Origin of the sequence: Paramagnetospirillum magnetotacticum MS-1, assembly GCF_000829825.1 — a bacterium.
GTDB lineage: Bacteria > Pseudomonadota > Alphaproteobacteria > Rhodospirillales > Magnetospirillaceae > Phaeospirillum > Phaeospirillum magnetotacticum.
The window spans coordinates 112688-168383 of record NZ_JXSL01000028.1 but is presented as its reverse complement, the minus strand read 5'-3'; the positions used below and the strand labels follow the sequence as shown (position 1 = coordinate 168383).

Annotated in this window: 55 protein-coding genes (2 of these 55 cut by a window edge); 24 read left to right on the top strand and 31 right to left on the bottom strand. The window is 63.9% G+C overall.

Annotated features, from left to right (window positions below; translation table 11 throughout):
• From CCC_RS12380 to CCC_RS12370, 3 genes are all read right to left on the bottom strand, one after another.
• Nucleotides 1–1439: the 5' portion of a 3-hydroxyacyl-CoA dehydrogenase NAD-binding domain-containing protein gene (locus tag CCC_RS12380; RefSeq protein ID WP_041041643.1), read on the bottom strand. Its footprint begins 667 nt before the window's first position; 1439 of the gene's 2106 nt are visible here — the first part of the coding sequence; it begins with the start codon at nucleotides 1437–1439; the stop codon falls past the left edge of the window.
• A 53-nt stretch (nucleotides 1440–1492) separates the two neighbouring features.
• Nucleotides 1493–2698, bottom strand: a complete 1206-nt coding sequence (locus CCC_RS12375; RefSeq protein WP_009869493.1) for a thiolase family protein — start codon at nucleotides 2696–2698, stop codon at nucleotides 1493–1495.
• A gap of 268 nt (nucleotides 2699–2966) precedes the next feature.
• Nucleotides 2967–3473, bottom strand: coding sequence for a MarR family winged helix-turn-helix transcriptional regulator (locus CCC_RS12370; RefSeq protein ID WP_052473174.1), 507 nt, complete (start codon nucleotides 3471–3473; stop codon nucleotides 2967–2969).
• Nucleotides 3474–3599: 126 nt separating this feature from the next.
• Here CCC_RS12370 and CCC_RS12365 point away from each other — a divergent pair, with 126 nt between their 5' ends.
• Nucleotides 3600–4421 carry a hypothetical protein gene (locus tag CCC_RS12365; protein ID WP_160295533.1) on the top strand — a complete coding sequence of 274 codons (822 nt, stop codon included), beginning with the start codon at nucleotides 3600–3602 and terminating at the stop codon, nucleotides 4419–4421.
• Nucleotides 4422–4538: 117 nt separating this feature from the next.
• Here CCC_RS12365 and CCC_RS12360 read toward each other — a convergent pair whose 3' ends face one another.
• Complete coding sequence (locus CCC_RS12360; RefSeq protein WP_009869496.1) at nucleotides 4539–4967, bottom strand: hypothetical protein; 429 nt, start codon at nucleotides 4965–4967, stop codon at nucleotides 4539–4541.
• 176 nt (nucleotides 4968–5143) lie between these two features.
• Between CCC_RS12360 and CCC_RS12355 the strand changes: the two genes are divergently transcribed.
• The 9 genes from CCC_RS12355 to arsA all read left to right on the top strand — a co-directional run bounded on the left by CCC_RS12355 (nucleotide 5144) and on the right by arsA (nucleotide 11366).
• Nucleotides 5144–5920 (top strand): DUF2189 domain-containing protein, encoded by a 777-nt coding sequence (locus tag CCC_RS12355; protein WP_041041639.1) that lies wholly within the window; start codon nucleotides 5144–5146, stop codon nucleotides 5918–5920.
• 113 nt (nucleotides 5921–6033) lie between these two features.
• Nucleotides 6034–6231, top strand: a complete 198-nt coding sequence (locus CCC_RS12350; protein ID WP_009869498.1) for a hypothetical protein — start codon at nucleotides 6034–6036, stop codon at nucleotides 6229–6231.
• 138 nt (nucleotides 6232–6369) lie between these two features.
• Nucleotides 6370–6786, top strand: coding sequence for an ArsR/SmtB family transcription factor (locus CCC_RS12345; protein ID WP_009869499.1), 417 nt, complete (start codon nucleotides 6370–6372; stop codon nucleotides 6784–6786).
• The gene (locus CCC_RS12340) at nucleotides 6783–7283 is read left to right on the top strand and encodes an arsenate reductase ArsC (RefSeq protein WP_009869500.1); all 501 of its coding nucleotides are present in this window, start codon (nucleotides 6783–6785) and stop codon (nucleotides 7281–7283) included. The genes CCC_RS12345 and CCC_RS12340 overlap by 4 nt, the downstream gene beginning before the upstream one ends.
• A 22-nt stretch (nucleotides 7284–7305) precedes the next feature.
• Entirely contained in the window at nucleotides 7306–7764 is a 459-nt protein-coding gene (locus CCC_RS12335; RefSeq protein WP_009869501.1) for an arsenate reductase ArsC, read from the top strand.
• A gap of 35 nt (nucleotides 7765–7799) precedes the next feature.
• Nucleotides 7800–8825, top strand: a complete 1026-nt coding sequence (arsB, locus tag CCC_RS12330; protein ID WP_041041710.1) for an ACR3 family arsenite efflux transporter — start codon at nucleotides 7800–7802, stop codon at nucleotides 8823–8825.
• A gap of 2 nt (nucleotides 8826–8827) precedes the next feature.
• Complete coding sequence (arsC, locus tag CCC_RS12325) at nucleotides 8828–9262, top strand: arsenate reductase (glutaredoxin) (protein WP_041041637.1); 435 nt, start codon at nucleotides 8828–8830, stop codon at nucleotides 9260–9262.
• Between the two features lie 11 nt (nucleotides 9263–9273).
• Complete coding sequence (gene arsD, locus CCC_RS12320; RefSeq protein WP_009869504.1) at nucleotides 9274–9642, top strand: arsenite efflux transporter metallochaperone ArsD; 369 nt, start codon at nucleotides 9274–9276, stop codon at nucleotides 9640–9642.
• Nucleotides 9612–11366, top strand: coding sequence for an arsenical pump-driving ATPase (gene arsA / locus CCC_RS12315; protein ID WP_456095277.1), 1755 nt, complete (start codon nucleotides 9612–9614; stop codon nucleotides 11364–11366). The genes arsD and arsA overlap by 31 nt, the downstream gene beginning before the upstream one ends.
• Here the strand turns inward: arsA and CCC_RS12310 are convergent.
• From CCC_RS12310 to CCC_RS12290, 5 genes are all read right to left on the bottom strand, one after another.
• Nucleotides 11356–12729 carry an FAD-binding oxidoreductase gene (locus CCC_RS12310; RefSeq protein ID WP_009869506.1) on the bottom strand — a complete coding sequence of 458 codons (1374 nt, stop codon included), beginning with the start codon at nucleotides 12727–12729 and terminating at the stop codon, nucleotides 11356–11358. The genes arsA and CCC_RS12310 overlap by 11 nt on opposite strands.
• Nucleotides 12730–12761: 32 nt before the next feature.
• Complete coding sequence (locus tag CCC_RS12305) at nucleotides 12762–13943, bottom strand: MFS transporter (RefSeq protein ID WP_009869507.1); 1182 nt, start codon at nucleotides 13941–13943, stop codon at nucleotides 12762–12764.
• Complete coding sequence (locus tag CCC_RS12300; RefSeq protein WP_009869508.1) at nucleotides 13944–14204, bottom strand: hypothetical protein; 261 nt, start codon at nucleotides 14202–14204, stop codon at nucleotides 13944–13946. It lies immediately after the preceding gene.
• An 11-nt stretch (nucleotides 14205–14215) separates the two neighbouring features.
• Nucleotides 14216–14545, bottom strand: a complete 330-nt coding sequence (locus CCC_RS12295) for a four-helix bundle copper-binding protein (RefSeq protein WP_009869509.1) — start codon at nucleotides 14543–14545, stop codon at nucleotides 14216–14218.
• Nucleotides 14546–14634: 89 nt separating this feature from the next.
• Nucleotides 14635–15735: a branched-chain amino acid ABC transporter substrate-binding protein gene (locus CCC_RS12290; protein WP_009869510.1), complete on the bottom strand. Its 1101-nt coding sequence runs from the start codon at nucleotides 15733–15735 to the stop codon at nucleotides 14635–14637.
• A 171-nt stretch (nucleotides 15736–15906) separates the two neighbouring features.
• Between CCC_RS12290 and CCC_RS22435 the strand changes: the two genes are divergently transcribed.
• Nucleotides 15907–16314, top strand: a complete 408-nt coding sequence (locus CCC_RS22435; protein ID WP_041041635.1) for a hypothetical protein — start codon at nucleotides 15907–15909, stop codon at nucleotides 16312–16314.
• Nucleotides 16315–16438: 124 nt separating this feature from the next.
• Here the strand turns inward: CCC_RS22435 and CCC_RS12280 are convergent, their stop codons facing one another.
• Both CCC_RS12280 and CCC_RS12275 read right to left on the bottom strand, forming a co-directional pair.
• The gene (locus CCC_RS12280) at nucleotides 16439–18931 is read right to left on the bottom strand and encodes an EAL domain-containing protein (protein WP_041041633.1); all 2493 of its coding nucleotides are present in this window, start codon (nucleotides 18929–18931) and stop codon (nucleotides 16439–16441) included.
• A gap of 10 nt (nucleotides 18932–18941) precedes the next feature.
• Nucleotides 18942–19388: a response regulator gene (locus CCC_RS12275; RefSeq protein WP_008617824.1), complete on the bottom strand. Its 447-nt coding sequence runs from the start codon at nucleotides 19386–19388 to the stop codon at nucleotides 18942–18944.
• A 219-nt stretch (nucleotides 19389–19607) separates the two neighbouring features.
• Between CCC_RS12275 and sodC the strand changes: the two genes are divergently transcribed.
• Complete coding sequence (gene sodC / locus CCC_RS12270; protein WP_041041631.1) at nucleotides 19608–20138, top strand: superoxide dismutase family protein; 531 nt, start codon at nucleotides 19608–19610, stop codon at nucleotides 20136–20138.
• Nucleotides 20139–20213: 75 nt separating this feature from the next.
• Here the strand turns inward: sodC and CCC_RS12265 are convergent, their stop codons facing one another.
• The 8 genes from CCC_RS12265 to CCC_RS12230 all read right to left on the bottom strand — a co-directional run bounded on the left by CCC_RS12265 (nucleotide 20214) and on the right by CCC_RS12230 (nucleotide 29280).
• On the bottom strand, nucleotides 20214–20948 hold the full coding sequence (locus CCC_RS12265; protein WP_009869515.1) for a cyclic nucleotide-binding domain-containing protein: 735 nt from the start codon (nucleotides 20946–20948) through the stop codon (nucleotides 20214–20216).
• A gap of 68 nt (nucleotides 20949–21016) precedes the next feature.
• Entirely contained in the window at nucleotides 21017–21916 is a 900-nt protein-coding gene (locus CCC_RS12260) for an ROK family protein (RefSeq protein WP_009869516.1), read from the bottom strand.
• Nucleotides 21913–23121, bottom strand: a complete 1209-nt coding sequence (locus tag CCC_RS12255) for a citrate transporter (RefSeq protein WP_041041629.1) — start codon at nucleotides 23119–23121, stop codon at nucleotides 21913–21915. The genes CCC_RS12260 and CCC_RS12255 overlap by 4 nt, the downstream gene beginning before the upstream one ends.
• Nucleotides 23122–23207: 86 nt before the next feature.
• The gene (locus CCC_RS12250) at nucleotides 23208–24461 is read right to left on the bottom strand and encodes a TylF/MycF/NovP-related O-methyltransferase (RefSeq protein ID WP_009869518.1); all 1254 of its coding nucleotides are present in this window, start codon (nucleotides 24459–24461) and stop codon (nucleotides 23208–23210) included.
• Nucleotides 24458–27853 carry an acyl-[ACP]--phospholipid O-acyltransferase gene (locus CCC_RS12245; RefSeq protein WP_009869519.1) on the bottom strand — a complete coding sequence of 1132 codons (3396 nt, stop codon included), beginning with the start codon at nucleotides 27851–27853 and terminating at the stop codon, nucleotides 24458–24460. The genes CCC_RS12250 and CCC_RS12245 overlap by 4 nt, the downstream gene beginning before the upstream one ends.
• On the bottom strand, nucleotides 27846–28424 hold the full coding sequence (locus CCC_RS12240; protein WP_041041626.1) for a TetR/AcrR family transcriptional regulator: 579 nt from the start codon (nucleotides 28422–28424) through the stop codon (nucleotides 27846–27848). Before CCC_RS12240 ends, CCC_RS12245 begins: the two co-directional genes overlap by 8 nt.
• Nucleotides 28425–28522: 98 nt before the next feature.
• Nucleotides 28523–29023, bottom strand: a complete 501-nt coding sequence (locus tag CCC_RS12235) for a hypothetical protein (protein ID WP_041041624.1) — start codon at nucleotides 29021–29023, stop codon at nucleotides 28523–28525.
• Nucleotides 29020–29280, bottom strand: a complete 261-nt coding sequence (locus CCC_RS12230) for a hypothetical protein (protein WP_009869522.1) — start codon at nucleotides 29278–29280, stop codon at nucleotides 29020–29022. Before CCC_RS12230 ends, CCC_RS12235 begins: the two co-directional genes overlap by 4 nt.
• Nucleotides 29281–29500: 220 nt before the next feature.
• On the opposite strand from CCC_RS12230, the gene CCC_RS12225 reads away from it, so the two are divergent.
• Entirely contained in the window at nucleotides 29501–30307 is an 807-nt protein-coding gene (locus tag CCC_RS12225) for a cell envelope integrity EipB family protein (protein WP_041041622.1), read from the top strand.
• An 88-nt stretch (nucleotides 30308–30395) separates the two neighbouring features.
• Nucleotides 30396–31454 carry a hypothetical protein gene (locus CCC_RS12220; protein WP_009867056.1) on the top strand — a complete coding sequence of 353 codons (1059 nt, stop codon included), beginning with the start codon at nucleotides 30396–30398 and terminating at the stop codon, nucleotides 31452–31454.
• Between the two features lie 17 nt (nucleotides 31455–31471).
• Here the strand turns inward: CCC_RS12220 and CCC_RS12215 are convergent, their stop codons facing one another.
• The 3 genes from CCC_RS12215 to CCC_RS12205 all read right to left on the bottom strand — a co-directional run bounded on the left by CCC_RS12215 (nucleotide 31472) and on the right by CCC_RS12205 (nucleotide 35420).
• A complete protein-coding gene (locus CCC_RS12215) occupies nucleotides 31472–32425 on the bottom strand; it encodes a two-component system response regulator (protein WP_041041620.1) in 954 nt (317 codons plus the stop codon).
• A 128-nt stretch (nucleotides 32426–32553) separates the two neighbouring features.
• A complete protein-coding gene (locus tag CCC_RS12210) occupies nucleotides 32554–33465 on the bottom strand; it encodes a response regulator transcription factor (RefSeq protein ID WP_041041618.1) in 912 nt (303 codons plus the stop codon).
• A 134-nt stretch (nucleotides 33466–33599) separates the two neighbouring features.
• A complete protein-coding gene (locus CCC_RS12205; RefSeq protein ID WP_052473172.1) occupies nucleotides 33600–35420 on the bottom strand; it encodes an AMP-dependent synthetase/ligase in 1821 nt (606 codons plus the stop codon).
• A gap of 66 nt (nucleotides 35421–35486) precedes the next feature.
• Here CCC_RS12205 and CCC_RS12200 point away from each other — a divergent pair, with 66 nt between their 5' ends.
• The gene (locus CCC_RS12200; protein WP_009868063.1) at nucleotides 35487–37274 is read left to right on the top strand and encodes a M3 family oligoendopeptidase; all 1788 of its coding nucleotides are present in this window, start codon (nucleotides 35487–35489) and stop codon (nucleotides 37272–37274) included.
• 62 nt (nucleotides 37275–37336) lie between these two features.
• Nucleotides 37337–38359 carry a fumarylacetoacetate hydrolase family protein gene (locus CCC_RS12195; RefSeq protein ID WP_009868061.1) on the top strand — a complete coding sequence of 341 codons (1023 nt, stop codon included), beginning with the start codon at nucleotides 37337–37339 and terminating at the stop codon, nucleotides 38357–38359.
• 9 nt (nucleotides 38360–38368) lie between these two features.
• On the opposite strand, the gene CCC_RS12190 is transcribed toward CCC_RS12195, so the two are convergent.
• Nucleotides 38369–40519, bottom strand: a complete 2151-nt coding sequence (locus tag CCC_RS12190; protein ID WP_041041616.1) for a methyl-accepting chemotaxis protein — start codon at nucleotides 40517–40519, stop codon at nucleotides 38369–38371.
• Between the two features lie 111 nt (nucleotides 40520–40630).
• Nucleotides 40631–41416, bottom strand: coding sequence for a DUF3108 domain-containing protein (locus CCC_RS12185; protein ID WP_269078882.1), 786 nt, complete (start codon nucleotides 41414–41416; stop codon nucleotides 40631–40633).
• A gap of 309 nt (nucleotides 41417–41725) precedes the next feature.
• Here CCC_RS12185 and CCC_RS12180 point away from each other — a divergent pair, with 309 nt between their 5' ends.
• Together CCC_RS12180 and pntB are read left to right on the top strand one after the other, a co-directional pair.
• Nucleotides 41726–43315 (top strand): Re/Si-specific NAD(P)(+) transhydrogenase subunit alpha, encoded by a 1590-nt coding sequence (locus CCC_RS12180; RefSeq protein WP_041041614.1) that lies wholly within the window; start codon nucleotides 41726–41728, stop codon nucleotides 43313–43315.
• Between the two features lie 10 nt (nucleotides 43316–43325).
• Nucleotides 43326–44735: a Re/Si-specific NAD(P)(+) transhydrogenase subunit beta gene (pntB, locus tag CCC_RS12175; RefSeq protein WP_041041612.1), complete on the top strand. Its 1410-nt coding sequence runs from the start codon at nucleotides 43326–43328 to the stop codon at nucleotides 44733–44735.
• Between the two features lie 240 nt (nucleotides 44736–44975).
• Here the strand turns inward: pntB and CCC_RS12170 are convergent, their stop codons facing one another.
• Nucleotides 44976–47018 carry a methyl-accepting chemotaxis protein gene (locus CCC_RS12170; protein ID WP_041041610.1) on the bottom strand — a complete coding sequence of 681 codons (2043 nt, stop codon included), beginning with the start codon at nucleotides 47016–47018 and terminating at the stop codon, nucleotides 44976–44978.
• A gap of 192 nt (nucleotides 47019–47210) precedes the next feature.
• Nucleotides 47211–47414: a 30S ribosomal protein S21 gene (gene rpsU, locus CCC_RS12165; protein WP_002726599.1), complete on the bottom strand. Its 204-nt coding sequence runs from the start codon at nucleotides 47412–47414 to the stop codon at nucleotides 47211–47213.
• Nucleotides 47415–47578: 164 nt separating this feature from the next.
• On the opposite strand from rpsU, the gene CCC_RS12160 reads away from it, so the two are divergent.
• The gene (locus CCC_RS12160; RefSeq protein WP_009869391.1) at nucleotides 47579–48220 is read left to right on the top strand and encodes a COQ9 family protein; all 642 of its coding nucleotides are present in this window, start codon (nucleotides 47579–47581) and stop codon (nucleotides 48218–48220) included.
• Nucleotides 48221–48223: 3 nt separating this feature from the next.
• Here CCC_RS12160 and CCC_RS12155 read toward each other — a convergent pair whose 3' ends face one another.
• A complete protein-coding gene (locus tag CCC_RS12155) occupies nucleotides 48224–49081 on the bottom strand; it encodes an EF-hand domain-containing protein (RefSeq protein WP_041041607.1) in 858 nt (285 codons plus the stop codon).
• Between the two features lie 120 nt (nucleotides 49082–49201).
• Entirely contained in the window at nucleotides 49202–50200 is a 999-nt protein-coding gene (locus tag CCC_RS12150) for an EF-hand domain-containing protein (RefSeq protein WP_152619765.1), read from the bottom strand.
• 317 nt (nucleotides 50201–50517) lie between these two features.
• Between CCC_RS12150 and CCC_RS12145 the strand changes: the two genes are divergently transcribed.
• The 5 genes from CCC_RS12145 to CCC_RS12125 all read left to right on the top strand — a co-directional run bounded on the left by CCC_RS12145 (nucleotide 50518) and on the right by CCC_RS12125 (nucleotide 54280).
• Entirely contained in the window at nucleotides 50518–51183 is a 666-nt protein-coding gene (locus CCC_RS12145; protein WP_009869394.1) for an RNA polymerase sigma factor, read from the top strand.
• On the top strand, nucleotides 51180–51488 hold the full coding sequence (locus tag CCC_RS12140; RefSeq protein ID WP_009869395.1) for a hypothetical protein: 309 nt from the start codon (nucleotides 51180–51182) through the stop codon (nucleotides 51486–51488). Before CCC_RS12145 ends, CCC_RS12140 begins: the two co-directional genes overlap by 4 nt.
• The gene (locus CCC_RS12135) at nucleotides 51488–51976 is read left to right on the top strand and encodes a periplasmic heavy metal sensor (RefSeq protein ID WP_009869396.1); all 489 of its coding nucleotides are present in this window, start codon (nucleotides 51488–51490) and stop codon (nucleotides 51974–51976) included. The genes CCC_RS12140 and CCC_RS12135 overlap by 1 nt, the downstream gene beginning before the upstream one ends.
• 76 nt (nucleotides 51977–52052) lie before the next feature.
• Nucleotides 52053–53168, top strand: a complete 1116-nt coding sequence (gene prfB, locus CCC_RS12130) for a peptide chain release factor 2 (RefSeq protein WP_009869397.1) — start codon at nucleotides 52053–52055, stop codon at nucleotides 53166–53168.
• Nucleotides 53169–53239: 71 nt separating this feature from the next.
• Entirely contained in the window at nucleotides 53240–54280 is a 1041-nt protein-coding gene (locus tag CCC_RS12125; protein ID WP_041041605.1) for a Tim44 domain-containing protein, read from the top strand.
• 53 nt (nucleotides 54281–54333) lie between these two features.
• On the opposite strand, the gene CCC_RS12120 is transcribed toward CCC_RS12125, so the two are convergent.
• The 3 genes from CCC_RS12120 to CCC_RS12110 form a co-directional block, all read right to left on the bottom strand.
• On the bottom strand, nucleotides 54334–54621 hold the full coding sequence (locus CCC_RS12120) for a hypothetical protein (RefSeq protein ID WP_009869399.1): 288 nt from the start codon (nucleotides 54619–54621) through the stop codon (nucleotides 54334–54336).
• A gap of 68 nt (nucleotides 54622–54689) precedes the next feature.
• A complete protein-coding gene (locus CCC_RS12115) occupies nucleotides 54690–55391 on the bottom strand; it encodes a TetR/AcrR family transcriptional regulator (protein ID WP_009869400.1) in 702 nt (233 codons plus the stop codon).
• Nucleotides 55392–55449: 58 nt separating this feature from the next.
• Nucleotides 55450–55696 carry the 3' portion of an SRPBCC family protein gene (locus CCC_RS12110; protein ID WP_009869401.1) on the bottom strand. It continues 215 nt past the right edge of the window, so 247 of the gene's 462 nt are visible here — the last part of the coding sequence; the start codon falls outside the window, past its right edge; its stop codon occupies nucleotides 55450–55452.

Below are 55696 nucleotides of genomic sequence, written 5' to 3'. Positions count from 1 at the left end.
CCGATGAAGCCGTAGCAGACCTTGGAGACCACACCGGTCTTCTTGATCAGCTTGGCCATGTCGAGAGCGGTGAGCAGAACGTCCATGGCGGTCTGCTTGCCCTGAACGATCTCCAGCAGCGGCATCACATTGGCGGGGCTGAAGAAGTGCAGGCCGATGACATCCGCCGGACGCTTGGTGGTATTGGCGATCTCGTCGATGTCGAGCGTCGAAGTATTGGTGCCAAGAATGGCGCCCGCGGGCAGGACGGCGTCGAGCTTGGCGAAGATGTCCTTCTTCAGTTCCATCTTCTCGAACACCGCCTCGATGGCCAGATCGGCATCCTTCAGGGCGGCGTAATCGGTGCTGGCCGAGAGCAGGCCCATGCGGCTTTCAAGCTGTTCCTGCGAGAGCGAGCCGCGCGACACCGAACGCTCGTAGTTCTTGCGGATGACGCCAAGGCCCCGCTGGAGATTCTCGTCCGAGACGTCGATGATGGTCACTGGCACGCCGATATTGGCGAAGCACATGGCGATGCCGCCGCCCATGGTTCCGGCGCCGATAATGCCCACCTTGCGGATGGGGCGCGCCTTGATGTCCTTGGTGATGCCGGGGATCTTGCGCACTTCGCGGTCGGCGAAGAACAGGTGGCGCATGGCGCGGGCCTCGACCGCATGCTCCAACTGCTTGGAGATGTCGGCTTCCAGCTTCAGGCCTTCCTTGAAGGACAGCGAGGTGGTGGCGGCCATGGCTTCCAGCGCTTTTACGGGCGAGGTGCGGTTCTTCATGGTCTTGGCCACCTGGGCCTGCCGGGCGGCGACGATCTCGGCGGCCTTGTCGGCATCCTTGGGGGTCATGTCGCAAGTGCGGCGCACGCCCTTGCCCTCGGCCACCAGCTTCTTGGCAAACGCCAGGGCGGCGGCGTTGAGGTCGCCCGCGGCGATCTCGTCCACCAGACCCAGTTCGAGGGCCTTCGGCGCGGGCAGGGGCTTGCCCGACAGCACCAGATCCATGGCCGCGTCCAGACCGATCAGACGGGGCGCGCGCTGGGTGCCGCCCGCGCCCGGAATGATGCCCAGCGAGAGTTCGGGCAGGCCGATACGCGCGCCCTTGTCGGCAATGCGGTAGTGGCAGGCCATGGCCAGTTCGGTTCCGGCGCCCAGCGCGGTGCCGTGCAACGCGGCGACCACGGGCTTGGCGCAGCTTTCCACCAGATTGAACAGATCCTGGTGGTGAGGGGCCTTGATGCCGGTATCGAATTCGCCGATATCGGCGCCCGCCATGAAGGTGCGCCCGGCGCAAATGACCAGCACAGCGTCAAAATCGGTACGAGCGGCCAGATCGGTGAAGGCCTTTTGCAGCCCGGCGCGCACCGGATAGTCGGCGGCGTTCACGGGGGCCGAGTCGATGGTGACGGTGGCGATACGGTCGGAGACGGAAAGAGTAACGACGTCGCTCATGATGTCGGTTCCTTGAAAGAATTCGTGTCGGTTCGAAATCAGGCGCCAGTGGGTCAGGCGTCAGTGACCTGAAGCACCACGGCCATGGCGGAATCACCTGCGGCGCAGCCGGAGAACAGGCCGTAGCCGCCGCCCTTGAGCGCCAGCTCCTCGATCACCTCGATGATGCCACGCGTGCCCATGGGCGACTGGGGATGGCCCCAGAGCAGGGACGAACCGAAATTGTTGAAGCTCTTCACATCGATTTCCAGCGCGCGGGCGAAGGCGAAATCATTGGCGGTGAAGGGATTGTGCAGTTTGATGACGCTGACCTGGCTCAGGCTGATTCCGGCCTGCTTCAGGGCCGCCTGGGCGGCAGGGGCGGGGGCCTTGGGCATATAGGCGGGCTCGACCCGCTTCTGGCCGAAGCCCAGGATGCGCACGCGGATGGCCTTGTTCTTGGACAACTCACGGGCCTTGTCGGGATTGGCGACGATCAGCGCCGCATTGCCGTCGGCCGGGTGGGTCTGACAGCCGAAGGTGATGGTGCCATCGGGCAGAACCGGCTTCAGCTTGGCCAAGCCCTCGGCGGTGGAGATGGTGACGCCCTCGTCACCGTCCAAGGTCCCGGCGACCTTCTTGAAATTGGGGGTCGGCACGTCGAAGGGCAGCGTCATGAAGCGCTTGAGGAAGGCGCTGTCATTGGCCGTGGCGGCGGCGTACTGCTCCTGGCGATAAAGCACCAGATCATGCTGCTCTTGCGTATTCAGGCCGAATTCGCGGGCGGTGTTCTCGGCGGTGACCAACATGGATTTGGTGGTCACCGGGTCAAAGCCGAAATTGTCCATCACCCAATTCTCGGAATCGCCGGTGCCGCCGGGGGCCGCAGGCTTGGGATAGAACACATGCGGGCCGTTGGAGGTGCGGTCCAGGGTCAGCACCAGGGACACGCCAGCGATGCCGTCATTGACTTCCTGAGTGGCGACCTGGAGACAGCGCACGCCGGTGGCGCAGGCCTGGGAGATGGTCGGGCCGCCCACCTGTCCGGCGCCCAGCATGGAGGCGAGCCAGGGCGTGCCGAAAAACGAGTGCTTCTGCGGCACCGAGATGCCCATCACCGCCGCGTCGAAGACGCTGGCCGGGATCTGCCGCTTGGCCAGTTCGGCCTTGGCCACATGGGCGGCGAATTCCATGGAATGGAGATTGGCATAGGCTCCCTGCCAGCGCGCGAACGGCGTGGACCAATAGCAGCCATAGGGGATCTCGACATTGTACGACATGACGCACTCCCTTGTTTTTATGCCGCGCCTGTGACGCGGTGACACGGGTAGTTCCCGGATTACCACCAGTCTAGCCATCTTCGAAAATGCGGTAAAGGTAAATATTTGCGAACAACAACAGTTGACCTAGTCAACAATCTAGGGCGTGGAAGGTGCCATCCCGAGCGCAGGCGCGGGATCTCCTCCTGGCGCGGCAGTTCCGGTTCGGTGACGTTGTTCCAGGAGGGAATCCCCCCCGCCTGTGGCGTCGGGATGACAATCCGAGAGCTTAGGGGGTGTAGAGGCGGTGCAGCAGGTCGCGCAGAACCGCCCGCTCGGCATCGGACAGCTTGGATGTGATGCGCAGATCATGCTCGGCCACCAGACGCTTCAACTCGGCCAGGGTCTTTTGCCCGGCCTCGGTCAGCATGATGGCATAGGTGCGGCGATCCACGGGCGAGGGGACGCGGCTGGCCAGTCCCTTGCCTTCCAGGGCGTCGATGAGAATCACCGCGCCCGAGCGGTCGATGCCCATGGTGGCGGCCAGCGTGGTCTGGGACAGGCCGGGATTGGCGCCGATGATGGTCATGGCGGCGAACTGGGAGGGCCGGATATCCAGCGAACCCACGGTCCGGACGTAATCCTGATAGACCACCACCTGGGCGCGGCGCAGGCGATAGCCGACGATGTCGTCTAGAATGTCCAGTTCCATGCCCGACAGGGGCGAAGGCGGCGCAGGCAGACCCTTGGCCGACGTCTTGCCGGATGCGGTCTTTCTGGTTCGCGTGGTCGCCAAGTCAGCCTCTTTCGACAATTGCTGGCTCAAATGTGTATTGGTTTTGCGTCCGCCACACAACCGCAATAGGCGACGAATGCAGATTCGTCTATGCTGGCTCACGACTTCGTTGGGAGCGTGCGCGCCGTGAACTGTCCATTTTGTGCCGAGGAAATCAAGGACGAGGCCGTCGTCTGCAAGCATTGCCGCCGAGACCTTTCCATTGTCCGACCAGTGCTTGATCAGTTGCGCGCCATGGCGGCGAAGGTCGAGGCGCTGGAAGAGGCCAAGTCCGAGATCGAGGTCCTGAAGGACCGTATCGCGGCTTTAGAAGCGCGGCCCGTTGACGTCGTTTCCGCCAGCCCCGAGCCCAAGGAGCCGCCAGAACGGCGCAGCCACTGGGGCGAATGGCTGCGCGGCGTGCTGATCGCGCTGTTCTTGCCGGTCATCGCCTTGATGGCCACCCATCTGCTGGTGGTCATGGTGCTGGACCTGAAAACCTGGGTGATCCGCCTTTTATCCCTGCTTCTTCCCTTGCCCTTTGCCGCCATGGCTTCGTTCAAGGGGCGCAACCGGCTGGCCGTTCAGATCATTCTGGGTGCCGTCATCGCCTGTGCCTCGGTCCTGGGCATGCTGGCAATTACCGGCCTGATGGATTCCCAGCCCATCCTGCCCCAGGACGGGCGGGAATGGCGCGAAGTGGTGGAATACGCCTTTTCCATCTTTCTCAGCTATGTCACCGGCGCGCTGATCGTCCATTGGCTGATGCCGCTGAAGTCCGAGCGGGCTGCCGATTCCATGGTGCGCCGCATGGCCGGTTCGCTGGCCAAGCTGACATCACCGGAAAACGAGAGCCGGAGCCAATTGGAAAAGCGCATCCAAACCCTGGCCGGAACCATCGGCACGGTGGTGCCGGTGGTGACGGGCGCGGCCTCCATCATCTCGGGCATGCGCAAATTGTGGGAATGACGCAAGCCGTCATCCCGAGCTGAGGCGAGGGATCTCGTCCTGATCCAGCCTTGCAGAGCCAGCATCGCCCTTCCAGGCGGAGATTCCTCCTCCCGGTGGTCGTCGGAATGACAAATCCTATTTGGTGACCGTCAGTTCCACCGTGGTGCTGCCCGCCCGTCCTTCGCTGTCCTTGACGTCGATGCGGATGGAATGGCGACCGGCGGGTATTTCCGCCTTGGCCATGTCGATGCCGGTGAGAGAGACGAACGGCTTCACCCGGTCGGTGATATCGACGATGGGTGATTTCAGATAGACCACCTTGATGGAGCCGGGCTCGATGGCGGCACCGCCATGGGGTTCGAACTTCACCTTGAGGTCGAAGGGCGACTTGGTTTCGGCCGGGTTGACCAGCTTGACCGTGGGGCCTCTCGTGATGCCGCGCAGGGTCACGCCACCCGCGGCGGCAGGCAGGGCAGCCTCGGCCTCGGTGATCAGGGTCGCGGCCCCGGCTTGCGGGGCCATCAGCAGCAAACCGGCGGCAATCGCCGTGGAGATAAGCCTCATTCCCGTCTCCTGTATTGGTCCTGATATCAAGATTGGGCAGACCGGAGGCGAATGTCGAGTGGCTAAACATATGGGGGGCTTGTTTAGAGTCCTGCCAATTTCCACATAGTAAGTCGGCAGTGCCCCCCTTGCCATGCAAGAGCGGTGGGACACTCCTTAATACAAGGGGGCTTACGATGATTTCCATGGCCGTCCATTCCCTTCATCCCGATGTCCGGCTGGTCACGCCAGCCCAGGCTTCCGAGTGGCTCAACGCGGGTTGGCGCGACGTCTGGCGCAATCCATTGCTCAGTCTAGGCTTTGGAGCGCTTTATGCCGGAATCGGCCTGACGCTCTTCGTGGTGCTCAACGCGCTCGGCATGGGGTCCTTGCTGTTCGCCATGGCGGCCGGTTTCATGCTGGTCGGCCCGCTGGCGGCGGTCTTCCTCTACGAGATCAGCCGCCGCACCGAAACGGGCGAGCCCATCAGCCTCGGTCTGGTGTTGGGTGGCGTCAAATCCCGCCTGGACCAGATCGGCAATATGGGTCTGGTCCTGTCCATCTTGTTGATGGCCTGGCTCTTGGCCGGGCTGGTGGTCTTCGCCCTGTTCTACCCGCCGGGCATGCCCTTGCCGCTGGGCAATTTCATCGAGGATGTGGTGCTGCGTCCCGAATCCTTCCGCTTCCTGATGGTGGGAACCCTGGTGGGCGGCGCGCTGGCGGTGATCGCGTTTTCCATCAGTGTCTTCGCCATGCCCATGTTGCTCGATCGCGATGTGGGCGTCATGGAAGCCATGGAGTTCAGCGTCTATGCCGTGCGGGTCAATTGGCGCACCATGATCGGCTGGGCCGCCACCATCGCCGTGGTGACCTTCTTTGGCATGGCCACCGCCTTCGTCGGCATGATCGTGGCATTGCCCGTGGTGGCCCATGCCAGCTGGCATGCCTATCGCGATGTCATGGGAAGGCATTGAATCTTCACGTCACAGCCCCTTACAACTCCTTCCCTTTCGCGGGTGGAGTGCTGGCGCCGGGTGAGGCAAGGTTGCAGTAGAGTTACTGCAACCTTCTTTGCCGCAGGCCGATCATGGACCCATCCCTTCGAGAGATCATCACCAGCGCGGTGACCGACGCCCGCAAGGGCGGCCTCGATCCCTTCGCGCAGCGCTCCGCCGCCACGGCCGTGCTGACCGCCATGATGCCCAACCTGGATATGGCGACGGTTCAACTGATCGTCGATCAGCTTTATCCCTTGATCTGCGATCTGGGCTCTGCCGCCGCCTGAGGCCGCCGCCCTCTGTCCACATGACCGTGGTCTATGGACACGATCATTCCTGATTTTTCTCCGCGCCGTCCGACTTGCTTCCGCTTTGTCATGAATGTATCATTTTGCCATTCAGCGAAATGACCGTAGCGTTCCCCCATGCTCGAGACATTCGAAACCGTCGCCAAAGCCGTCGCCGATCCCAGCCGGGTCCGTATCCTGAAGCTGCTGGAAAGGGGCGAGCTTTGCGTTTGCCAGATCACCACGGTGCTGGAGCTTGCGCCCGCCACCATTTCCAAGCATCTGGCGGCGCTAAAGACCGCCGGACTGCTTCAGCAGCGCCGGGACGGCAAGTGGGTCTACTATCGCTTGGCCGAACGCGACTTCAACCCTTATGCCCGTTCCTTCCTCGATCTGGTCCGGTCGTCCTTGGAGGATGACCCCACCACGGCCGAGGACCGGCGGGTTCTGGAGGAGGTCAACGCAGTTCCGGTCCAGGTCCTATGCGACCAGGGACGGGCGGCGCTGGTTTCGAATGCTCGGGCGCAATCCACCTGCTGTGGGGGATCACCATGAGCCAGAAGACCTTCAATGTGCTGTTCCTGTGCACCGGCAATTCGGCGCGCAGCATCATGGCCGAAGCCATCCTCAACCGGGAAGGCGGCACCAAGTTCAAGGCGTTCAGCGCCGGTAGCCAGCCCAAGGGACACATCGACCCGACGGTTCTCAATCTGCTGAAGAAGCTGAACTTTCCCACCGATGCCTTCCGGTCCAAGTCGTGGGAGGAGTTCGCCGGGCCGGGCGCGCCCGAGCTGGATTTCGTCTTTACCGTCTGCGACAACGCCGCTGGCGAAGTCTGCCCCGTCTGGCCGGGCCAGCCCATGACTGCCCATTGGGGAGTTCCCGACCCCGTGGCCTGCGAGGGTAGCGTTACCGAGAAGGCGGCGCTGACCGCCGACGTGATGCGCATGCTGAATAACCGTATCAGCATCTTTTCCGCCCTGCCGATCCAATCCCTCGACCGTCTCTCGTTGCAGAAGCACCTGGACGAGATCGGCAAGAGCCGCACCTGACCGCTTCCACAAGGCAAGACCCATGGCCGATTCCGTGACCAATGTCCTCGTGCTGTGTACCGGCAATTCCGCCCGCTCTGTTCTGGGCGAGGCCCTGATCAACCATTTGGGGGGTGGGAAGTGGCGGGCTTTTAGCGCTGGCTCCAATCCCACCGGCAAGGTCAATCCCCTGTCGCTGGAGGTGCTGGCCGAGAAGGGCCTGCCGACCGAGGGCTACCGTTCCAAGTCCTGGGACGAGTTCGCTGCGGCTGGCGCGCCGGTCATGGATCTGGTGATCACCGTTTGCGACAACGCCGCTGGTGAAGTCTGCCCCATCTGGCCGGGCCACCCGTCCAAGGTGCACATGGGGTTTCCCGATCCGGCGGCGGTCGAGGGCAGCCAAGAGGAGAGGCTGGCCGAGTTCCGCAAGGTCTATGCCATGATCGAGGCCAAGGTTCGGCGCCTGATTGAATTGGGCCCGGATCGGGCGGGAGAGGTGTGATGTCTGTCCAATGCGAAGTGGCGGCCAAGCCCGCCATGAACCTGTTCGAGCGCTTTCTGACCCTGTGGGTGGGGCTGTGCATCGTAGCTGGCGTGGCCCTGGGCCATTGGCTGCCCGGCCCCTTCCAGGCCATCGGGCGAATGGAAGTGGCCCAGGTCAATCTGCCAGTGGCGGTGCTGATCTGGCTGATGATCATTCCCATGCTGCTCAAGATCGACTTCGGGGCGCTGCATCAGGTGCGTGAGCATTGGAAGGGCATCGGCGTGACGCTCTTCATCAATTGGGGCGTCAAGCCGTTCTCCATGGCGCTGCTGGGCTGGATTTTCGTCAGCCATCTGTTCAAGCCCTATCTGCCCGCCGATCAGATTGATTCCTATATCGCCGGGCTGATCCTGCTGGCCGCCGCGCCTTGCACCGCCATGGTGTTCGTCTGGTCCAACCTGACCAATGGCGAGCCCCATTTCACCCTGTCACAGGTGGCGGTCAATGATCTGATCATGGTCTTCGCCTTCGCTCCCATGGTCGGGCTGTTGCTGGGCCTGTCCTCCATCACCGTGCCGTGGGACACATTGCTGCTGTCGGTGGTGCTCTACATCGTGGTGCCGGTGATCGTGGCACAACTCTGGCGCAAGGCCCTGCTGGCCCGAGGGCCGCAAGCCCTCGCCGGGACCCTGGCGATGCTGGGGCCGCTGTCCCTGGTGGCGCTGCTCTCCACCCTGGTGCTGCTGTTCGGCTTCCAGGGCGAGCAGATCATTAAGCAGCCCCTGGTCATCGCCATGCTGGCGGTGCCCATCACCATCCAGGTCTATTTCAATTCCGGGCTGGCCTATCTCTTGAACAAGAAGCTGGGTGTCGCCCATTGCGTTGCCGGGCCGTCGGCCCTGATCGGAGCCTCCAACTTCTTCGAACTGGCCGTGGCCGCCGCCATCAGTTTGTTCGGCTTTCAGTCGGGTGCGGCGCTCGCCACCGTGGTCGGCGTGCTGATCGAGGTGCCGGTGATGCTGTCGGTGGTCAAACTCGTCAATGCCAGCAAGGGCTGGTACGAATCCAAGGTGTCATGAGCATGAGCAACCAATCCACCATCACCATCTATCACAACCCGGCTTGCGGGACGTCACGCAACACGCTGGGGCTGATCCGCAATTCGGGAGAGGAGCCCCGGGTCATCGAATATCTGCAGACCCCGCCCAGCCGGGACGAACTGGTGGCTCTGATCGGCCGTATGGGCATTGCCCCCCGCGACCTGCTGCGCAAGAAGGGCACGCCCTATGCGGATCTGGGATTGGACGATGCGGCGCTCGGCGATGACCAATTGATCGACGCCATGATGGCCCATCCCATTCTGATCAACCGCCCCATCGTGGTCACGTCCCTGGGTGTCAAGCTCTGCCGCCCGTCCGAGGTGGTCTTGGACATCCTGCCCCAGCCGCAAAAGGGCGCCTTCACCAAGGAAGATGGGGAGCAGGTGGTGGATGCTCAGGGAAAGCGCCTTTTGTAGGAGAGACCATCATGACAAAGCTCGAAGTCTATGACCCCGCCATGTGCTGCTCCACCGGTGTGTGCGGTCCCGAGGTCGATCCGGCCCTGGTGACTTTCGCCGCCGATCTGAAATGGGTGGCCGAGCAGGGCGTCACCGTCCAGCGCTACAACCTGGGCACCGAGCCCCAGGCCTTTGCCGCCAATCCATTGGTGCTCAAGGAGATGGAGGCGGGCATGGATCGGCTGCCGATCATTGCGGTGGACGGTCACATCGTCTCGACCGGTGTTCACCTGTCGCGCGACCAGTTGGCGGCCAAGCTTGGCTTGACCCCTAAGCCCCGCCTCACGGTCAAGGCCGACGGCTCCTCGTGCTGCTCGCCCAAATCCGGGTGTTGCTGATGGCCCTGCCATCGGTGGACACCCGCATCCTGTTCTTCACCGGCAAGGGCGGCGTGGGCAAGACCTCGCTGTCTTGCGCCACCGGCCTCGCCCTGGCCGAGGCGGGCAAGACGGTCCTGATCGTCAGCACCGACCCGGCGTCGAACCTGGACGAGGTGCTGGGAGCGGCGCTGACCCAGGTTCCGACCGCCATTCCCGGTGCGCCCGGACTGTTCGCCCTCAACATCGACCCCGAAGCCGCCGCGCATGATTACAAGGAGCGGATGGTCGGCCCCTATCGCGGGATTCTGCCCGCCGCCGCCATCGTGGCCATGGAGGAGCAGTTCTCCGGCGCCTGCACGGTGGAGATCGCCGCCTTCGATGAATTCGCCAAACTGCTGGGCGATCCGGCGGCTACCGCCCAGTTCGATCATGTCATCTTCGACACCGCGCCCACCGGTCATACTCTGCGTCTGCTGACCCTGCCGTCCGCCTGGACCGAGTTCATCGCGTCGTCCACCGGCGGGGCCTCCTGCCTTGGGCCACTGGCCGGGCTGGAGAAGCAAAAGGCGCTGTATGCCGCCACCGTCGCTCAACTGGCCGATCCAAAGGCCACCACACTGGTCCTGGTCAGCCGCCCGGAGCATTCGGCCCTGCGCGAGGCCGAACGGACCCGTGGCGAACTGGCCGAACTGGGTGTCAGCAATCTGCGCCTTGCGCTCAACGGCGTCTTCACCGCGGCCAAGCCGGGGGACGCCATCGCCGATGCCATGACGGCGCGCGGTCGTCACGCCCTGGCGGGGATGCCCTCGGGATTGGCCGGGTTGCCCCGTACCGACACGCTATTTCTGCCCAGGGGAACGGTAGGGCTCGATTCGCTTCGGGCCATGGCCGCCGGCAGGCTGACCAGCCCCCCGGCCTACGAGCCCATGCCCAAGATCGCCCTGCCCGGTGGGCTGGAGGCCCTGGTGGCCGAGATCGCCGACGGCGGTCATGGCGTGGTCATGACCATGGGCAAGGGTGGTGTGGGCAAGACCAGTGTTGCCGCCGCCATTGCCATCATTCTGGCGCGCCAGGGCCATCAGGTGACCTTGTCGACCACCGATCCCGCCGCCCATGTTCAAGATGCGGTCGAGGGCAAGGTTCGCGGTCTGACGGTGACCCGCATCGATCCGGAATGGGAAGTGGCCCGTTACCGCGATGAGGTCCTGGCCAAGGCGGGTGGCGATCTCGATATGGCGGGCCGCGCCATGCTGGAAGAGGATCTGCGCTCGCCCTGCACCGAAGAAATCGCGGTGTTCCGCGCCTTTTCCCGCACCGTGGACGAGGGCAAGGACCGCTTCGTCATCCTGGATACGGCGCCCACCGGGCACACCATCTTGCTGCTGGACGCCGCCGAGGCTTATCACCGCGAAGTTCTGCGCACCCAGGCCGAGATGCCCGACGCGGTGCGCTCGCTGCTGCCCCGCCTGCGCGATCCGGTCTTTACCAAGACCATCATCGTCACTCTGGCCGAGGCCACGCCGGTGCACGAGGCAGAGCGGCTTCAGGCCGATCTGGCCCGCGCGGGCATCACGCCCTTTGCCTGGGTGATCAATCAGAGTCTGTTGGCCAGTGGCACCACCGATCCGCTTTTGGCTCAGCGCGGAAAATACGAGGTTCCGTTCATCGAGCGGGTGACCGGAACCTTGTCCACACGGACGGCCTTGATCCCCTGGATGGAAGATGGGGTGGCTAAGGGATGACGATCTTGCCGGGATTCATGATCCCGGCGGGATCGATGGCCCGCTTGACCGCGCGCATCACGTCCAGGGCCTCGCCGTATTCCTCTTCCAAAAAGGCCATCTTGCCATGGCCTACGCCGTGTTCGCCGGTGCAGGTGCCGTCCATGGCCAGGGCGCGCCGCACGATGCGGTGGTTGATGCGCTCGGCCTCGGCGGCTTCCTCGGGGCTGGCCGGGTCGACCAGCAGCATGACGTGGAAATTGCCGTCGCCCACATGGCCGACGATGGCCGAAATCAGCGAGGTGGTCTTTAAGTCCTCCTCGGTCTCCAGCAGACATTCGGCCAGACGCGAAATGGGGACGCAGGCATCGGTGGTCCAGGCGCGGCAGCCGGGACGAAGCGCCACACCGGCGTAATAGGCGTTGTGGCGCGCCGCCCACAGCTTGGTGCGCTCCTCGGTCCCGGTGGCCCATTGGAAGCCTTCGGCCCCGAACTCGGCGGCGATGGCCTCGACCTTTTCCGCCTGTTCGCGCACCGAAGCCGGGCTGCCGTGGAACTCGAAGAACAAGGTGGGAGCCTCTTGGTGACTGGTTTTGGAATAGCGGTTGACGGCGCCCACCATCACCTTGTCCAGGAACTCGATGCGCGCCACCGGCACACCCGACTGGATGGTCAGGATCACCGTGTTGACCGCCGCTTCGATGGAGGGGAAGGGGCAGACCGCCGCCGAGATGGCCTCGGGGATGCCGTGCAGGCGCAGCGTCAGCTCGGTGATGATGCCCAATGTGCCCTCCGAGCCCACGAACAGCCGGGTGAGGTCATAACCGGCCGAGGATTTGCGCGCCCGGCCCGCGGTGCGGATCACCCGGCCGTCGGGCAGAACCACCTGCAGCGACAGCACATTCTCGCGCATGGTGCCGTAGCGCACCGCATTGGTGCCCGACGCCCTCGTGGCCGCCATACCGCCTAAGGAGGCGTCGGCGCCGGGATCGATGGGGAAGAAAAGGCCGGTATCGCGCAGATATTCGTTCAACTGCTTGCGGGTGACGCCGGGCTGGACCGAGACGTCCAGATCCTCCGCCCTCACCTCCAGCACGCGGTTCATGCCGGTGACGTCGATGCAGACTCCACCTTGAAGCGCCGCCACATGGCCTTCCAGCGAGGTGCCGGTGCCGAAGGCGATGACCGGAACGCCACTGCCAGCGCAGGCCTTGACCGCATCCGCCACCTCCTCGGTGCTTTGGGCGAAGACCACCGCCTCGGGCGGGCAGGCGGGGAAGTGGGATTCGTCCTTGCCGTGCTGCTCGCGCACGGGCAGGGCGGTGGAAAAGCGCTCGCCAAAGCGGGCGGACAAATGGGCAAGGAGGTCGTCGGGAAGCGGCATGGAACCGGGCCTTTGTGGTCAGACCACTTAGATTAAGGTTCCTTGCCCGCCCGGCGCAAGGCCAGTGCCAGGATGACGCCGCCCAGGGTGGCGGTGCCCAGCACCAGGGAAGCGGCGGGCCAGCCATGGGCCGAGACGGCGGCGCCCACCACCACGGGGCCCAGCAACTGCCCCCAATTGCTGCCCTGCATGAACAGGCCCAGGGTCACGGGCACCAGGGTAAGGCGTGGCGCATAGATTGAGGCCGAGCCCAGGATGCAGCCGGGCAGCAGACCGGCGCAGGCGCTGACCAGCAGGCACAATCCATAGGCCAGACTGGGTGGCGTCTCGGACGGGAAAATGCCCAGACAGCCCACCATCATCACCGCGAAAGCGGCGGCCATGACCTTGCGCCGGGGAAGGCCTAAGCGAAGCGCCGGGCCGGTGGCCACATTGCCGATGATGTTGACGCCTGCGACACCGGCGGCCATCAGTCCGGCGGTGCCGGGGGTGACGCCCATGCGCTCGATCAGCAAGGTGGGCAGAAAACCGGTCAGCGCCGCATAGGTGGCGGAATAGGGAATGAAGGTGGCGGCCAGCAAAAGCGGCCCCGGCGCTTTCAGCGTATCGGCCACGTCGCGCAGCACGTGGCTTTCCAGGGGGCGCGGCGGCCTCGGCGGCCGGGGCATGCGGTAATGCACCAGCAGGCCGTAGGCAACCAGCAGCCCCGCCATGCCCAGCCACAATCCGCGCCAGCCCAGCAGCGGCAGGGCGGGGGCGGCGGTCATGGACACCGCCATGCCGAAGGGCATGAAGGCGCCCCACAGGCCAAAGGCCATCTGACGCTGGGCGGGGGTGGACAGCAAGGTGATCAGCGCCGGTGCGGCGATGACCACCAGCATATAGCCGATCCCTTCCACCACACGGGCCGCCAGCAGGCCGGGAAAACCGGGAAGAACGCCGCCCGCCAGACTGCCCAGCGCCAGGATGAACAGCCCCACCGGCAGCAAACGGCGCGAGCCCAGACGGGTGACCATGGTGCCCATGCCCGCACCCACGCCAGCGCCCATCACGGCGAAGATGGACAAGATCCAGGCGGCCTGGGACAGGTCGAGGCCCATCTCGGCCCGGATGAAGGGCAGGGCGATGGGGGCCTTGCCCACTTGGAACGCGGCGGCGACGCCCGCTCCCACCGCCATCAGGATGGCGGGCCAGGACGTCCTTTCGGGATTCATCTACTTGGAATTACCGGGAGGCAGGACCTTGAGCCATGGCGCGCCTGCCCAAGGGGCAAGCATGGCCTGGGTCATGCTGCTCCACAAGGTCCAGGGGTTGCTCCAGGCGCCCGACAACAGGGCTTCGGCCGCCTGGAATGATGGCGTGGCCGAGAGATGAATACTCATATGCTCGGCCCCGCCATCGGGATCCTGGCGATGGACGATCTCCATGCGAAGGTTGGGCAGGTTGCCAACGATGCGGGTTTCGTCCTTCACCATGAGCTCCAGTTCTAGTTCTTGACGGTCTTGCGGCAGGCCGTGGCGGCGCGGCGGCAGGCCTCGGCGCATTCCTTGAGGCGCACATCCTCCTTGGACAGCTTCTCACAGGCGCTGGCGCATTTGTCGTTGATCTCGGCCGTCACCTGACAGATGAGATGGTGCAGGCGCGACGAACGCAGCATGAAGTCGGCGGCGGTCTCGTTGATGTCGGCGCAGTCGAGCAGCAACTGGATCAGTTCCCACTCGGCGGAATGTCCGCCTTGCTGCATGCCGTGGATGACGGATTCGGTACAGGCCCGGTGGGCCAGATCACAGGCGTCGATGGTATCGGACAAAGGCATGGTCGTTTCTCCCCCCTGATTCCCGAACCTTAAGATGATGGGCCGGACGAACCGGCCCATTTCCTTGGTAATCCTGGACCGGCCATACGTCAATCTGCGTAATCGTATTTGCCGCCCTTCCAAACATACATGACGTATCCGGGAGCGGCGACGTCACCCTTGGCATCGAAGCCGATCTTGCCGATGGCGGTGTCGAACTTTTCGGCGCGAAGCACGGCGGCGACCTTCTTCCACTCGGTGGACTTGGCCTTCTCGGCTGCCTGGACCCAGGCCTGAATGGTGCCGTAGGTGTACAGCGTATAGGCCTCCGGCTCGTATTTCTGGGCGCGGTAGTATTTGACCAGATCGGCGTTGGCGGGGTTTTTGCGCGGGTCGGGGCTGAAAGTCATCATGGTGCCCTCGCCCGCGGTGCCGGTGATGGCCCAGTATTCCTCGGTCACCAGGGCGTCGCCGCCCATCAGCCGGGTGGCCATGCCCTGATCGCGCAATTGGCGGACGATCAGACCGGCTTCGGTCTTGTAGCCGCCGAAATAGAGCAGATCGACCTTGGCCGCCTTCAGCTTGGTCACCAGGGCGGAATAGTCCTTTTCACCCGCCGAGACCGCCTCGTACAGCGCGGTCTTGATTCCGGCCTTGGCCAGAGCATCGCGAGTCTGGTCGGCCAGGCCCTTGCCGTAGGCGGATTTGTCGTGGACCACGGCCACCACCTTGTCCTTCATATGGGCGGCGATGTATTCGGCGGCGATGACGCCTTGCTGGTCGTCGCGGCCGCAGGTGCGGAAGACGTTGGGCAGGCCGCGCTCAGTGAACTTGGGGTTTGTGGAGGCGGGCGAGATTTGCAAGATGCCAGTCTCGGCATAGACCTCGGATGCGGGGATGGACGAGCCCGAGCAGAAATGCCCGACCACGAAGGGAACCTTCTTGGCGGCCATTTCATTGGCCACCGCCACCGCCTGCTTGGGGTCGCAGGCATCATCGCCCAGGCTGAGCGCCAGTTTCTGGCCCAAGACGCCGCCCTTGGTGTTGATGTCCTCCATGGCCTTCATGGCGCCGCGCTTGAACTGCTCGCCGAAGGCCGCCTCGCTGCCCGACAGCGGTCCGGCCACGCCGATGGTGATGTCGGCCCGCGCCGTTCCGGCCGCCAGCAGCGCCGCCACCAAGGTGATGCCCTTAAACCCGATCCTGCTCATGTTCGGCTCCTCCCATGGATGCGAAATTGTGCGCAGGTAGTCTACCAGCGGATGGCTTCGGCGCCACATCGGAATGGCGGGTGAATTGTCACTTGAAAAGCGATATCGCTACGATATACAAAATAACGGCGCGCCCGATTTGCGGCGCTGACGGAATACGGAGTGAATTCCATGTCTGAAGAGACAAAGGTCAAGGCTGACAAGCCTAAGGCGGAGTCTGCCGCGGCCAAACCTGCCAAGGCTCCGGCAAAGCCCAAGGCCGTCAAGGCCCCGGCTAAGCCCGAGACACCCAAAGTCCCGGCCAAGCCCGTGGTCGCCGAGGCTGCGGCCAAGCCTGAAACCCCGAAGGCTGCAGCCAAGCCCGAGACCGTCAAGGCCGACAAGAAGGACGACAAGCCCAAGAAAGACAAGAAGGATAAGAAGAAGGACAAGAAGAAGGACAAGCGCAAGAAGGAAGCGGTGATTATCCGTTTCGAGGATTCCCAGCTGCCCCAGATTGACGCCAAGGCCGATGCCCTGGGCCTTTCACGGGCCGCTTGGGTGCGCATGGTGGTTGCTCAGGCTCTGGCCAAGGGCTGACCATGTGCTGAATGGTGCCGTCATCCTGACGCCCCTGGGCGGAGGGATCTCCGCTTGGAGCGATGTTTTCCACCAGGAAATGCCGTTCCAGGATGAGATCCCTCGCGGGCGGACGGCCCAAACCTCAGACCGGCATCTTCATCGGCAGGGATGACGGGCGCTTGCCGCTTCTCAGGAACTCGGTCAGTTCCTCGGCGGGCATGGGATGGGCGAACAAGAAGCCCTGGACCATGTCGAAATCGTATTTGCCCAGATGAGCCAATTGCTCCTCGGTCTCGATGCTGGGGGCCACCACGGACAGATGGAGGCCGCGCGCCACCGCAACGATGGCGGTAACGATCTCGGATTCCTCGGCGCCCGCCGCGGCGTCGCGTACGAAGCCCTGATCGATCTTCAAGGTATTGCTGGGCAGCTTGCGCAGGAAGGAGAAGGACGAATATCCCGAGCCGAAGGCGTCGATGGCCATGCGCACGCCCAAAGACTTGAACTGGGTGAAGATGGCGTCCACATCCTGGCCCTTGTCGATGATGGCGCTTTCCGGCACGTCCAGTTCCAAGGCGCCCGGCGGCAATCCGCTGGCTTCGAGGGCCGAGGCGATATCTTCGATCAGTTCGGGCGCCCTGAGCTGGCGGTTGCTGAGATTGACGCCGACCTTGAGGCCGGAATATCCGGCGTCCAGCCAGGACTTGGTCTGGCGGCAGGCCTCCTCCAGCACGAATTTGCCCACCGGTCCGATCAGGCCCGTTTCCTCGGCCAGCGGCAGGAACTGGTTGGGCATGATCAGGCCGAAATCCTGGTGACGCCAGCGCAGCAGGGCCTCGACCGCCACCACCTGGCCGGAACGGGCGTCGAATATGGGCTGGTAGTGCAGCAGGAATTCCTGGCGTTCCACCGCATGGCGCAACGCGCTTTCCAGGGCAAGGCGTTCGAAGGCCTGGGCATTGATGCTTTCCGAGTGGAAACGGCAGGCGTTGCGGCCCTGATGCTTGGCCCGGTACATGGCCGCGTCGGCCAGTTTGATCAGGGTTTGGGCGTCGCCACTATCGGATGGATAGAGCGCCACGCCGATGGACGACGAGATGCGGGCCTCATGACCTTGCAGGTCGAAGGGCTCGGCCATCAGGGACAGGATTTTATGGGCCACCACGGCGCAATCGCGGGGTTCCGTGATCTCTTCCAAGATGACGGTGAATTCGTCGCCCGCCAGCCGGGCCACGGTGTCGCCCTGGCGAACGCAGGATGACAGGCGCTCGGCCACCTGCTGCAGCAAGATGTCGCCAGCCAGATGGCCCAGCGTATCGTTGACCTGCTTGAAGAAGTCCAGGTCGATGAACAGCAGGGCGACGATGGTCTGATTGCGGTGGGCGCGGGTCAGGGCCCGCGACAGACGCTCTTGGAACAAGGTGCGATTGGGCAGCCGCGTCAGAGGGTCGTGATTGGCCTGATAGTTGAGCCGCTCCTCGTCCTGCTTGCGCGACGTGATGTCGGAGAACACCGCCACGTAATTGGTCAGATCGCCCCGCTCGTCGCGCACCACCGAGATGTTCAGCCACTCGGCGAACATTTCGCCCGTCTTGCGGCGATTCCAGATTTCGCCCTGCCATTTGCCGGTTTCAGCCAGGGTCTTGAAGACTTGATCATAGAATTCCGGCTTATGGCGGCCCGAGGCCAGAAATTTCGGAGTCCGTCCGATGACTTCATCGGCGGGATAGCCGGTCAGTTCGGTGAAGGCCGGGTTGACGTGGATGATGCGGCGCTTTTCGTCGGTGACGAACAGTCCCTCGCCCGTGCTTTCAAAGACCGTGGCGGCCAGACGCATATGGTCTTCGAGGCGCTTTTTCTCGGTGACGTCTTCCACCACCGCCACGGTGAAGCGAAGCTCGTTGTCGGAGCCCTCGCGCATGGCGGTGATGGTCAGGCGCACCCAGACCGCAGCACCGTCGCGGCGAATATAGCGCTTGGTCAGTTCATAGCTGTCGATCCGTCCGGCCATCATGTCTTCGCGCATCTGACTGTGCGTGTCGATGTCGTCGGGATGGGTGAGATCGCGATAGGTCATGGTCTGCAGTTCGGCATCGGAATAGCCGACCATGGCGCAGAAGGCGGGGTTGCAGTGGATATAGGCGCCGCGGGCATCCGACAGGACGACGCCAGTGCCCGCATTGTCGAACAGGGCGCGGAAGCGCGATTCGCTCTGGCGCAGCGCGGCGTCGGCGGTGGACCGGCCAATGGCATAGCGGATGGCGCGGCGCACCAGTTCGCCGTCACCTTGGCCCTTGACCAGATAGTCCTGGGCGCCCTGGCGCAGGGCCTCCAGGGCTAGGCCTTCGTCCGAGGTGCCGGTCAGGACCACCACCGGAACGCTGGGGCTGGCGGCGCGCAGCCGGGCCAGGCTTTCCATGCCGAAGGAATCGGGCAGCGAGAGATCGAGAAGGACCACGTCGATGGGCTGGGCCTGCAACGCCGCCAGTCCCTCGGACAGGCGGGCGGCCTTGACCACCTTGAACGGGCGGGCCGGGTCTTCGTGGAGATAGAGTTCCACCAGCCGCGCATCACCGGGATTATCCTCGACCACGAGGACGGTGAGTGCCAAAGGCGGGGGAGGGCGGTCACTCATGGCGTGCTGCTCAGCGCGGCGGCAGCGTGACCACCGAGCACCAGTATTCCTCAATGGATCTGACGACGGAGATGAAGCGGTCCAGGTCCACGGGCTTGGTGATGTAGCAATTGGCGTGCAGATCGTAGCTGCGCAAAATGTCCTGCTCCGCCTGGGAGGTGGTCAGAACCACCACGGGAATACGGCGCAGATCCTCGTCCGCCTTCAACTCGGCCAGGACCTGGCGCCCATCCTTGCGGGGAAGGTTGAGGTCGAGAAGGATCAGGTTGGGCCTGGGCGAACCCGCATATTGCCCCTCGCGGCGCAGGAAGGACATGGCCTCCACCCCATCGACCACCACTTTCAGGCGGCTGGTCATACGACCTTCCTTCAGGGCTTCCTGGGCCAGCCGGGCATCGCCGGGATTGTCCTCGACCAACAGGATTTCGAATGCTTCGGGTGCGCTACGCAGGGTCAAGACCAACTCCCCTTATCCCGTCCCACGGGCTGAGCCAAAACTATATTACGGGTTTTGCCCTATGGAAACCGGCTTGCGCGCAAAATGTATCATTTCCCGACGAATATTTTTGCCGAGAGTATGCCCGATGCCAGGTTGATAATCCTTGGGCGCCTCATCACCTACGGGGGAAGGGCCGCCGAACCTTGGCGGAACCGCTTGGCGACAGCGGGAGGAAACATGAGACGGACATTGCTTTTCACGGCCTTAGGGCTGGTGTTCGCGGGCACTTCCGCGCTGGCCGCGGAACTGGTCATTCCCATCAACGCCATCAATACCGAGGGCGTCGGCGCCATTATTGGCAGCGTCAAGGTCAAGGATGGCAAGGGTGGCATGACGGTGACGCCCAAGCTTTCCGGGCTGACGCCCGGCCCTCACGGCTTTCACGTTCACGAGAATCCAAGCTGTCAGCCCAAGGAGCAGGATGGCAAGATGGTTCCCGGCCTGTCGGCTGGCGGACACTTCGACCCGGCCAAGGCGGGCAAGCACGAAGGCCCCTGGGGGCACGGACACCAGGGAGACCTGCCAGCCCTGGCGGTCAATGGCGACGGGAACGCCACCGACGCGGTGGTGGCTTCCATGCTTAAAGTGGCCGATCTCAAGGGCCGCGCCATCGTCATCCACGCGGGAGCCGACAATTATTCCGACCAGCCCAAGCCGCTGGGCGGCGGCGGCGGCCGGGTGGCCTGTGGTGTCGTGCCTTCCAAGTAGCGGATCGCGGAAAAAGTCGCCGAGGGGGCGGTATCGCGCCAATCCCCCTCGGCCCAACGCCCCTTGAAAGGGCCGTCAGATGATTTCCTCGCCCTCGTGGCAATAGGCGCGAAGCGCGGGGATGTCGGCGATGGAGACGGCATTGCCGTCCACCACCACGCCCTGGCTCTTGAGATGGCCGAAGGCGCGCGACAGGGTTTCCGGCCGCACGCCGACCCTGGCCGCGATGACGCTCTTGCTGTGAGGCAGCCTGACGATGGTCGAGCCTTCGCGCCGGGCGGTCAGGCCGATCAGATACAGGGCCAGACGCTGGGCCGCCGATTTCAGCTTCAGATCCTTGACCTCGCGCACCAGGGTGCGGAAGTGCCGCGACAGCGAGGTCAGCATGATATAGGCCAGATCGGATTTTTCCCGCACATTGCGGCGAAAACGCTCACCCGGCAGTGTCAGGATGCGCGAGGGCTGCAACGCCACGGCGCTCATCAGGAAGGGCTTTTCGGTCAGCACCGCCGCCGCGATGAACATTTCGCCCGATTTGAGGATCTCCACCATGGTCTCGCCGCCATCGGCCACGGTTCCGGTCAGGCCAACCTGACCGTCCAGCACCACGCGCAACGCGTCGGCCGCATCGCCCTGGCGGAAGATGATGTCGTTGCGCGCATATCGGATCACTGCGGAATCCGTGGTGATCTCGGCCAGGATGGCCGGACTGAGATCGCTGAACAGGGGCAGGCGCGCCAGAGCGGCCAGATCCTCCGGCCGCAGATTATGTCCCTCGGTGCCGCCGTGTGCCCGCAAATGTGCGTTCATATCCGTCCTGGCGCGTTTTCACCTTGTGCCAGAATGGGAAAGAACCGGGGGCGGACACATGACCCCGGTCAATTCATCTCCGAAATAATGGCGGGCCACAACCAGGCGGCGCCGCGCACCCCCGATGAGTCACCGTGAACCGGCGGGCGCAGCAAGGTATCCACATGGTCGGAAAAGACGAAGCGGCCCCACAGGGCGGGGACATTGGCGTAAAGCCTTTCCAGCTTGGACAGGCCGCCACCCAGGACGATGACATGGGGATCGATCACATTGATGATAGCGGCCAGGGCGCGGGCCAGACGCTGTTCGTAGCGGGCCAGAGCCGCCTCGGCGCGGGGATCGCCCGAAACCGCAATCTGCTCGGCCGTCAGCCCGCCGCCATGGTCGCGGGCCAGACCTGGCCCCGACAGGAAGGTCTCGATACAGCCCGATCGGCCGCAATAGCAGGCCGGGCCGGGGCGCTCGGCATCTTCGGGCCAGGGCAGAGGATTGTGCCCCCATTCCCCGGCAATGGAATTGGGGCCGTTCAGCAGGCGGCCATGGGCGACGATGCCGCCGCCCACCCCGGTGCCGAGAATGACCCCGAACACCGTGGGGAACCCGGTGCCCGCGCCGTCGGTGGCCTCGGACAGGGCGAAGCAATCGGCGTCATTGGCCAGCCGTACCGGGCGGCCCAGGGCGTCTTCCAGATCGCGGTCGAGCGGTTTGCCGATCAGCCAAGTGGAATTGGCGTTCTTGACCAGGCCTGTGCGTGGGCTGACGGTGCCGGGAATGCCGATTCCCACCGTGGCCGTGGCTCCCAGGCGCGATTCCAGGCCCTCGACCAGTCCCTTGATGGTGGCGATGGTGCCTTCATAGCTGCCTTTCGCGGTGGCCACCCTTTCGCGCGCCAATTCCTGTCCGCCAAGGTCGAGCGCGATGGCCTCGGTCTTGGTGCCACCCAGATCAATGCCGATGCGGATCGTCACGGCAGGCCGTCGGGGCGCCAGGGGACCAGGGCCCACATCACGGCAAAGCCCACGACATAGGCCAGGGTGACGTGCCAGCCCTGTTTCAGCCAGGTCCCCACCGACTTGGCCTCGGGGTACATGTTGGACAGCGCCACGCCTGCCGAGGAGCCGAACCAGATCATGGAACCGCCAAAGCCCACGGCATAGGCCAGATAGCCCCAGTCATAGCCACCCTGCTTGATGGCCAGGGCGGTGAGCGGGATGTTGTCGAACACGGCGGAGACGAAGCCCAGTTCCAGCGCGGTCAGCGCCGAGGCGGGTGGCAATTGCTCGACAGGCATCATGGAGGCGCACAGCACCAGCGACAGCAGAAAGACCGAACCCTTGGCGGTTTCCGGCATGATCTCCCAATCGGGGCGGCGCACGCTCATGGTCGCCACCACGGCGATCCACACCGCGCCGCCGATGAAGGGGAACTTGTCGGCCAGTTGCGGCGCCGACAGATTGACCACCACATTGGTGACCATGGCCGAGATCAGGATCAGCGCCACGATTCCGACCCGACCCCAATCCACATGGGTGTGCGTGTGGGAGGTCTTGAGGATGGGGGAATAGGCGTGCTGCTGCTTGGCGGCGATCACGCCGGTGATCAGGAGGGCCACGCCAGCGGCCGCATAGGCCTCGAAGACCTGACCCGGATGCACGCCCGAGATCCACAGCATGGTGGTGGTGGTGTCGCCCACCACCGAACCCGATCCGCCCGCATTGGAGGCGGCGACGATGGCCGCCAGAAAGCCCACATGCACCTTGGCCCGGAACAACTGATGCGCCATGGCGCCGCCGATCAGGGCGGCGGCGATATTGTCGAGGAAGCTGGAGATGACGAAGACCATCACCAGCATGACAAAGCCGCCCTTCCAGTCGTCGGGCAGGTATTTGGGCAGCAGGACGGGGATGTGGCTCTTCTCGAAATGACGCGACAGCAGGGCAAAGCCCATCAGCAGGCAGAACAGATTGGCGATGGTCACCCACTCATGGCCCAGATGGCCGAAGAACCCGGCCAGCCCGGCCCCGGTCTTGAATCCGGTGACGGCAATCTTGAACACCGAGATGGTCGCCAGCCCGGCAAGCCCCACATAAAGCGTGTGGTTGTGCAGCAACGCCACGCCCAGCAGCGTGGCCGCGAACAGCACGAATTCCACGGGAATGCCGAGAAGTGTCATGACGCTGCCATCCCTGTTGTCCCGCCGGTTCCAGTCCCCGGTCTGCCATGACCATAGCGCCAGACCGGGGCAAAATCGATGGGGTTTCAGGTGATGCGGATGGCCACTTGCTTGCAGGCGGGCGTCACGGCGATCACCTGAAAGCCGACACCGTGGGCAGCGGTGAATTCGGCGAAGGCGCGGTACTCATCATCTTGCCAAGTGCGGTTGCCGATGAACTCGTCGAAGACCAGGACGGTACCGGCCCGGATACGCCCGGCCAGACCGAACAGCACGGTACGGGCCGAGGAATAAATGTCGCTGTCGATATTGGCGAAGCGCAGCGGGCCGGGATTCGCCTCCAGGAACGGCTCCAGGGTGTCTTCGAACCAGCCGGGATGCAGTCGGGCGTTTTCTCCCACCTCGGGCAAGATGCCGCCGGTGGTCAGCACCCCGGCATGGGTGGCGCCCCAGACCTCGGGCAGGCCTTCGAAGGAATCGAAGCCGTGCACCTCCTGGTCCGCATGGGCCGCCAGCACCGCCAGCGATGCGCCGCGCCGCACCCCGAATTCCAGCACCAGGCCGGGCTCTTTCGCCTCATTCAGCGCCCAGGCCAGCAGGGACGCGGTCATGCCGAACAGCCGCCAGCCCTCGGCCAGATGGGGAACCAGGGCGGCGGCGGACTCCACCACATGGACATGTTTGGGGCCGAACAGGCGGGCCTTGCGTCCGGCCAGAACGTCATAGGCTGCCGCCATGGCCTCGTAGCGGCCATTGGCCTTGGGGCAGGCGGCGGCCCGCTTCAGGCGCCGGTCGGCCTCATTCCAGCCCAGCAGGTCCAAGGCCGGACCGTGGCTGCCATACCATGCGGCGGCCCGATCGGGAGCGCGGGCGATCAGATCATCCCAGGCTTTAAGCGCGGTCGCGGCCTCGCCCAGCCCGTTCAGGCTCATGGCCCGCTCATAGAGCATCTGGTCGGAGGGCTCTTGCGCCGCCTCCACCAGCCGCACGCAATCCCTGAACAGGGCGTCGCGGCGATAGGCCCCGGCCAGGACCTCGTCGCGTTCGGGCGAGGGGGCAAGCCCCAGAGCCAAGGTGATGGCGGCACCGGGATCATTACCCAGCAGATGAGCCTTGGCCAGGAGCAGCCCCAAGGCGGGGTCTTTCGGGGCCGCCTCCACCGCGCGGGCCAGATGAAGCAGCGCCGCCTTGGCCTCTTTGCGCCCCAACCGGGCGGCACCCAGCTGGGCGTCAAGGCCGGGCGTGCCTTCGGGGAACGGAGCCAGCAGCTTCAGCGCCGCGTCGAACCGCCCGGCGGCGACCAGAGCGGCGGCCTGATCGAGGATGTCTATTCCCGTCATGGAGCCTTTCCCTCCACCAGCGCCTTGACCGCCACGTAATCGGTCTTGCCGGTACCCAGCACAGGCACCTTGTCCACCACGCGCAAATTGCGCGGCACCAGCAGTTCCGCCAGCCCTTGAGCGCGGAAGTGTTCCAGGATCGGGGGCCGCGCGGCGTCGGCGCGGTCGGTGACCAGGACCAGTTGCTCGCCCTTCTTCTCGTCGGGAATGGCGATCACCGCGTGCTGGTTGCCGGGCCACAGGCTGGCGACGGCGTTCTCCACGCTGCCCAGCGAGACCATCTCCCCCGCGATCTTGGCGAAGCGCTTGGCGCGCCCCACGATGCGCACATAGCCCAACTCGTCGATGGTGACGATGTCGCCGGTGTCGTACCAGCCGTCCTCGGGCGGCTGCAGCACGCCGGGCTGGTCCGCCTTCATATAGCCCAGCATGACGTTGGGGCCCTTGACCGACAGACGCGCGCCCTCGTCGATGCCGGGAACCGGCTCCAGCCGCGACTCGATGCCGGGCAGCAGGCGGCCGACGGTTCCCGCCTTGCAATGCATGGGGGTGTTGACCGCCAGGACCGGGGCGGTCTCGGTGGCGCCATAGCCTTCCAGGATGCGGATGCCGAACTTCTCCATCCACACGCGCCGGGTCTCGTCTTTGACCTTCTCGGCGCCCGCGAAGACATAACGCACCGAGTAGAAGTCGTAAGGCGCCGCCACGCGGGCATAGCCGGTGAGGAAGGTGTCGGTGCCGAAGACGATGGTGGCATTGGTGTCGTAGACCATCTCGGGCACGATGCGGTAATGCAGCGGGCTGGGATAAAGGAACACTTTAAGCCCCGCCAGAACGGGCAGCAACAACCCGCCCGTCAGGCCGAAGGAGTGGAAGACGGGCAGGGCGTTGAACACCATGTCCTGGGGCGTGAAGGCCACCCTGGCGGCCAGCTGGTTGCAATTGGCCAGGATATTGGCATGGCTTAAGACCACGCCCTTGGGCGTTCCTTCCGAGCCCGAGGTGAACAGGATCACCGCCGGGTCGTCAGGCTGACGCTCCACCGGCTGCTTGAACAAGGCGGCGAACAGGCCGTAAAGCTTGCTGACCTTTGGCGCGATGTCTTCGAGATGGATCAGCCGCACACGGGCGGCCAGGGCCTCGTCCATGGCGGAAAGCCGCGCCTGCTCGATGAAGCGCCGCGACGTGATCACGGTCTTGATTTTTGCCGTCTCGCAGGCGGCCAGCACATTGCCGGTGCCGGTGGAGAAGTTCAGCATGGCCGGAACCCGGCCCCAGGCCTGCAAGCCAAAGAAGCTGACGGCCGCCGCATTGGCGTTGGGCAGCAAGAGGCCCACCGCTTCGCCCAACTCGGTGCCACCGATCAGTTCACGCCCCAGCGCGAAGCTGCCGGCGATGGTGCGGGTATAGCTGAGCGGTTTGCGGTTGATGTCTTCCAGCGCCAGGGCCGAACCGCCATGGCGGCGCCTTGCTTCAAGCAGGGCCTGGAACAGGGTGTGCTGACGCGGCGTGGTCTCGAACATCATCCCCGACATGACGTCGTAAAGCGCCGCGCTGATGCGGGCACGGCGGACGCGGCCCTTGATCTCGGGCGGCACCTCGAAGCGGCGCGGCGGTAGAATAGTGATGGTGATACGGGGAAAGAGCTTGCGGCGCACCTTGCCTTTCAGGCGCGAGAAGGGGGTGTACTGGGCGCCTTCGATGCGCACCGGAACCACCGGCGCACCGGCCTTGTCGGCGATCATGCCGGGACCTTCGTAGATCTTCATCAGGGCGCCGGTGACAGTGATGCGGCCTTCGGGAAAGATCACCAGGGTGCGGCCCGACTGCACCGCGTGGATCAGGCCCTTGGTGGACATGGGGTTGGTGGGGTCCATGGGGAAGGCGTCGATCACCGATAGATAGGGCTTCACCCACCAGGCCTTGGCCACGAAGGTGTTGATGGCGAAGGTGGGCCGTCCGGGAAGGAAGGCGGCCATCAGCACCGCATCCAGGAAGGAGACGTGGTTGACCACGATCACCGCCTTGTCGCCCAGCCCGATAAGGTTCTCCAGGCCATGGATGCGAACCCCATAGGCCCGGCGCAGCACCCAGGCGAAGACGCCCTTCAGCAAAGCCTCGGGCAGCAGGCCGCAGATATAGACGGCAACCACCAGATTGGCCACGGCCTGAACCAGGAAGACATGGGGCACGGAAAAGCCCAGCGCCAGCATGCCTGCTCCCGCCACAGCCGAAATGACCATGAAGGCGGCATTCATGACGTTGTTGGCGGCCACGGCACGCGCCCGGCTGTCGGCGTCGCTGCGGGTCTGAAGGATGGTGTAGAGCGGCACGATATAGACGCCGCCGCAGATGGCGATGGCCAGCAGATCGCCCAGCACCCGCCAACTTCCAGGGTGGGCCAGGAATTCGCCGATGGTGGCCAGTTGTCCCGCCGCATTGGGAACCGCGCTGGCGAAGTAGAGGTCGAAGGAAAACAGCGTCATGCCCAGGGCGGCGAAGGGAACGTGGCGGGCGGAAATCTCACCGTTGAGCAGACGCCCGCACCAGACCGAGCCGATGCCGATTCCCACCGAAAACACGGTGAGCAGCAAGGTCACCACATGCTGGTCCGCCACCAGCACATCCTTGGCGAAGGCGGGGAATTGGGCCAGGAAGGTGGCGCCCATCAGCCAGAACCAGGAAATGCCCAGCACCGACAAGAACAGGTCGCGCCGCCCCTTGATCAGGCCCAGCACAGCCCAGGTCTCGGCAATGATATTGGCCGAAACCCGGACGGAAGCATTGCCCGCTCTTGCCTTGGGCAGCATCAGGCTGGCGGCGAACCCGCCCAGGGCCAGAAGCAGCATCAGGCCCGAGACCAAGGCCACGCCGTTCTCGGTGAGAATCAGCAACCCGCCTGCCACGGTTCCCAAGAGGATGGCGATGAAGGTGCCGCCCTCGATCAGGGCATTGCCGCCCACCAGTTCCCGCTCGGCCAGATGCTCCGGCAGGACCGCGTATTTCAGCGGGCCGAAGAAGGTGGCCTGGATGCCAAAGCAAAACAGAACGGCCAGCATGGCAGGGACGCTGGATGCGACCAGCGCCCACAGCCCCAGCGCCGACACCCCCACCTCGGCCAGTTTCACCAGCTTGATCAGGCCGCTTTTCTCAAACCGGTCGGATAGTTGTCCGGCGGTGGCCGACAGCAGGAAGAAGGGCAGGATGAACAGCCCCGCCGCCACGGTCACCAGGATCTGCGGCGCAACCGCCATGCCTTCGCCCAGGCGGTAGACGATCAGGATGACCAGGGCGTTCTTGAAGACGTTGTCATTGGCCGCCCCCAGGAACTGGGCCACGAAGAGGGGCAGGAAACGGCGACAACGCAGCAGGTGAAAGGAACCGTCATGCATGATCGGCACTCCCCAGCGCCGCAAGGCCTGCGGCGGTGATGGCTTGGGCATATTGAGAGAAGGGCGCGTCCAGGCGTCCATAGACCAGGGCGAAAGCGGGCTGAAGCATCAGACCCAGCACCATGGAGGCCGCCAGACCGGCTGGCTGTTGGGGGATCTCCCCGCTGTTCATGGCCTCGGCGATCAGGCGATGAACGATCTCCACCGGATTGTCGTCGTCATTGGCCACGCGGGGCAAAGCCTGATGCTGGACCAGCATCAGGAAGCGGAACAGGACCGGCTCGGTATCGAAGAAGCGGCAGAACTCGGCAACGACGGCCGCCAGTCTTTCGGAAAATCCATTCCGCCCATTCTGGACCGCCGTCAGCCGATGGGCGAAGGCGGCGTAGTTGCTGGAAAACAAATCCCAGATCAGATCGCCCATGGAGGCGTAATGGCGGTACAAGGTGCCCTCGGCGATACCAGCCGCCTTGGCCAGATCGCGCACGGTGGTCTGGGCCACGCCCTTTTCCACGAACAGACCCAGGGCTGTATCGTGAATCTTTCGTCTGGTCCCGTTTGCGTCCCGCATGGCGCACATCCGCAGTGAGTGAACATTTACTCACATTGGACCGAGGGGCGGTGCCTGTCAAGGGAGTTGCGAGGCTTGCGCCTCGATAGGGATGAAACTCAGGCGCTCAACTTCACCGGTGGTTGAGTCTGCCAGTTGAGCTTGGCCAGGGCGTTTTCGGCGATGCGGACCTGATCGGCGTCGGGGTTATAGCGGCGTTCGAATTCGACGCGCTGTTCCCATTTGCCCAGCATGTCCTTGGGGTGGTCGGGCCGCGCCAGTTCGCCGGTCAGTGCGCCGATGGTCTCGTCATAGCGGGGATTGAGCTCGCTGGGAAAGCCAATCATCTGGAACTCGTCCCAGTTCAACGTGCCTTCCATGTAAAGCTCGTGGGTGACATCGGCGAATTCGCGCGGCGAGATGTTGCGCAGATCAAAGCGCGGCTCTTCCGGGGCGGTGGGCGCGGGCAGGGCCGCCAGGGGGGAGGCGGGCTTTCCCGACGCACCGGCCTCCTCGGTCCCGGCAGAAGTGCTAACCGAACTGAGCCGTGGTTCAACGCGTCGGGTTTCGGTGGCCGAGCGGTCGGAAAACAGGTTGAGAAGGGTCGTTCCGATGGTCATGGCGTCTTGCTGTAGGGTTGTATGGCTGCGTCGAGATAGGGTTCGAAAGCGGGGTCCGAGATCAGTGTGCGGAATTGTTCGGCGGACAAGGTGCCCTCGGCGAACAGTTCGCCCACCAGGGCGGCCACTTCGCGGGCATTGGGATGAGCGGGCGCCGCGGCATGGGGCATGGGCGGGACGCTTGCCAGATCCGCGGGCGAAAAGGATGAGGACCGCAACAGGGTCTCCATCCAGTCGGGAGTGAACTCGAAGGTCATCCGCCACCTCCTCAAAAAACGAGACACGAACCCAATGGTCGAGATGCAGGCTTCGTGCCATGTGGAAACGGCGCAAAACCGCCAATTGGCGTGGCGCATTCCCGACGAGGCGGGAAAATCTTGCCGGGAACCAAGGAAATGTCTGCCGGGCTCGGTCTGTTCTGGTGGGCGGGCGTTGGCGGTGTATAATGCAGTGCGGGAATTCCCGTCGGAGGATTGGATGAAGCGTAGATTCGGGGTGGCGTCGGCGTGTCATGCCGCCGGACTGGCCATGGCAGGGGCGGAGGTGGCTGATGCCGCTGATCTGGCCTCCCATCGCGCCACCTATCGCATGGGCCTGTCTGCGTCGCGTTCTGGCAGTGGCATGGCCAATGCCAGTGGTGCCTGGACCTATCAGTTCATTGACGCTTGCGACGGTTGGATCACCGAGTTCCAGCTTGTCATCACCTATGCCTATTCTGAAGGGGGACAGGTGGCGACGGTCACCGACTTCCTGGGCTGGGAATCCAAGGACGGCCTTCAGTACCGCTTCCGGGTGCGTCAGTCGCGCGAAGGCCAGGTCACCGAGGAGGTGGAGGGTGCCGCGCGTCTCAACGGACCGGGCCAAGGCGGCACGGCCCGCTACACCCGTCCCGAGGTGCGCAATATCAAGTTGCCCAAGGGGACGCTGTTTCCCACCGCCCACACCATCCGCCTGATCGAGACGGCCAACAAGGGCGGCCGCATCCTGTCGCGTCCCCTGTTCGACGGCCAGGGCGAGGAGGGCGCGCTGGAAACCAGCGCCCAGATCGGCCGCGCCACCACGTCGCAGGCCACCGCCATCAGCAGCCCGCTGCTCAACTCGCCAGCCTGGCCCATGCGCATGGCGTTCTTTCCCGTGGGCAGCACCGATCCCTTGCCCGAGTTCGAGATGTCGCTCAATTACCATGCCAATGGCGTGGCCGAGGATATCGAGCAGATCTTCAAGACCTTCAGTCTCAAGGGGCGCCTTGAATCCATCGAGATCCTGCCCCGAACGAAGTGTTAACCATGCTCCCCTAAACTGTCGCGCGGGTGCTCGTCGCCCGGGGTTTGAGTCCAGGCCCAGAAGGGGCCTCGCGAAAAGGAGAATCCGCTTGAGCACGTCCCAGCCCGCCGAACCCGGCGACGAGATCGCGCGCCTCGGCGCCCTTGCCGCCGATTTCCGCCGCCGCCTGGAACTCGATCCGGGGGCCATCTATCCCGCCCATGCCGAATGCCTGTGGCGGCTGGGCAATCTCCAGATCGCCCAAGGCGATGTCGAAGCCGGATTGTTGTCCATCTCGGATTCCGTCGGTCTTTATCGGGCCATCGCCCAGGCCCAGCCGGATTCCTATGCGGTCCAACTGGCCTCGCTACTCAATTCCCAATCCAACATGCTGGCCGAGGCTTCCCATCTGGAGGAGGCCCGCGCCATCGCCTCTGACGCGGTCGAGCATGCCCGGAGCGCCATGGACGATTACGGCGATCAGGCGCGTTTCGTCCTGGTCTCGGCCCTGATCAATCTGGCCGGGCTCAAGATGCGCAGCGGCGATACAGCCGGTACCGTCGACGAACTGGCTCAGGCGGTGGAGGTGTTTCGTGACGGCGGAACGGCGGGCCAGCCTTTCCTCGGCTCCATGGTCGAGGCCCTGCACCGCGCGGCCATGGCATTTACCGAAGTGGGTCTTTGGAACGAGGCCATCGATACCCGCCGTTTGCTGATCGGCCTGTTCGGCCAGGCGCCGCCGTCCGCGGTGGTGCAATTGCTGATGCTGACCCTGCAGCAAGCCTCGGTCGGTCTTGCCGGAACGGGCGATACCGCAAAGGCGCTGGTTCACGCCAATGAGGCCGTCGATCTCGCCCGCATGCTGTTCGCCGCCGATGGCCAGGCTAACCGCCTGGCCCTGGCCCAGGCGGTGGGAAATCTGGCCGGGCGTCATCACGATGCCGGTTCACTCAAGGAAGCGCTCGACCTTTCGTTGGAAGCGGTGGACCTGTTCCAGGACGCGGTCAGCATGGATCCCATCCATGCCGTTCCCTCGCTGATCGTGACGCTGGACTGCATGGCCTCGATCCTGACGGCCCTTGGTCTGCCCGATCAGGCGGCCACCGTGCGCGAGCAGCGGAGCCAGTTGCAGGAAACCCTGGAGATCATCGCGCCACGGGCCAACTGAGGCTCCGGCCTTCGGTCCTACGCGAAGCGGTAACCGTTGCCGCCCTGACGCTTGACCGCGTACATGGCGGAATCGGCCAGACGCAGCATTTCCGCCGGGGATTGCGTGTCGTCAGGATTGACGCTGACACCGATGGAGCAGGTCAAGGGACCGGGCAGGTCCTCCTCGGCTTCTGCCTTGGCGGCGATGGAATCGCGCACCTGGGTGCACAGGCGCGCCAAGCTCCGCTTGTCCCGGATATTCTTGAGGATGGCCACGAATTCGTCGCCGCCCGCCCGCGCCACCGTGTCGCTTGACCGCATGGAGCAGACCAGGCCGTTGGCAGCGGCACGGATATAGCGGTCTCCCGCTTCGTGGCCCATGCTGTCGTTGACATGTTTGAGACGATCGAGGTCGACCACCATCACGGCGTATTTCTCGCCATGGCGGGTGGAGAAACGGTGCACCTCATCCAGACGGTCGAAGAAGAGGTGGCGGTTGGCCAGTCCGGTCAGCGGATCGTAAAGCGCCCGCTGACGCAGCCGCAATTCCTTGTATTTGCGATAGATGGCGTATTGGATCGCCCGATGCAGGTCGCTTTCGGTGAAGCGGCCTTTCACCACATAGTCGTCGGCGCCGTGGCGCAGCGCTTCAAGCATGTAATCGCGGTCGTCAAAGGCGCTGATCACGATGATGGGGGTATCGACGCAGCCGAAATCGATGCGGGTCAGAACGTCCTTGGCGTTGCCGTCCTTGACCATGTAATCCAGCAGGCAGATGTCGAACCGGCCCGAACTTAACAATTCGATGGCGCCCAGGCAGTCCACGGCCCGTTCCAGTTCAAGGGCGTCGCCATAAAGGCTGCGCAGGACGTGTTCACAATAAGTGAAATGAACCAGATCGTCCTCGACCACCAGGACCTGGAACGGCGACTTGGCGCAAACGTCCTGGGGATCTTGGTAGGTGAAGGGATCTGAGCGGCCGATCAGCATATGCAATGCCCCCGAAAAGAACATCGGGCGACAGGGTGAATTGCCCCGAATACCCATAACTTAGCATCGAGCCATGGCCTCTGCCAGGAGCGATGTAGTTTTGGGCTTAATACTGAAGTCCTGTTATTCTATCGCGATGTATATGTTCCGGATATTCGGCGCGATGTCTGTGTGATGATTTCAACATCTGAAAAGCTTACATTGCTCGGAACCGTCTTCAACCGGCGGCAGATATTGGTCAAGCTATCAATAGTTTCCGTGCTGTGGCCAAGTTGTTTGGTGACGCGAAGCGATAGTTCCGCTGTCACCTGTTCCAACTTCAACAGGCTGCGATAGGTGCTTTCCGGCGTCATCCTGCCTTCGCGGGCGCTGACGGTGAGCGCGTTGCATTCCCAGTCCATGGTGGCGGCCAGACGCTTGATGCGTTCCACGCTGATGGTGACGATGGATTCCTGCTTCATCCGGTCGTAGCGATCGCGAGGAACATTCGTGCCGCGGGCCCGCACCGGATTGGGCACCTGGAACTGAGTGGCCGAGGTGGCGCCGGGTCGCGGCGCGGCGCGGCGGTCCGGACCGATGTAATCGTGGGTTACCACGAAGGGCTTGCGCCGTTCGATCTGGGCCTTCAGGCGGTTCATCAGCTGGTCGGGCGCAAAGGGAATCAACAGCAGATCGTCAGGGCCGCAATCGATGGCGGAGCGCACCTTGGGCTCTTCGCGCGACGACAACAGCATCACCGTCAGAATGAAAGGGTCGCGGCCCAGGGCGCCCGAGCGCAATTCGCGCACCATGAAGGCGGTGTCGTTGGTTTCGATTTCCTGGTTCAACAGCAGGAAGTCGTGATCGCCTTCCTTGCAGGCCTGATGGGCGGCCAGGAAGGTGGTGGCCTCGGTGATGTCGCGGATGCCCACATTGTTCAAAGCCAGGCGGATGCCCTGCCGGATGGGCAGGCTCGGCTCGCAGACCAGGGTCTTGACCTTGGACAGGTCAAGCGCCGCGGAGGCCGGGGCCAATGGCATGGCGGGAATTGCTCGGGACATCTGGCCAAAGGGCCTCTTGGTCGGGGCTGCAAAGGTATAGCTGGTTTTAATGCAACACTTTGGCAAAAATCAATATGAAGAATAGCGAGGTTGATTCAATCGGTGATCGTGGCTGTTCCGTTAACAATCTGTTTTTATCTGTTGTCATGAATTTCATTAAAGGGATGCTGTTGGGGTGTTGACTTGTCCTCATAAAGTTGATTCAGGGATTCTCCATGTATGATTCTGATCTGGTGGCGGCGAATCTTTAAAGTGGGAGTCAGCATGCCGTTCTCGACGGAGAAGGGGTCATCTATAACCTTGAACCGCCTGATTTTTTCTATGGCAGAGAGTTGGCGGTTAACGCGATCCACAACTCTTCCCAGTGTCTTTTGCAATGTGTCCTCTGACTCTGGGTCGGCAAGCCCCATGGATTGCCGCCATTCCGGATCGGGGACGATCAGGGCGACCAGATGGGGCTTGCGGTCGCCGTGCACCATGGCCTGGGCGATTTCCGGTTCCAGGGTCAGGAAGCTCTCGATGCGCTGAGGCGCGATATTGTCGCCGCCGGAATTGACGATGATGTCCTTCTTGCGATCGGTGATGCGCAAAGCGCCGTCTGGGTCGATTTCGCCGATATCTCCGGTATGCAGCCAGCCCTCGCTATCCACGGCCTGGGCGGTGGAATGCGCATCGCGCCAATAGCCCTGCATTACCATTTCGCCCCGGACCAGGATTTCGCCGTCGCTGGCGATTCTGATCTCGACCCCCAGCATGGGCGGGCCGACCGTCTCGATTCTGTTGCGGTCGGGCCGGTTGACGGCGATGACGGGGGCTGCCTCGGTCTGGCCGTAGCCCTGGAGAATCCGCACGCCCAGGGCCATGAAGAAAACGCCCACCTCGTAGGGCAAAGGCGCGCCGCCCGAAACGAAGGCTTTTAGTTTTCCGCCGAAACGGTCGCGGACCTTATGACGGACCAGCCGCTCCAGCACGAGATCGGCGAGGATTTCGAGCAGGCCCAGCCTTTCGCCCTTGATGCGGCGCGTGCCCAGATCGAGGGCCGCCATGAACAGGCGGCGGCGAAGGGGGCTGACCCGCGCCAAGCCTTTGAGAATCCGCGTGCGCATGGATTCGTAAAGCCGGGGAACCGCCGTCATGATGCTGGGCGAGACCTCGGCCATATTGGTGGCCAGATGCTCAAGTCCCTCGGCGTAACGGATTTCGGCGCCGATGGAGATGGGGAAGTACAGCCCCGCCGTATGCTCATAGGCGTGAGACAACGGCAGGAAGGACAAAAAGACCTCGTTCTCCAGGCCCAGTTCCCGCAGAACGTCGGTGGCACCCATGCAATTACACAAAATGGCGCCGTGGGACAGCATCACGCCCTTGGGCACGCCGCCGGTGCCGGAGGTATAGATCAGGCAGGCGGTGTCGTCGCGCTTCAGTCCGGCGATAATGGTCCGGATGGGGGCCTCGGCCCCGCGCCCCAACTCCAGAACCGCCTCCCAGCTGTGGATATCCACGCCGGGCGATTGGGCCAGGGCCAGGGGTTCCATGGCGATGATGGCGGGCGCCTGGTCGGAATGGGCGGCGGCGGGCAGGATGCGTTCGGCCAGGGCTCTGGTAGAGACGATCACCAGCCGGGCGCCGCAATTGTCCAGGATGTGCCGGTGATCGGCCACGGTATTGGTGGTATAGGCGGGCACGCTGATTCCGCCTGCGGCCATGATGGCAAGGTCGGCCATGGCCCATTCGGGGCGGTTCTCGGCCACCAGCATGACCCGGTCGCCGGGAGCCAGCCCCAAGGCGCGCAGGCCCGCCGCCAGGGCCAGCACCCGCGCCTCGGTCTCGCGCCAGGACAGGGCGTGCCAGACTCCGCCGGACTTCTTGCCCAGGAAGGGGCGTTCGCCCAGACGGGCGGCCTGCTCCAGGAACATGGCCGGCAGGCTGGTCTGCGTGGCGAACTCAACCTCCATGCGTCGAAACTCCCTGTTCGCGCCCTGCCGCCATCCTTATATTGTGATGCAGCAAGGAGACAGCGCATGACCTTTGTAGCACCGGCAGACGATCTCGGCACCCTACCCGAGTGGGATCTTTCCGACCTTTATCCCGCCCCCGATTCGCCCGAACTGGAGGCGGATCTTCAGGCGGCGGATTCCGCGGCCCAGGCCTTCGAGACCACCTATGCCGGGCGGCTGGCCGGATTGCCGGGCCCTGAGTTCGGGGCCGCCATCGCCGAGTGGGAGCGCATCGGCCAGATCATCTACCGCGCCATGTCCTATGCCCAGTTGCTGTATTCCGGCGATGTCTCCGATTCCGAGCGCGGCCGGTTCTATCAGGGCATGCAGGAACGGGTGACCGGCATCACGTCGCACACCTTGTTCTTCACCCTGGAGATCAACCGTCTCGACGATGCGGTGCTGGCCGAGAAGCTGAAGGCGCCCGCGGCGGCTCATTACGCCTCGTGGCTGCGCGATACCAGGATGTTCCGTCCGCACCAGCTTTCGGACGAAGCCGAGAAGATGCTGCACGAGCTGCATGTGGTGGGCACGGCGGCCTGGAACCGGCTGTTCGACGAGACCATGGCCCGGCTGCGCTTTCCCCTGGACGGCAAGGAAGTGACCTCGGCCGAGGTCCTCAATTGTCTCAGCGACAAGGATGGCGCCCGGCGCAAGGCGGCGGCCAAGTCGCTGGGCAAGGTTCTGGGCGACAATGCGCCGTTGTTCGCCCTGATCACCAATACCCTGGCCAAGGAAAAGGAGATCGAGGACAAGTGGCGCAACTACGCCCGGCCGCAATCCTTCCGCAATTTGTCCAATCAGGTGGAAGACGGGGTGGTCGATGCTTTGGTGGAGGCGGTGAAAGGCTGCTTCCCCCAATTGTCCCACCGCTATTACAAGCTGAAGGCCAAGTGGTTCGGAGTCGATGTGCTGGATTATTGGGACCGCAACGCGCCCCTGCCCGATGATGATGACCGCAAATATACCTGGGAACAGGCCCGCGACACGGTGCTGGGTGCCTATGGGGCCTTTTCCCCCGACATGGCGGCCTTGGGCAAGCGGTTCTTCGACAATAACTGGATCGACGCGCCCGTACGGCCCGGCAAGTCGCCCGGTGCCTTCGCCCATCCCACGGTTCCCGCCGTCCATCCCTATCTGCTGGTCAACTTTCTGGGCAAATCCCGCGACGTGATGACCCTGGCCCATGAGCTGGGCCACGGCGTGCATCAGGTTCTGGCCTCCGATAAGGGCCTGCTGATGTCGGACACGCCGCTGACCCTGGCCGAGACCGCCTCGGTCTTCGGCGAGATGCTGACCTTCCGCGCCATGCTCGCACGCGAAACCTCGCCCAAGAGCCGCCGCATCATGCTGGCCTCCAAGGTGGAGGACATGCTCAACACCGTGGTGCGCCAGGTGGCGTTCTATCAGTTCGAATCCCTGCTCCATGACGAGCGCCGCCGGGGCGAATTGTCGCCCGAGCGCATCGGCGAATTGTGGATGAGCGTTCAGGCCGACAGCCTGGGTCCGGCATTACGCTTTGATGACGAGTACCGGCACTTCTGGACCTATATCCCGCATTTCGTCCATTCGCCGTTCTACGTCTATGCCTATGCCTTCGGCGATTGCCTGGTGAACTCGCTCTATTCCGTCCACGCCAAGGGCGGGATTGCCGACTTCCCCGCCAAGTATCTGGATATGCTGAGGGCGGGCGGAACGCTCCGTCATCAGGATCTGCTGGCCCCCTTCGGCCTGGATGCGGGCGACCCGCAGTTCTGGCGTCAAGGACTGGACGTGGTCATCGGCTTCATCGACGAGTTGGAAGCCATGTAGACGAAACTCGGGCGGCTCCCCATATGGCAGTGGTCTGACCAGTGCCATATGGGAGAGCCGTCATGGATGAGACCCGTCGCCAGTTCCTGACCTTGGGGGCCGCGATCGCGGCCGGAGCCCTGGTTCCCGGTGCCGCCGGGGCCGCTGGCCCCATTCCCAATTCCGCCGCCGGGTCGTTGCGTCTGGTCACCTATTCGGCCGGTGGGGTCGCGCCGCGCATCGGCGCGGTCAAGCCGTCAGGCCGGGTGGTCGATCTGGGGGCGGCGGCCAAGACGCGCGGCATGGCCTTGGCCTTCGATCCCGCCAATATGATCTCGCTGATCAAGGCGGGTGATTTCGCTCTGGCCCAGGCCCGCCAACTGATGCAGGAAGGCCCCGAATCCGGCCCCCTGGTCAGCGAGGTGCGGCTGCTGGCCCCCATCCCCGAGCCGACCCGCAATATTTATGCGGTGGGCTGGAACTATCTCGAGCATTTCAAGGAAGGCGAGGCCATGCGCCTCAAATCCGCCGATCTGCCCGAGCATCCGGTGTTCTTCACCAAGGCGGTGGGCACCGTCAATGGCCCCTACGACCCCATTCCCTATGACGCGGCGGTATCGACCTCCATCGATTGGGAATGCGAATTGGCGGTGATCATCGGCAAGAAGGGCAAGAATATTTCCGAGGCCGATGCCATGAAGCATGTCTTCGGCTTTTGCGTCATCAACGACACCACGGCGCGTGACGTGCAGCAGAAAAAGCACGGCGGCCAGTGGTTCAAGGGCAAGAGCCTGGACGGCCATGGGCCGCTGGGGCCATGGATCATCCCGGCCTCCGACCTCGACCACACTCGCGTCCACCTGATCACCCGGGTCAACGGCGTGGTCAAGCAAGATGCCAGCACCGAGCAGATGTATTTCAAGGTGCCGCGCATCATCGCCGAACTCTCGGCGGGCTTGACGCTGGAGCCCGGCGACATCATCGCCACCGGTACGCCCCCCGGCGTGGGCGGGGCGCGCAAGCCGCCTGAATTCCTCAAACCCGGCGACGTGATGGAGACCGAGATCGTCGAGATCGGCCTTCTTCGGAATGTGATCGGGGGGTAGGGCGGGGGATCACCCCGCCATCCGCGCTTCCTCCAAGGTGGACAGTTCAGCGGCCAGGGTATCGAGCATGGCGACGACGCTGGCCGAGGCCTTGTTCATGTCGTCGATGGCCGCGAAGGCGGCGTCCAGATTGCCTTCGGCGGCGCAGGTCAGAGCCCGCTTGGCCGCCGTATGCACCTGTTCATGGGGAGTGATCAGGTTGGAATAGGCGGGCTTGGCCGAGATGGCGTTGTCTTTGATGGCGTCGTACCACTTGCCCAGGCGGCAGTTGTGGTGATCGGGAACGCCGTCGGCCTTGAGATCGGTGCGGCCCAGCACGCCGTCCAGGACCCGGCGCTTGAAGGCGATGTGATCGTTCTTGGCGATCTCCACCAAAAGGGCGCCCGAGCCGATATTGGCGTAATTGCCCACCTGGGAATCCAGATGCTGGCTCATGCGCCCCATGGCTTCGAGTACCTCGCCCAGCAGCTTGTTGTTGGCGTCGGTCAGGCTGACCACCTGGGTAGTGCCGTCTGACAAACGATGGGCGGTGTCCGATTGGCCGTCCAGTTCGCGGGAAATGGTGCTCATGCTGGTCTGGACCGAGCCCACCTGATCGGCGATGCCATGCAGGCGTTCGCCCAGGGCGCCCACCAGGGCGCGGCCCTCGGTGACCGCTCCGGTACTCTCGTCGATGGCGCCGACGATGGAACTCATCTCGCCTTGCAGTCCCTCGATGCGGTTGCGGATGTCCACGGTGGCTTTGGCGGTCTGGTTGGCGAGATTCTTGACCTCGCCCGCCACCACGGCGAAGCCTTTTCCCGCCTCGCCCGCGCGGGCGGCCTCGATGGTGGCGTTGAGCGCCAGCAGATTGGTCTGGCCCGCCACCAATTCGATGGCGGTGACGATCTCGCCGATCTGAGCCGAGGCCTCGGCCAAGCCCTGGACCTTGTTTCCGGCGGCGCTGACCGCAGTGACGATGCGTTCGAAGGCCGAGAGGGCCTCCTGGCTGGCGTCGAGGCCGGTCACCGCCGCTTCCCCGGCCTGTCCGGCATCCTGGGCGGCATGGGAGGAGTCGGCGTTGATGGCGTTGATGGAATTGCGCATATCGTCCACGGCGGCGGCCATGCGGGTGACCTCGGCGGTTGACATGTCAATCTCGCGCTTCATGCGTGACAGGGTGATCATGGCTTCGTTGCCCAGCATGGCGGCTTGAACCAGCGAGCGCAGCATGTCGCGCTGCATGACGAAGCGGTCGTGATCGGCCTTTCGCCGCGCCGCTTGGCGTTCGGAATCGGCGGCATCCAGGCGCTGGCGCGTTTCAGCCATTTCCCCCAGGACCTCGGCGACCTGACGGAACTCATCCCGGCGGTTGGGGCTGAGCTCCATGGTTCCGTCGCCTTGGCCGGAGCGCAGAAGGTCCACGTCATGATGCAGGGCCCTAAAGCCGGACGAGACGCTGCCGGTGATCAGGAGGCCCAGACCTCCCACCACCGCAAGGATGGCGGCCAGCATCACGCCGCGCCGCGCCAGTTCGGCCCTGAAGGCGGTATCCACGTCGTCGATATAGATGCCCGAGCCGATCAGCCAGCCCCAGGGGGCGAAGCCCTTGACATAGGACAGCTTCTGATAGGTCTCGGCGGTCGTCCCTCCGCCCTCCTTGGGCTTGGGCCAGTCATAGGTGACATAGCCATGCCCGGCCTTGTCCACCACGGTGACAAATGCGCCGAACAGGTTGACGTTGTTCACGGGCTCGAAGGGGCCGGAATTGCCAGCCCGCAGGGACGTGGCCTTGTTGAACTTGGGGTCGTCGAGGATCTTGCCGTCCAACTGGGGTGAGACCGGATGCATGACGATCCTGGGCACCGGCTTGCCCATATCGTTCATCCACAGATACTCGACCTTGTCGTAGCGCATCTTCTTGATGGCGGATGTGGCGGCGGTCTTGGCGTCGTTCTCGCTCATGCGGCCCTGGCGGGCCTCTTCGGCGTAGTGTTCCAGCACGCCGGATGCGGTTTCCACCACATGGCGCAGCTTGACTTCGCGCGCCGCCACCATCTCGTCCTTGAGCTGGATGGAATCGGCGACGAACACCGTGGCCAGCCCCGCCAGGGGCAGACCGCCCAGCAACCATAGACGGGTGGTGATCCGCAGCCCTGAAAGGGCGTCGAGCATTCCCATGATCTTTGTCTCCCCAAGGCGCATCCGGTTCGAGCCAGCGCGTCCGTCTCTATTTGCATCCAGCCTAATATGGGGGAGGGATGAGACTCAAGGATTACGACAATAGGTGGATCAGGGCTCGCCAGCGGCAAGCAGGGGGGCGCATTGTTCCGCCGCGATCCGGCAGGGCTCTAGGGCATTGATGACCAGTGCGGCGGCAAAGCCGTCGGTCTGAATACGCAGCGGAAGCAGGCTTTCGGGGTCGAGATGAACGATGTATTCGGCGCCGTCCCACGCCTTCTGGAAGCGCGGCTTGAACCCCGCCACAGGCCTCAGGACCATGGCAAGCTCGATGGTGTCGAAATCCCGGTCATGGATGCTGATCCGGCGGGCGCCCTTGACCTCCACACGGAAATCATAGGCGCGGCGCCCGTCATAACTGGCCAGATGAAAGGCCGTCGTCGTGCCCGCACTGACCGCCTGACGGGCCTTTCGTCCCAGGATCGCCAGATTGGTCAGCGGGTCGCCAACGCCGCGCCTGGCCTCGGGCGGAACGGTGGGGGCGGGCTCGTCCTCGGGGGGAGGGGCGAAGACCGCCAGAATCTCATCGCGCACCGTTGTGGCCTCGCCACCCGCGAAGGCCAGCACAAGCAACCTCTCCTGATAGCGGTTGCTGAACCGTGTCTGATAGCGCACGGACCCCAATTCGGTCCCGCCCGTTTCCCTGCCTCCACCCTCGGCGGCGAATCGCAGGTGCAAGAACTTGTCGAACAGGCCCACGGTGCGGATGGTCATGCCGGTCTGCACCGACTTATCCTTCGTCTCGGTGGTCACGGCCATGTCGCCCGCGTGAAATCCGCCCCACATGATCTCGTAGCGCCAGCCCAAAGGCTCGGCCCAGGCCGGACTAGCGAACAGAAGTCCTGCCAGGAAGATCGCACTACCCCAATGGGTGGTGCGCCCTCCCTCCGCTCTGCTACTCGGAAGATATAAAGGCCATTTTCGCCCTCGTCCCAGGCGGTCAAGTCGTGTAGGGGACGGGGTTATGTTGCGGTGCGGCATTGCGAGCTTGGGCTCCATGGGGCGGCAATCGGTTGGGATTCCTCCAAACGACTGATTTTCAAACATGATCGGGCTTGGCAAACCGCCGCCCAGAGGGCATTGTTTTTTCCAAAATTATAGCGCATGCGCGGCAACAAGCAGTAACTACGAACAACAGGAGAAGCCATGTCTCTGACCATTGGTATTCCAAGGGAAACGTTCCCCAACGAGAAGAGGGTGGCGAGCGTTCCCGATGTCGTCGAGAAGCTGATCAAGCTTGGCTTCTCCGTGGTGGTCGAGACCGGTGCCGGCGCGCTCGCCAATTTCGATGACGAATCCTATGTGGCCGCTGGCGCCTCCATCGCCAAGAGCGCCGCCGATCTTTGGGCCGCTTCGGGCCTGGTCTTCAAGGTCCGCCCGCCCACCCTGGACGAAGTGGCGCTGATCAAGGAAGGTACCACCCTGATCGGCTTCATCTGGCCCGCCCAGAATCCCGATCTGATGCAGGCCCTGGCGGCCCGTAAGATCACCGTTCTCGCCATGGACTGCGTGCCGCGCCAGCTTAGCCGCGCCCAGAAGATGGACGCGCTCTCCTCCATGGCCAATATCGCGGGCTACCGTGCCGTGGTCGAGGCCGCCAATCAGTTCGGCCGCTTCTTCACCGGCCAGATCACCGCCGCGGGCAAGGTTCCGCCAGCCAAGGTCTTCATCGCAGGAGCTGGCGTCGCCGGTCTTGCCGCCATCGGCACCGCGGTCAGCCTGGGCGCCATCGTGCGTGCCAACGATACCCGCGCCGAGGTGGCCGATCAGGTCAAGTCCATGGGCGCCGAATTCGTGCGCGTGGATTACGAGGAAGAGGGCTCGGGCGGCGGCGGCTATGCCAAGGTCATGAGCGAAGGCTTCCAGGCCGCCCAGCGCGAGATGTACGCGCAACAGGCGCGTGAGGTGGACATCATCATCACCACCGCGCTGATCCCCGGCAAGCCCGCTCCCCGGCTGATCACCGCCGAGATGGTCCAAAGCATGCGGGCCGGTTCGGTCATCGTCGACATGGCCGCCGAACAGGGCGGCAATTGCGAACTGACCGTGCCGGGCGAGGTCGTGGTGCGCCATGGCGTGACCATCGTCGGCTATACCGACCTGCCTTCGCGCCTTTCCAAGCAGGCCTCGACCCTCTACGCCACCAATCTGCAGCGCCTCACCGAGGAACTGTGCAAGACCAAGGACGGCATTATCGACGTCAATATGGGCGACGATGCCATTCGCGGTCTGACCGTCGTCAAGGACGGCGAGATCACCTGGCCGCCGCCGCCCCTGGTTCTGCCCGCGCCGCCCGCGCCCAAGGCAGCCGCCGCCGCGCCCGTGGCGGCCAAGAAGTCCGGCCATGGCCACGGGGCGGGCGAGCCCATGTCCCCGAAGTCCCTGGCCATCACCTTCGGCATCGGAGCCCTGGCCTTCTGGTTCGTGGGCGCCAACGCCCCCGAGGCCTTCCTGGGTCACTTCACCGTTTTCGTGCTGGCCTGTTTCGTGGGCTACATGGTGGTGTGGAACGTTACCCCCGCGCTGCATACCCCGCTGATGAGCGTCACCAACGCCATCTCGTCGATCATCGTCATCGGCGCCCTGGTCCAGATCTCTCCGCCCTTGGGCGAAGGGATTTCCAGGCCCGGTTTCTGGATCGGCTTGCTGGCGGTGATCAGCATCATTCTCACCTCGATCAACATGTTCGGTGGCTTTGCCGTCACCAAGCGCATGTTGGCGATGTTCCGTAAGTAAGGGGGGCACCATGTCCGCAAGTCTCGCCACCGTTTCCTATATCGGTGCCACCATCCTGTTCATCCTCAGCCTGGGCGGCCTCTCGAACCCCGAGACGTCGCGTCGCGGCAATGTGCTGGGCATGATCGGCATGGCGCTGGCCGTCATCGCCACCGTGTTCGGTCCCCAGGTCACCTGGGCCGGGGTGCCGTGGATCATCATCGCCATGGCCATCGGCGGTTCGGTCGGCCTTTATGCCGCCCGCACCGTGCAGATGACCCAGATGCCCGAACTGGTCGCCCTGATGCACTCCCTGGTGGGCCTCGCCGCCTGTCTGGTGGGCTTCGCCAGCTATATCGACACCGCGCATTCCTTCGTGGGCGCCGAGAAGACCATCCACGACGTGGAGATCTATATCGGCATTCTGATCGGCGCCGTGACCTTCTCGGGTTCGCTCATCGCCTTTGGCAAGCTGTCGGCCAAGATCGGCGGCAAGCCGCTGCTGCTGCCCGGCCGCCATCTGCTCAATCTGGCCGGTCTGCTGGTGGTGATCTGGGTGGGCAAGGGCTTCCTGAACGCCGAAAGCGTCGGCGGCGGCTTCTTCGCCCTGATCATCATGACCCTGATCGCGCTGGCCTTCGGCGTGCACATGGTGATGGCCATCGGCGGTGCCGACATGCCCGTGGTGGTTTCCATGCTGAACAGCTATTCGGGCTGGGCGGCGGCGGCCACGGGCTTCATGCTGAACAACGATCTCTTGATCGTCACCGGCGCCCTGGTGGGATCAAGCGGCGCCATCCTGTCCTACATCATGTGCCGGGCCATGAACCGCAACTTTATCAGCGTCATCGCTGGCGGCTTCGGCACCGGCGGCGGCACGGTGGCGGCGGCGGCTGACGGCCAGCCCGCGGGCGAGGTGATCCCGGTCAGCGCGACCGAGACCGCCGAGCTGCTGAAGGACGCCAAGAGCGTGATCATCGTTCCCGGCTATGGCATGGCGGTGGCCCAGGCCCAGCACACGGTCTACGAGATCACCAAGCATCTGCGCGAGAAGGGCGTCAATATCCGCTTCGGCATCCATCCGGTGGCGGGCCGCATGCCCGGCCATATGAACGTGCTGCTGGCCGAGGCCAAGGTGCCCTATGACATCGTCATGGAGATGGACGAGATCAACGACGACTTCCCCGAGACGGACGTCGCCATGGTCATCGGCGCCAACGACATCGTCAATCCGGCGGCGCAGGACGATCCCAACTCTCCCATCGCCGGTATGCCGGTTCTGGAAGTGTGGAAGGCCAAGACCTCCATCGTCATGAAGCGTTCCATGGCGTCCGGCTATGCCGGTGTGGACAATCCGCTGTTCTACAAGGAGAACAACCGGATGCTGTTCGGCGATGCGAAGAAGATGCTGGACGAGGTGCTGACCGCTCTCAAGGCGTAAGCACTTTCCGGCCTGCTATGACGGCGGCGGCTCCCGAAAGGGGGCCGCCGTCTGTCTTGCAGGGCGCCGCCCTGCACCCGCCAGGGACTTAGTCCCTGGACCCCGCGAATGCCAACATGCGTTGAGAAAAACTCATCACATGTTGGATAGGTACTGCTGCGCCGCTCCCAATAAGCCAAAGGGATCAAAGGGCCCAAGGCCCTTTGCGGGCGTGGGCAGAGCCCACAAGTAGCCGAGCCGTTACGCCCGCTCCACGGCGGCCAGGAAGCGCTGGACCGAACCGTTGAGGCTGTCCGACTGGCGGCACAGCGCTTCGACGGCGCCCAGGACGTCGATGGCGGTCTTGCCGGTCTCGCCCGCTTCGGCGGTAACGTCGGTCACATGGCGCGAGACTTCGCGAGTGCCGGTGGCCGCCTCGGCCACGTTGCGGGCGATGTCGCGGGTGGTGGCTTCCTGCTCCTCCACGGCGGCCGCGATGGCGGCCGAGACCTGATTGATGCGCTCGATGATGCCGCCGATGCCCTGGATGGCCGCGACCGCCTGATCGGTGGCGCCTTGCACGGCGGCGACCTGTTCGGTGATCTGACTGGTGGCCTTGGCGGTCTGGGTGGCGAGGTGCTTCACCTCATTGGCCACCACGGCAAAGCCTTTTCCCGCCTCGCCCGCGCGGGCGGCCTCGATGGTGGCGTTGAGCGCCAGGAGATTGGTCTGGCCAGCGATATCGCCGATCATGGTGACCACTTCACCGATATTGCGGGCCGCGTCGGCCAGGCCGTGAACCAGGGTGTCGGCGCGCTCGGCCTCGGCCACGGCGTCCTGGGAAACCTGGGCCGAGGTGGCGACCTGGCGGCTGATCTCGTTGATGGAGGCGGCCAGTTCCTCGGCCGCACCCGCCACGGTCTGGACGTTGAGGCTGGCCTCCTCGGCGGCGGTGGCGACCGCGGCGGTATGGCCCTCCATGCTTTCGGCGGTATCGCCCAGGGTATGGGCGGAATGGTCCAAAAGCCGCGTGGCTTCGCCCACGGCGTTCAGGGCCCCGGAAACCTCCTGGCGGAACGTCAGCGTCAGTTGCTCGATGGCGTGGCGGCGGAGTTCCTTGGCCTCTTGCTCGTGCTTCTGCTCGGTGGTCAGGGACTGGGCCAGGATGTGGTTGTTGCGGAACACCTCGACGGCGCGGGCCATCTCGCCCTGTTCGGTCTGAAGATTCAGTCCCTCGATGGCGATGTCGGTGTCGCCCTTGGCCAGGCGGCTCATGACGTCGGTGATGTCGCGGATGGGGCCGGTGATGCCCTTGGTCAGAATAACGGCGGCGGCGAAGGTGATGCCTAGGCCGACGATCACCGCGATGATCTGTGCCCACAGGAACAGCCGGGCATTGGTGCTGGTCTTGGTCACCGAATCCAGAAGATCGGCGGAGATGCGGTCTTCGACCACTTTGAGAAGATCGATGCGCTTGGTGGTGGCGTCGAACCATTTGGGGGCGGGGATGCCCTCGCCGCCGGACAGAGCCTTGGCATGTGCGGATTCGCGCATGGCATTGACCTCGGCGACGATGGGGGCGTTCATGGTGTCGTGGAAGAACGTCACCAGCTCGGGCGGAGCGGTACGGATGAAATGGGCGAACAGCATTTCCTGATCGGCGATCAGCGATACCAGCCTGCGGTAGATTTCGGGTTCGAAGCTGCTGGCGAAGCCGATGGCGCCGGTGGCGCGTTCCTGACCGGCGCGTTCCTTGGCCTCCATGAAGGCGAGATAGGCGCTGACCGCCTCGGTGGCCTTCTTGTCGGGGGTGAGGCGCGCCATGCGGCCCAACATGTCCAGCTGAGCCTTGATCAGGTCGGTATAGGCATGGAACAGGTCGTCGCGGCCGATGGCCTTGGAATCGATTCCGGCGCGCAGACGGGCCCGGCCCGCCAGGGCTTCGCGGGCATGGGCGACGCTGGCGGCGAATTCGCCTCCGAAGGCGGCGGCCTCGGCTTCCTCTTCCTCGAAGCGTTTGGCGGCCGCGTCGGACAGCTTGCGCTGGGCCGTGACCCGGTCGGCGAATTGGGTGCCGCCGCTGGCTACATAGAGAGACGTGGTCCCGCGTTCCTTTTGCAGTTCATGGACGAGGGAGCTGGCGCTGTTGGCCAGGGTGGCCATGCGGATCAGGCCGCTGGTGTCGGAAACCACCATCGCCCGCAGGACGATGACATAGCCTGAAAAAGCGACCAGACCGAAAACCGGCAGGAGGAAGGCCAAAAGGATTCGTCGCCCAATCGTAAGATTACGCAGCAACTCCATGGCAAATTCCCCCCCAATTCACTGCCCCCGTTTCGCCGTTCAAGGTAATGGCCCGCGTCCCCATGGGCAAGTTGCTATTATGGCTATATCAAAGACCGAAAAGCGCCATGACACAGGGTCATGGCGCCAGCGATGGCGTCGCTAAAATTTTCAGTCCGGCCGCCCCAGAAGTACGGAGTAGCCGAATAAGCCTTAGAAGCCTTCGCGCTCCAGGCGCTTGCGCTCCAGCTTGCGGGCGCGGCGCACGGCCTCGGCCTTTTCGCGGGCACGGCGTTCAGACGGCTTCTCGTAGTTCCTACGAAGCTTCATCTCACGGAAGACCCCCTCGCGCTGCATCTTCTTCTTGAGCGCCTTCAGGGCCTGATCGACATTGTTGTCACGAACGAGAACTTGCACGTTGCGCCACCGCTCCTCTACGCTTGAAAACCCTCCCGACGCACGACATCGCTGCCGTCCGGGGAGGTGGGTTGATAGCACAGTGCCACCCCCTTGTGAAGGGGTTTGGCCGCGTTCTATAACGCATAAGTGAATTTTGTCCGCCGCCTTGAGGAGGAACTGGAATGGAATCGCGTCCGATCAAGGATGCTGTGGTCACCGCCATGCTGCCCCATGCCGCCTTTGACGGCTGGTCGCGCCGGACCCTGGCGGCTGCGGCGGCCGAGTTGGACCTGGATCCGGCCGTGACGGAAAGGCTGTTTCCTCGGGGCGCCATCGATGCCGTGGCCCATCTGGTGGATCAGGCCAATGGCGTCATGGAGGCTGATCTGGTGGAAAAGGGCCTGGATGGGCGCGGAGTGGGGGAGAAGGTCTTTCTGGCGGTGAAGCTGCGGCTCGACCGCTGGGCCGATCATCGCGAAGCCATCCGCCGCGCGACCTCGCTGCTGGCCCTGCCGCAAAATCTCGCCCTGGCGGCGCGTTTGACCTGGGGCACCGCCGATGCCATCTGGCTGGCGGTGGGCGACCGGTCCCACGATTTCTCGTGGTACACCAAACGCGCCTCCCTGGCGGCGGTTTATTCCGCCACATTGCTGTACTGGCTGGATGACGAGTCGGAGGGCTCGGCCGATAGCTGGGGCTTCCTGCGCCGCCGTCTCGACGATCTGCGCTCGCTTCCCCAACTCCGGCAGAGGCTCGAAGGGCTGTTGGGCGGCCGCAAGACCGCCCTCATGCAGCGCTTCCGGGGCGTGATGCCCCCGGCCTGACGATCAGGCCACCGTGTCGATCAGATTGCCCGAGAGCAGCTTGTTCAGATAGGACGCCGTCTCGCTGGAATCGGCGTTGTCCTTGGTCAGAGCCTTGAGGATCGATTGCAAGGATTCGGCGCTGGACGTCTTTGCCTGGCCGTAGGTGGTCGAGGTGGAGGTGGAGCCGTCGCCATACTTGGTGGTGGTGGTCTTGGTGCCGTCCGCCGAGGTGGTGGTGGTCACCGAGACAACGGTGTCGGACGAGCCGCTGGAACTGCTGTCGGCCGATCCGCCGCCGCCGCCGCCGCCGCCAGCAGGCGGGGCGCCGCCACCGGCAGGCGGTCCGCCGGACGGGGCCGCCGCCGAGAAGCCCGAGGAAAATTGGTCCTGGGTCAGGCCGCTGCTCGCGTCGCCACCGCTCTTTTCCGCGATCTTCTGATACAGCTGCTTGGCCTGATCCTCGCTGACATTGTCGGGTCGGCCCGAGACGAATTCGTCCTCGGTCAGCTTGCCGTCGTTATTGCTGTCGAGCTTGGAGAATAGTTTCGAGGCGTCGGGGCCGCCCTGGCCGCCTTGGTCGCCGCCAGCGCTGCCCGATTGCTTGATCTGGCTTTCGAACTCATCGAGGGCCTTGATTACCGTATCGGCCTGCTCCTGGGTCAGTGAACCGGAAGACACGTCTTCCTTCAGCTTGGCCTCGATGGCGCTGCGCATATCGGTGGGATTGGTGGAGGAGCCGGACGATTTCTGGGACTGGAAGACGGAACTGATTTCCGATTCCACCTGGGACGCCACATCGGACGTCAGACCATTCTTCTTCAGATCGTTCAGCAGCAGGGACTGGATGGAGGATTGACCTCCCACGGAGGCAACAGACATGGCCGATCTCCTTCTGAGACAGTTGTTCTGATCTGTTGAACGCTTGGGGCGCGTCATTGCCTGCGAAAAAAATCATCCCCATGCCGAAGGGGGGCGGCATGGGGATGTCGAAGGCCTTGATCACGCCGCCAGGCTGGTATTGGCGGTGCTGAGCAGGTTGGCCTTCTGGTAGGAGCCGATGGCTTTGAGCAATTCCTGCAGCAACTGGTCGTTGCTGGAGGATTGTGTCGTCGTCGTGGACTGGGTGGACGACGTCTGCTGAGCGCTATCGGGCGGCCCAGCCTTCTTCATGCCCTCGGCCAACTGGTCCTGGCTGAGGCCGGAGGCGGAATCCGCACCGGAGGCCGAGGCGATCTTGTCGTAGAAGGCGCTGGCCTGATCCTCGCTGACATCGTCGGGGCGTCCGGCCGTAAACTCCGAACGGCTGACCGTGCCGTCGCCGTCCTTGTCCAGGTCCTTGAACATCTTCGCGCTGTCGGGACCGCCCTGGGTCGATTGGGAACTGGAGGTTCCCTGGAGAAGGGACAGAATCTGATTGATCAACTGATCGACGCTGGACGAGGTTTCGCTGGAGGATTCTGTCGATGAACTGGCATCCGGCGGCCCCATGGATTTCAGGCCGCTGGCCAACTGGTCCTGACTGAGGCCCGAGGCGGAATCGGCCCCGGCGGCCGAGGCGATCTTATCGAAGAAGGCTCCGGCTTCGTCTTCACTGGCATTCTTGGGTCGTCCAGCGACGAATTCCTCGCGGGTGACGGTGCCGTTGGAATCCGTATCCAGAGTCTTGAACATTTCGGCGGAATCGGGTGGGCCGCCTTGACCGCCATGCTCTTCCTGACCGCCCTGCTGGGCTTCCTGGTTTTGCAACAGAACCGATTGCATGGCCGACGCCATCTGCTGGAAGGCGGAGGTGAGATCGCTCTGGCTGAGCGATCCGCTGCCCGACGAGTTCAGCTTGTCGAACAGCGACCCGGCCTGATCATCGCTGACATCGTCCGGCTTTCCGGCGATGAACTCGGTGCGACTAACCGAGTTGTCCGAGTTCGTGTCGAGCTTCTTGAATATTGAACTTATGTTCTGCGTGGATCCTGATGCGGATGCGCCTAGTCCGTGTAGCATGATGACTCTCCATCTGTCTTAAGATGATCGGATTTTATTTCCGGTCGAGTCGTTCCACGGTTCGGTCTATGCTTTACATGTGCGGAAAAATGAAAATTATTTCTTATGTTTTTCTTGAAAATAGCTTCCGCACCACGCTATTTCTATGTGGTGTCGTAAAAGCCTTGCTATCCTTGCCCCTGCAAGGCTGAGGCCAAGATTCTGTGTCGTTATAACCCGTTGATTCGGTGGGAAATGGGTATCATTCTTCCGTCATTGCGTCCGATGGTCCCGGCAATTTCTGCCCTGGCTCCCGGCAGAAATTGCCGGGTGGGCGCATGATTTTCCGCATGGATCGCCTGTTCCGCTCCGTTCAATCCAAGGATGATGCTTGGCAGGGAGGCGGTTTGGATCAGGGTGGGCGGCAGCCTTCGCAGATGGAGGCGGCCAGCGACGACGATCTGTTGCGGGCCATCGGCCAGGGCGACCGCCGGAGCTTCCAGCGGCTGATGGAACGTCACGTCCGCGCCATGCTTGCCCTGTCCACCCGCGTGTTGCGCAATCCCGCCGATGCCGACGAGGTCGTACAGGAGGCGTTCTTGAAGGTTTGGACTCTGGCTTCCGGGTGGCAATCGGACCGCGAGGCCAAGTTTTCGACCTGGCTTTACCGGGTGGTGCTGAACGCCAGCCTGGACCGTCTGCGCCGCGTCCGCTTCGTGGCGGTGGAGGAGGCGGGAGACCCGGCCGATCCTTCGCCGGGCGGTCTTGACCGTGTGGTGGCGCGCCAGCGCGAACGCCTGGTTTCCACCGCCATGGCCGAGATGCCCGCCAGACAGCGCCAGGCGTTGTCGCTATACTATTTCAGCGATCTGACCGCCCCGGAGGCGGCGCGGGTCCTGGATTTGTCGCTGAGCGCCATGGAGGCCCTGCTGGTGCGGGGCAAGCGCAGCCTGAAGACCGCCCTTGCCCGTCTGGGGATCCGGGGTATTGGAGATGTGACATGAGTGCCGATGAACTTGACGAAATTGTCGCCAAGCTGGTCCCGCCGGTGGAAGTGGCGCCCGAGCGCGCCGCCCACGTCATGGATCGGGTGATGGCCCGTCTGGACGATCCGCGTCCCGCCGCCGCATCCTTCTCGGGATTGACGGGGTGGCTGGCCGGGCTGGTGCCGGTGTCGCGCTTCGCGTTGCCCATGGCCGCCGCCGCCCTGCTCGGCATCGTGGTCGGGCAGGGGCTGCGTCCCTCTTCCGACGTGGTCGTCCTGGACCATGTTTTGACGGCAACCTCTTACGCGGGGCTGGGATATTGATGGGGCGCGAGATTTTATCCCGTTGGGCCTTGCCGGTGTCCCTGGCTCTCAATGTCTTCTTGGGGACGGTGCTGTTCATGCGCGAACCGGGCTTTCCTCCGGGGCCGCCCGGTGGCCCCAAAGGCCCGCCGCCCAGCCCGCTGCATCTGGCCGAACGTTTGGCCGCCGATCTGCCGCCCGCCGATGCCGCCATTCTGCGCGGCGTGATCCAGGGGCGTACCCAGGAGGTGGACGCACAATGGCGTGTATGGGGTGGCATGCCCGAACGTGTTACTGCGCTGCTGGCCGCTCCCAATTTGGATGCCGAGGCCCTGCGGGCCGTGCTGGCCGAGGGGCGCCAGGCCCATCGCGCCGTGGACGATGTCATCGCCGACGTCATCGTCGAGGCGGCATCGGCCATGTCGCCGGAAAGCCGCCAGGCCATCGCCCGCTGGCGTCCGCCCCATCCGCCCAAGGGCGGCCCGCCTCCTCAGCCGCCGCCGCCATAATCAGAATCTCTCAGGTTGCCAGTCTGGGCGGAGTTCCTTACAAAGGGCGCCTCCATTCAGCCTTAGGGGAACAGCCATGCGGGCCGAGATCGAGGCACTCGCCCAGGATATCCGGCGGTCGGCCGCTCTGTTGAAGCGTCATCTCAATTGGGACGAGGCCTTGATGCGGCTCGACGAGCTGAACGCCTCGGCCGAGAATCCCGATCTGTGGAATGATGCCGGGGCCGCGCAGAAGATCATGCGCGAGCGCAATGACCTGGACAGCGCCATCCAGGGCTGCCGCGCCTTGGAGCGCGAACTGGCCGATCTGATCGAGCTGATCGAACTGGGCGAGATGGAAGGCGACCAGACGGTCATCGACGACGCCGAGGAGCAGATCCGCGCCGTCAAGGAGCGCGCCGCCAAGATGGAGCTGGAAACCCTGCTCTCGGGCGAGGCCGACCACAACGACTGCTACATGGAAATCAATGCTGGCGCTGGCGGCACCGAGTCCCAGGACTGGGCCGAAATGCTGCTGCGCATGTATACCCGCTGGGCCGAGAAGCACGGCTATAAGGTGGAATGGCTGGAAGAAAGCTCGGGCGAGCAGGCGGGCATCAAGTCGGCCACCATCCGCATCCTCGGCCATAACGCCTATGGCTGGCTGAAGACCGAAAGCGGCGTCCACCGGCTGGTGCGCATTTCGCCCTATGACAGCGCGGCGCGCCGCCATACCAGCTTTTCCTCGGCCTGGGTTTACCCGGTGATCGACGATTCCATCGATATCCAGATCAATGAGAGCGAGTGCCGCATCGACACCTACCGTGCCTCGGGCGCGGGCGGCCAGCACATCAACAAGACCGATTCGGCGGTCCGCATCACCCATATCCCCACCGGCATCGCCGTGGCCTGCCAGATGGAGCGTTCGCAGCACCAGAATCGGGCGCGGGCCTGGGACATGCTGCGCGCACGCCTTTACGAGGCCGAGCTGCAAAAACGCGAAGCCGCCGCCCAGGCTTTGGAAGACCAGAAGACCGATATCGGCTGGGGCCACCAGATCCGCTCCTATGTGTTGCAGCCCTACCAGATGGTCAAGGATCTGCGCACCAATGTGGAGACTTCGGATACCCAGGGCGTTCTCGACGGCGATCTTGACATGTTCATGGCCGCATCCCTGGCCGCCCGCGTCCAGGGCGATGTTTCCCAAGGTTAAATTTTTGTAGCCGGTTTGCTTTCCGCCCAGGCCGCCCTATAACATGGGGGAGATTCCTTGGGAGGAACGAGATGAGGCATGTGGTGATTTCGGCCGTGCTGGTCCTGGTGCTGGCCCTGGCCGGTGCGGGTGACGCTTTGGCCAAGGCGGGCAGCACGTCCAAGTCCAGTGGCGGCAGCTTCGGCTCGCGCGGGTCGCGGACCTATGACGCGCCAATGGAGCGCACCCTGGCTCCGCCCCCCGTCCAGACCAAACCTGCCGGTCCGCCGCCCGTGCCCCAGGCCGCGCCGCGCCCCGGCGCGGTGGACGCGGCCCCGCTGGCTCCGGCCGGAGCCATGAATTCCGGCCTGCGTCCGGCCTCGCCCATGGGCGCTCCCATGGGGGCCCAGCCCGGCTTCTTCCAGCGCAATCCCTTCATGGCCGGTCTGGCCGGTGGTCTGGTGGGCGCCGGGATCGGCTCCATGCTGTTTGGCCATTCCCCGGCCCTGGCCGCGGCTTCCGATGTGGCGCCCGGTGCCAGCTTCCTGGGGCTTCTGCTCCAACTGGCGATCATCGGCGGGCTGGTCTGGCTGGCTTTCCGTCTGTTCCGCTCGCGGACCCAGCCTGCGGTTCCGGCGGGCAACCCCTATATGCGCGACACCCATGGCGAACATGTGGAGCCCATGATCTCCGGCGCTCCGCCCCTGGCCCGAATCGAGAAGGAATTCGACCCGTCGGGCAATGATCAGGAGGCCTTCACGGAAATCCTGTTGGGGGTGCAACAGGCGTGGAGCGACGGCAATCTTCTGAGCCTCAAGCGCTTCGCCACGCCCGAAGTGGTCTCTTTCCTGTCCGAGGATATGAGCCGCAACGCCAGTGAGGGCATCGCCAACAAGGTGGAGAACGTCACCTTGCTGAAGGGCGATGTCAGCGAGTCGTGGAGCGAGGGCGGGTTCGACTATCTGACCGCCATTCTCACCTTCTCGTGCAACGATTATATGGTGCGCCTGGACACGGGCGCGGTGGCCGAGGGCAATCCGCGCGCCACCGTGACCCACACCGAGGCCTGGACCTTCATGCGCAGCACCAATGGCGGGCGCTGGCTGCTCTCTGCGGTGCAGCAGGTGCAATAGCGCTTGAGACAAGGAAAAGCCCTCGGCCGCGCGGCCGAGGGCTTTTTTATTTTTTAGTATCCGAAACCGTAACGGCCGCAGCGGAAGGCCGCCACCTCGGGGGTGAGAATGCCGCATTTGAAGGGCGCCCAACTTTGGCCGATCAGGCTGCGCACCTCCATCCCAGCGGCACGGCACTGGTGCTGGGCGATGGCGCGAATCTCTTCGGGCTCTGAAACCCAAGTACTATAGCAGACATAGCTGGCTGGGCCTTCGGGGGTGTCGGGAACCAGCGGCTTGGGCGTACTGGAACAGGCCCCCAGGGCCAGGGTCACGGTAACGGCGAGAACGGCCTTGCGCATGCTCGAAATCCCCCTTTGGGTCGCCACCGACTGGTAGCCTCCCTTGGGACGGCTGGCAAGGAGTTTCGCTAGTGTCTTGCCTGGGCAAGGCGCCGGTAGCTGTCGGCGAAACCCGCCAGATAGGTGCGGACCAACTCGATGAAGACCGGCTCGAGATCTGCTGGCGTCTGAGCGTGGTAAACCCAGCGGCGCACGCCCACATAGCTGATGGCGCCATGCAGTCCGGCGACCATTTCGATCTCTTCCAGGCTGACGGGGGCGACGATGTCCAGGCCCAGCTCGGCACGCATTTCCAGACAGAGCGGCTCGAAAAGCTGGTCGCGCACATATTGCATGTAACGGCTGGCGATGGAGCCGTCCTTGAGGCCCGCGAACATGAACAGGCGCACCCGTTCATAGCTGAAATTCGCCCTTGTATAGGCGAGGTAAAATTCCGTCACCCGGTCGAGCAGGGGACGCGAGCGGTCATGGAGGGTCGCCAGCCAGGCGGGCTCCCAGGAATTCAGAAAGACTTCCTTATAGACCCGCTCGATCAAGGCTTCCTTGTCGGGAAAGTAGCGGTAGAGCAGGGGCTGGGTAACGCCCAGGCGGTCCGCCAGGGCACGGGTCTGGCCCTCGAAACCCACTTCCGCGAAAAAGCGGATGGCCTCGGTGACGATCAGCTTTTCCCGCTCCCTGCGAGGCAGGCGCCGCCTGATTTTTTCCGCGGGCGCCGAGCGGGAAACTTCCCGGTTGAATGCCGGAGCCGAGCCAGCGGCGTATGTATCCATTATCCCCCTCCCCGTCACACATGACATATTGTGACATAATGTAATTAAGTAGCTATCCTTACATTGAACCGCAATCGGGTTGCGACCCGAGTTTGTCGTTCATGCGCGAAAAAAATTGATTGGCGGTTTTTGCGGCGAAACCATGCAGAAGGCGTCCTCCCACCGAGGCGAGGCGGCCGCCGATTTCGCCCGTGGCGGTCCAGCGCAAAATCGTGGCATCGCCATCGTCTTCGAGGACGACCCGCGCCGATCCCGAGACGAACCCAGCCACGCCGCCCTGGCCCTGACCCGTCAGGGTATAGGCC

Bases quoted from the DNA above. Each gene is read 5' to 3' on its own strand.
- CCC_RS12375 (WP_009869493.1), bottom strand. From the start codon at position 2,698: ATGTCGTACAATGTCGAGATCCCCTATGGCTGCTATTGGTCCACGCCG.
- CCC_RS12360 (WP_009869496.1), bottom strand. From the start codon at position 4,967: ATGAGGCTTATCTCCACGGCGATTGCCGCCGGTTTGCTGCTGATGGCC.
- CCC_RS12355 (WP_041041639.1), top strand. From the start codon at position 5,144: ATGATTTCCATGGCCGTCCATTCCCTTCATCCCGATGTCCGGCTGGTC.
- CCC_RS12350 (WP_009869498.1), top strand. From the start codon at position 6,034: ATGGACCCATCCCTTCGAGAGATCATCACCAGCGCGGTGACCGACGCC.
- CCC_RS12345 (WP_009869499.1), top strand. From the start codon at position 6,370: ATGCTCGAGACATTCGAAACCGTCGCCAAAGCCGTCGCCGATCCCAGC.
- CCC_RS12340 (WP_009869500.1), top strand. From the start codon at position 6,783: ATGAGCCAGAAGACCTTCAATGTGCTGTTCCTGTGCACCGGCAATTCG.
- CCC_RS12335 (WP_009869501.1), top strand. From the start codon at position 7,306: ATGGCCGATTCCGTGACCAATGTCCTCGTGCTGTGTACCGGCAATTCC.
- arsB (WP_041041710.1), top strand. From the start codon at position 7,800: ATGAACCTGTTCGAGCGCTTTCTGACCCTGTGGGTGGGGCTGTGCATC.
- arsC (WP_041041637.1), top strand. From the start codon at position 8,828: ATGAGCAACCAATCCACCATCACCATCTATCACAACCCGGCTTGCGGG.
- arsD (WP_009869504.1), top strand. From the start codon at position 9,274: ATGACAAAGCTCGAAGTCTATGACCCCGCCATGTGCTGCTCCACCGGT.
- CCC_RS12310 (WP_009869506.1), bottom strand. From the start codon at position 12,729: ATGCCGCTTCCCGACGACCTCCTTGCCCATTTGTCCGCCCGCTTTGGC.
- CCC_RS12305 (WP_009869507.1), bottom strand. From the start codon at position 13,943: ATGAATCCCGAAAGGACGTCCTGGCCCGCCATCCTGATGGCGGTGGGA.
- CCC_RS12300 (WP_009869508.1), bottom strand. From the start codon at position 14,204: ATGGTGAAGGACGAAACCCGCATCGTTGGCAACCTGCCCAACCTTCGC.
- CCC_RS12295 (WP_009869509.1), bottom strand. From the start codon at position 14,545: ATGCCTTTGTCCGATACCATCGACGCCTGTGATCTGGCCCACCGGGCC.
- CCC_RS12290 (WP_009869510.1), bottom strand. From the start codon at position 15,735: ATGAGCAGGATCGGGTTTAAGGGCATCACCTTGGTGGCGGCGCTGCTG.
- CCC_RS22435 (WP_041041635.1), top strand. From the start codon at position 15,907: ATGTCTGAAGAGACAAAGGTCAAGGCTGACAAGCCTAAGGCGGAGTCT.
- CCC_RS12280 (WP_041041633.1), bottom strand. From the start codon at position 18,931: ATGAGTGACCGCCCTCCCCCGCCTTTGGCACTCACCGTCCTCGTGGTC.
- sodC (WP_041041631.1), top strand. From the start codon at position 19,608: ATGAGACGGACATTGCTTTTCACGGCCTTAGGGCTGGTGTTCGCGGGC.
- CCC_RS12265 (WP_009869515.1), bottom strand. From the start codon at position 20,948: ATGAACGCACATTTGCGGGCACACGGCGGCACCGAGGGACATAATCTG.
- CCC_RS12255 (WP_041041629.1), bottom strand. From the start codon at position 23,121: ATGACACTTCTCGGCATTCCCGTGGAATTCGTGCTGTTCGCGGCCACG.
- CCC_RS12250 (WP_009869518.1), bottom strand. From the start codon at position 24,461: ATGACGGGAATAGACATCCTCGATCAGGCCGCCGCTCTGGTCGCCGCC.
- CCC_RS12245 (WP_009869519.1), bottom strand. From the start codon at position 27,853: ATGCATGACGGTTCCTTTCACCTGCTGCGTTGTCGCCGTTTCCTGCCC.
- CCC_RS12240 (WP_041041626.1), bottom strand. From the start codon at position 28,424: ATGCGGGACGCAAACGGGACCAGACGAAAGATTCACGATACAGCCCTG.
- CCC_RS12235 (WP_041041624.1), bottom strand. From the start codon at position 29,023: ATGACCATCGGAACGACCCTTCTCAACCTGTTTTCCGACCGCTCGGCC.
- CCC_RS12230 (WP_009869522.1), bottom strand. From the start codon at position 29,280: ATGACCTTCGAGTTCACTCCCGACTGGATGGAGACCCTGTTGCGGTCC.
- CCC_RS12225 (WP_041041622.1), top strand. From the start codon at position 29,501: ATGAAGCGTAGATTCGGGGTGGCGTCGGCGTGTCATGCCGCCGGACTG.
- CCC_RS12215 (WP_041041620.1), bottom strand. From the start codon at position 32,425: ATGCTGATCGGCCGCTCAGATCCCTTCACCTACCAAGATCCCCAGGAC.
- CCC_RS12210 (WP_041041618.1), bottom strand. From the start codon at position 33,465: ATGTCCCGAGCAATTCCCGCCATGCCATTGGCCCCGGCCTCCGCGGCG.
- CCC_RS12205 (WP_052473172.1), bottom strand. From the start codon at position 35,420: ATGGAGGTTGAGTTCGCCACGCAGACCAGCCTGCCGGCCATGTTCCTG.
- CCC_RS12200 (WP_009868063.1), top strand. From the start codon at position 35,487: ATGACCTTTGTAGCACCGGCAGACGATCTCGGCACCCTACCCGAGTGG.
- CCC_RS12195 (WP_009868061.1), top strand. From the start codon at position 37,337: ATGGATGAGACCCGTCGCCAGTTCCTGACCTTGGGGGCCGCGATCGCG.
- CCC_RS12190 (WP_041041616.1), bottom strand. From the start codon at position 40,519: ATGGGAATGCTCGACGCCCTTTCAGGGCTGCGGATCACCACCCGTCTA.
- CCC_RS12180 (WP_041041614.1), top strand. From the start codon at position 41,726: ATGTCTCTGACCATTGGTATTCCAAGGGAAACGTTCCCCAACGAGAAG.
- pntB (WP_041041612.1), top strand. From the start codon at position 43,326: ATGTCCGCAAGTCTCGCCACCGTTTCCTATATCGGTGCCACCATCCTG.
- CCC_RS12170 (WP_041041610.1), bottom strand. From the start codon at position 47,018: ATGGAGTTGCTGCGTAATCTTACGATTGGGCGACGAATCCTTTTGGCC.
- CCC_RS12160 (WP_009869391.1), top strand. From the start codon at position 47,579: ATGGAATCGCGTCCGATCAAGGATGCTGTGGTCACCGCCATGCTGCCC.
- CCC_RS12155 (WP_041041607.1), bottom strand. From the start codon at position 49,081: ATGTCTGTTGCCTCCGTGGGAGGTCAATCCTCCATCCAGTCCCTGCTG.
- CCC_RS12150 (WP_152619765.1), bottom strand. From the start codon at position 50,200: ATGCTACACGGACTAGGCGCATCCGCATCAGGATCCACGCAGAACATA.
- CCC_RS12145 (WP_009869394.1), top strand. From the start codon at position 50,518: ATGATTTTCCGCATGGATCGCCTGTTCCGCTCCGTTCAATCCAAGGAT.
- CCC_RS12140 (WP_009869395.1), top strand. From the start codon at position 51,180: ATGAGTGCCGATGAACTTGACGAAATTGTCGCCAAGCTGGTCCCGCCG.
- CCC_RS12135 (WP_009869396.1), top strand. From the start codon at position 51,488: ATGGGGCGCGAGATTTTATCCCGTTGGGCCTTGCCGGTGTCCCTGGCT.
- prfB (WP_009869397.1), top strand. From the start codon at position 52,053: ATGCGGGCCGAGATCGAGGCACTCGCCCAGGATATCCGGCGGTCGGCC.
- CCC_RS12125 (WP_041041605.1), top strand. From the start codon at position 53,240: ATGAGGCATGTGGTGATTTCGGCCGTGCTGGTCCTGGTGCTGGCCCTG.
- CCC_RS12120 (WP_009869399.1), bottom strand. From the start codon at position 54,621: ATGCGCAAGGCCGTTCTCGCCGTTACCGTGACCCTGGCCCTGGGGGCC.
- CCC_RS12115 (WP_009869400.1), bottom strand. From the start codon at position 55,391: ATGGATACATACGCCGCTGGCTCGGCTCCGGCATTCAACCGGGAAGTT.